Origin of the sequence: Burkholderia sp. CpTa8-5 (assembly GCF_017815045.1) — a bacterium.
Taxonomy (GTDB): domain Bacteria; phylum Pseudomonadota; class Gammaproteobacteria; order Burkholderiales; family Burkholderiaceae; genus Burkholderia; species Burkholderia sola.
This window is the reverse complement of sequence record NZ_JAGIQD010000001.1, coordinates 680845-737309: the sequence shown is the minus strand read 5'-3', so window position 1 is coordinate 737309 and position 56465 is coordinate 680845. Positions and strand designations below refer to the sequence as shown.

Here is a 56465-nt window from a genome sequence, read left to right as displayed (position 1 = left end):
GCAAGGAGCTCGCCGCGCAGACGGTGCACGACCTCAGCCTGCGCCGTCGCGGGCCGTTCCTCGCGGTCAACTGCGGCGCGATCGCCGCGAACCTGGTCGAGAGCGAGATGTTCGGCCACGACCGCGGCAGCTTCACCGGCGCGGAACGCCAGCACAAGGGCTTCTTCGAACGCGCGGACGGCGGCACGCTGTTTCTCGACGAAATCACCGAAATGCCGGTTGAATCGCAGGTCAAGCTGCTGCGCGTGCTGGAAACCGGGCGCGTCACGCGGCTCGGCTCGATGCGCGAGATCGACGTCGACGTGCGCATCGTCGCCGCGACCAACCGCGATCCGGAAGCCGCGATGGCCGACGGCAAGCTGCGGCCCGACCTGTTCCACCGGATCAACGTGTTCCCGATCCCGCTGCCGTCGCTGCGCGAACGCGGCGACGACATCCCGATGCTCGCCGATGCGTTCCTGCAGCGCTACAACGAGGAGAGCGGCCGGAACCTGCGCTTCTCGCCGGCCGCGCGCGAAGCGCTGAAGACCTACGAATGGCCCGGCAACGTGCGCGAGCTGCGCAACTTCGTGCAGCGTGCGAGCATCTTCACCGATGCCGACGTGATCGACACGCTGCCGCCGCCGATCATGGACGAACTGTCGAGCATGGTCGATTCGCACGAGGATCGCGTGACGGTGCCGTTCGGCACGCCGCTCGAGGAAGTCGATCGCAAGCTGATCCTCGGCACGATCGCGCAATGCGGCGGCGTGAAGGCGCAGGCGGCCGAGGTGCTCGACGTCAGCCTGAAGACGATCTACAACCGGCTCGCGCAACTGGAAGACGAAGCGGAAAAGCCGGATTCCTGATGCCGCTGCGATTGCGTTCACGTTTCGGTTCCGGCCTCGCGGCGCGGGTCGCGCTCGAGGCGGCGACGCATGCGTTCGACGTGCGGCGGGATCGCGCGTCGTTCGCGCAGGATCCACGGCAGCCCGGCGAACGTGCGCACGATCGCGCGTTCACGGCGCAGCAGCGGCAGCATGCGCACCGTATGCAGGCACGCGGCGGCGGCCGGCCATCTGAGCCACGCGGTCCACACCGCGTTGCGGGCGGCGGTGCGCTCGCGCGTGGGCCGGTCGCGCTGCGTCGACGGGTAGTGATGGACGGTGAGGCGCGGCGCATACACGAGCCAGTGCCCCGCGCGAGTCAGGTCGAGCGCGAGCAGCGCTTCCTCGCCGCCGAGAAAGTAGCGCGGGTGGTAGCCGCCCGCGTGCACGAACGCGTCGCGCCGGAACGCGGTCGCGCCGGCCAGCAGCCCGAGAATCGGCCTGCCCGGCAGCGCGACGGGCGCGTCGAGCGGGCTGTCGGCCATCAGTCGGCAGGTCGGGTCTTCGCGCTCGCCGGGGCCGACCAGCACGCGCGCGGTGACGGCCGCGACGTGCGGATACGCGTCGAGCAGGTTCGCGGCTTCGGCGATCGAGCCGGGCGCCCACCACGTGTCGTCGTCGCAGAACGCGACGTAGCGCGTGCGGGCGACGTCGACGCCGAGATTGCGGCCGGCCGCGCCGAGGTTGCCCGGCGCATGCACGAGCGCGACATACGGAAAGCGCTCGCGGATCAGCATGGCCGTCTCGGCGTCGGCTCCGTTGTCGACGACGACGATCGCCGGCCGGTCCGGCAGCGCGCAAAGGTGGTCGAGCGTGCGCGCGAGTTCGGCGGCGCGTCGGCAGGTCAGCACGACGGCCGTCACGCGCGGCTCGGCCGGCGGCAGGGCGGCGCGCGCGGGCGTTACACGGACGGGACGTCGCATTCGAGTCGCCAGATCGTTTCGGGTTCGCGGAGCGCGGCGCGCATATGAGGCTCGAGCAGCGTCACCTGGCTGGCATACGCATCGACGGCGGCGGCTTTCGCGGCGACGCCGTCCGTCTTGCTGCCGGCCGGCGCGGCGACCGGATGCGCGATCCAGCCGCGTTCGCGCCAGCCGCTCACGCGCGTGGCCATCAGCCCGTCGATGCGGCGATAGGGCACGTCCTCGTAGAAGCGCCAGATGTGCGACGCATCGTCGTCACGCAGCAGCCACAGCATGGCTTCCTGCACCTGCAGATGATCGCGGTGGAACAGGCCGGCCGGCGCGAGCACGCCGAAGCCGGGGTGCGCGTCGATCACGTCGGCCACGCGCGCCGCGATCGCGGTCGACGTGGCCGGCACGCCGTACTGATCGTCGAGGAAGTCGAGCCACACGGGGCGTGCGTCGAGCAGCGCGAGCGCGCGGCGGTCTTCGTCGCGGCGCGCGCGCATTGCTTCGTCGGCGTGGCGAAACCCCGCGCGGCGATCCCACGGCGGCGCGGGCGTGCCGGGCGGCGGCACCCCCGCAAAGACCGTGACGACGATCGAGCCGGGCGCCTGGGCGAGCAGTTGCCCGCAACTGAAGACGGCATCGTCGAGATGCGGCGAGACGACGAGCCAGCGTGTCGGGTCGGGCATGGCGTGAAGATCTCCATCGTGAGCGGCCGGGCCGCCGGTGCGCATCGGCCAACATGCGGGTCAGCATGTGTCGTGCCCACTCGCGGCGCCCCCGCCGGCCGCCTTCGACTGTCCGCACAGGAGCATGTCCAATGATCGAAATTGCACGGCCGCAGGCCGGAAATTACGCAACGGCCGTGATGCTGGTCGCGATCGCGACCGTGCTGCAGACGCTCGCGATCCGGTTCGGCGGCGTGAATCTGCCGTTCGTGCTGTATTACCCGCTGCTCGCCGGCGCCGCATGGGCGACGTCGTTCGTGTTCGGCATCGTGTCCACGGTGGTCAGCGGGCTGCTCGTCTGGACGCTGTTCCTGTCCGACCCGGCCGCCTATACGGCGCCGCTGCCCGACCGGCTCGTGCAGCTGGGCACGTTCATGCTGATCGGCGCGCTGGCATGCGCGGTCGCGTCGCTGCTGCATCACACGCGGCTCACGAACGATCGCGCGCGCCGACGCGAGGCGTCTGCGCGCCGGCAGCTCGAAGCCGTGCTGCGCGCGCTGCCGCACGGCGTGATCGCGACCGATCCGAACGGGCGGCTCACCTATGTCAACGCGGCCGCGGCCGAACTCGTCGGCTGCCGGTCGGACGATGCGATCGGCCGGCCCGTGCGCGACGTGCTGCGGCTCGTCGATCGCGAAGGCCGCCGCGTGCAGACCACGCCGCTCGACCACGCGCTGGGCGGCGCCGACGCGACGTCCGACCGGCACTGGCTGCAGGCCGGCAGCGGCGATCCGGTGCCGATCGTCGCGGTCGCGTCGCCGATCGGCGATGAGGACGGCAACGTCGACGGCGCGGTGCTGCTGCTGCGCGAGGCCGGCGCGGAGCGCGCGCGCGTCGACGCGTCGCGGCTTCAGCATGCGGTCGTCGATGCGTTGCCGGACGCGATCGTCGGGATCGACGCGAGCGGCCGCATCGCCAGCTGGAACGCGGCGGCGCAACGGATCTTCGGCTACGACGAGGACGACGCGCGCGGCCGCCGGTTCGACACGCTGATCGCGCGGCGCTGGTTGCGGCTCAACCCGCTCGTCGAGTCGTTCGACACGATGCAGGAGCCGATCGGGCCGCTCGAACTGTTGTGCGTGCGACGCGACGGCCGACGTTTTCGGGCGACGGTATCGGCATGCCCGGTGCACGGCGATGCGCGGGCGTGGGTCGCGCTGTCGCTGACGCTGCGCGAAACCGGTGCGCAGCGCCGCCGCGACCTGCGGGCGCAGCGTTCGTTGCAGGGGGCGCGCGACGCGCGCGACCAGGCCGACACGTCGAACCGGCTGAAGGACGAGCTGCTGGCCACGGTATCGCACGAACTGCGCACGCCGCTGAACGTGATCTACGGGTGGATCGAGGTGCTGCGCAACACGGGCGACCACGCGTTGCAGCATCAGGCGATCGACGCGATCGATCGCAGCGCGCGCTCGCTCACGCGGATGGTCGGCGACATCCTCGACGCGTCGTCGCTCGCGACCGGCAAGCTGCGGCTCGATGCGACGCCGGTCGACGTCGTGCGGCTGTTCTCCGACCAGGTCGGCTCGTTCCAGACCGCCGCGTCGTCGGCCGGCATCCTGCTCGAATTCGACTGCGACGCGTCCGCGTGCATCGTATCCGGCGACGCCGAGCGATTGCGCCAGATGCTGTCGAACCTCATCTCGAATGCATTGAAATTCACGCCGACCGGCGGCAGCGTGACGGTCGCGCTCGCACGCGACGACAAGCATGCGGTGTTGACCGTCATCGATACGGGGCAGGGCATCGCGACGGAATTCGCGCCGTACGTGTTCGACATGTTCCGCCGCGCGGACGATTCGCCCGCGTCGCCGCGGCGAGGGCTCGGCCTCGGCCTGTCGATCGTGCGGCACATCGCGGAGCTGCACGGCGGCCGCGTGAGCGTCGCGAGCGCGGGCCGCGATCGCGGCACGACGTTCACGGTGACGCTGCCGGCCGGCTGGCAGCCGGGCGGTGCGATGGCGTGGAGCATCGCGCAGGCCGGCGGCCGGCGCGACGCGCTCGTGCTCGACACGCACCGCATCCTGATCGTCGACGACGATGCGACCACGCGGGCGAGCCTCACGGCCGCGCTGACCACGTTCGGTGCGGCCGTCGCGATCGCGTCGTCCGGCCGCGAGGCGCTCGCGATGATGGCCGACATCCGCCCGACGGTCGTCCTGTCCGATCTCGCGATGCCCGACGGCGACGGCTTCTGGCTGCTGGACGCATTGCGGCGCGGCGCGCTGAACGGCGACGGCGGCCCGCCCGACGTGCGCGTGCTGGCCGTCACCGCGCACGCGGGCCTCGCCGACGAACGCCGTGCGCTGGAGGCCGGTTTCGACGGCTACCTGTGCAAGCCGGTCGACGTGCGCGAACTGGCGTACAAGATCGCGCACGTGACGAAACGCGACGGCTGACGCGCGGCGCGTCGCGGCGGCGTCAGGTCGTGTCGGTCGCGTCGGGTCGCGTCACGTGGTCGGCGCCGGCCGGTTCTGCGTGTGGACCTGCGCGAGCAGATGCGACGCGATGCGCGTGCTGCGCACCAGGTCGCCGGGCGCGTGGTGCGTGACCTGGCGTTGAATGAAGTAGCGCGCGGTGTGCGCGAGCCCGTTCGCGAACGTCGTCGTCGCGCGCCAGCCGAGCCGCTTCTGCGCGGCGGCCAGATTCGGCCGCCGCTGGCGCGGATCGTCGGACGGCAGCGGCCGGAACTCGATCGGTACGTTCGCGCCGACGATCCGCACGACTTCGCGCGCGACGTCGATCATCGCGATCTCGACGTCGCTGCCGAGATTGACCGGCTCGCTCGCGTCGCCCGGTTCGTCCATCAGCCGGATCAGCGCGTCGATCATGTCGTCCACGTAGCAGAACGAGCGCGTCTGCTTGCCGTCGCCATAGACGGTCAGCGGCTGTTCCGCGAGCGCCTGCGTGACGAAGTTCGACACCACGCGCCCGTCGGCCGGGTGCATCCGCGGCCCGTAGGTATTGAAGATCCGCGCGATCCGCACGTCGACGCCGTACTGGCGGTGATAGTCCGAGAACAGCGTTTCCGCGCAGCGCTTGCCTTCGTCGTAGCACGCGCGAATGCCGGTCGGATTGACCCGGCCGCAATAGTGCTCGTCCTGCGGGTGGACGTCGGGGTCGCCGTACACTTCGCTCGTCGACGCCTGTAAAATCCGCGCCTTCACGCGTTTCGCGAGACCGAGCAGGTTGATCGCGCCGTGCACGCTGGTCTTCGTCGTCTGCACGGGGTCGCGCTGGTAGTGGACGGGCGACGCCGGACACGCGAGGTTGTAGATCTCGTCGACTTCGACGTAGAGCGGAAACGTCACGTCGTGCCGCATCAGCTCGAAGTTCGGCGCATCGAGCAGGTGCGCGATGTTGTCCTTCGCGCCCGTGTAGAAATTGTCGACGCACAGTACGTCGTGCCCGTCCGTCACCAGGCGCTCGCACAGATGCGAACCCAGAAAGCCGGCGCCGCCGGTGACGAGCACGCGTTTTCGATCGTAGCCCTTCATTACGTATTCTCCTTGCGGTGTGCGAGCACGCCTCGCGTGGTGGCGACCGGCGTGCGCCGGCCGGTGCCGGCCGACGTGCCGGCGCGCTGCGCGTGGGCGACGTCGCGGTAGATGTCGACGAGGCGGTCGGCGACGCCTTGCCACGTGTAGAAGCGATGCGCGCGCAGGTAGCCGGCACGGCCGAGCGCCGCGCACAGGTCCGGCTGCGCCCGCAGTTGCACGAGGCGCGTGGCCAGCGCGGCCGGGTCGCGCGGTGGCACGAGATAGCCGGTCGTGCCGTCGTCGACCGTCGTGCGGATGCCGCCGACGTCGCTGCCGATCACCGGCGCCGCGCAGGCCATCGCCTCGACCGGCGTGATGCCGAACGGCTCGTACCACGGCGTCGTCACGAACACGTCGGCCGCGCTGTAGTACAGGTGCAGCGCGTCGCGATCGCGCCGGCCGACGAAGGTCACGCGGTTCGCGATCCCGAGTTCGTGCGCGAAGGCGGCGAGGCGCGCGAGTTCCGGATCGCGCGCGGGGTCGGGCGTCGGCTGGCTGCCGCCGACGACGTACAGGTGCGTCGGCCGTTGCGGATCGCGCGGCATGCGCGCGAGCGCGTCGATCACGGTGTCGATGCCCTTGCGCGGCACGAGGCGGCCCAGTTGCAGTATGACGAATGCGTCCTGCGGCCAGCCCAGCCGCGCGCGCGCATCGACGCGCGGCACCGGCCGGAATTCCCGCGCATCGAAGCCGCACGGCACGATCTCGATGCGCGCGGTATCGGCGCGATAGTGCGTCGTCAGGTCGAGCGCATCCTGCGGGCATTCGGCGATCAGGCGGTCCGAGCGGCGCGCGAGCGTGTCCTCGATCGCGAAGCGCGCGTCGGGGAAGCCGTCGGCCGTGCCCTGGTGCAGCCGCCGCACGCGCCCGAGCGCATGGAACGTCGTGACGAGCGGGATGCCGAGCGCTTTTTTCACGCGCAGCCCGGCTTCGCCGGACATGAAGAAGTTCGCGTGCATCACGTCGACGGGGTCGGGCTCGCGCCGCATGCGCGCGATCATGTATTGCGCGAATGCGCCCATGTACGGCAGCAGCCGCTCCTTGGGCACGTCGGTCGGCGGCCCGGCCGGCACGTGGATCACACGCATGCGCGCGCCGATCGACACCACTTCCGGCAAATGGGGATTGTCGCAGCGCGTGTAGACGTCGACGTCGAGGCCGCGCTCCGCGAGCTGCTTCGCGACGTTCGCGACATAGATGTTCTGACCGCCGGCATCGACGCCGCCGATCACGCCCAGCGGCGATGCATGTTCACTGATCAACGCGATTCTCTGCATGGTATTGCTCCCGATATCGGGGCCGCGCACACGGGCCGCCGTTATCGGTCCCTCGGCAATCGGCATGCCCGCCGCATGGCGGGGAAAACCGCTTCTCCCTGTGCCGAAAAAATTACAACGCGTTGGATGAAAGGGCGTCTGATCGCGACGGCGCGCAGGCATGCGGCGCACGCGGCGCGGCACGCGATTTGCGCGACTTCCGCTCACTCGCCGGTTCGCCCGGCCCGATGAAAAGGAGGTCACGATGAAGGTATTCCAGCTGCAAGCCCACCCGCCGCGTATCCGTCGTCAGCGCGCGCTGCGCACCGGCATGGCGGTCGCGATCGCCGCGGCCACCGCGTGCATGGTGGTCGCGCCGAACGCGGTCGCCGCCGGCGACGACGGCACTGCATCGTCGTCGACGTCGTCGCATTCGAGCACCGGCACGAAGATCCGCGACGCGACGATCACCACCAAGGCGAAGGCCGAGCTGACCGGCACGAGCGGCCTGTCGACCGGCGACATCCACGTGAAGACGCGGCACGGCACCGTGACGCTCACCGGCAGCGTGCCCGACGAGCAGCAGCGCACGCAGGCCGTCAGCGTCGTGAAGCAGATCGACGGCGTGCAGGACGTGCGCGACCAGTTGACCATCCGGCCCAAATAATCGCGACGCGACCGTAACAGGAGTCCAGTGATGAACTGCATGCTCAAACCGGTCGGCGAACAGGCGATCGTGATCACCGGCGCGACGAGCGGCATCGGTCTCGTCACCGCGCGCAAGGCGGCACGGCGCGGCGCGAAGCTCGTGCTGTTCGCGCGCAACGAGGACGCGCTGAACACGCTGTGCGAGGAAATCCGCCAGCACGGCGGGCTCGCGGTGCCGGTCGCCGGCGACGTCGGCAACATCGAGGATCTGCAGCGCGCGGCCGCGGCGGCGGCCGACACGTACGGCGGCTTCGACACCTGGGTGAACAACGCGGGCGTGTCGATCTTCGGCACGGCCGCCCAGGTGCCGCTCGAGGATCAGCGCCGGCTGTTCGACACCAACTACTGGGGCGTCGTGCACGGCTCGCTCGTCGCGGCCGACCATTTCCGGCGCAAGAGCGATTTCCACGGCGGCGCCATCATCAACATGGGCAGCGAGGCGTCCGACGCGCCGCTGCCGCTGCAAAGCGCGTACGTCGCGTCGAAGCACGCGGTGAAGGGCTTCACCGATTCGCTGCGGCTCGAGATGGAAGCCGATCACCTGCCGGTGTCCGTCACGCTGATCAAGCCGGCCGCGATGGACACGATGTTCGTGATGCACGCGAAAAACTACATGAACGTCGAGGCGAAGCTGCCGCCGCCGATCTACGACCCCGATCTGGTCGCCGACGCGGTCCTGTTCTCGGCCGCGCATCCGCGCCGCACGCTGTTCGTCGGCGGCGCGGCCAAGTTCACGTCGGCGAGCGCGTATCACGCGCCGCGGCTGTTCGATCGCGTCGCGGCCACGCTGTTCTCGCGCGGCCAGCGCACGGTGCGGCCTGCGCGGCCGCGCGACGACAACGCGCTGTACGACTCGCGCCATGCGCTGCACGAGCGCGAAGGCATGGAAGGGCCGGTGCTGCGCAGCTGTGCGTACAACTCGGTGGTGCAGCGCCCGAAGGTCGCCGGCGCGGTCGCGCTCGGCGCGGCGGCGCTGGTGTTTGCCGCATTCGCGCGGGCGCGCCGGTCGTCCGCGTGATTTCGTTCATTTTCCAAGGAGGCTTTCATGACATCCGGACAACATACGGGCCACGAATACAGCCACTCGCGCGCGCACGAAGGCGAGCGCACGCAGCAGGACCACGACAAGGGCGGCCATCAGTCCGGCCACGGCAAGCCGCCGAGCCCGGTCGACGTGCAGAAGGCGCTGAAGGGGATGGACTATCCGGCGAGCAAGTCGGACGTCGTGCAGTGCGCGGAACGCTCGCATGCGGACCGCGAGGTGCTCGACATGCTGCGCCAGATTCCCGAGCGCGAATACGACACGCCGGCATCGGTATCGAAGGAACTCGGGCGGCTGATGTAAGCGTCGCCCCGTCGCGCCGCGTGCGTGCGCGCGCGGCGCACCCATCATGAGGAGCACGACCATGGCGATGATCGTCGCAGGCCGTTTCACGACGTTCGATGAAGCGGAAGGTGGGGCGCGTCACCTCTACGAGCGCGCATTCGGGCCCGACGACGTGTCGATCTTCTTCCTGAACCCCGGCGGCCAGCACGCGCGCTTCCCGATCGGCGGCGACGTGTACGCCGACACGGCGGCGAAGCCGGGCGGGCGCGGCGCGATGGTCGGCGCGATGCGTGGGCTGCTGATCGGCGTCGTGATCGGATTGATCGTGTATGCGCTCGGCCTGCGCTACTGGTTCGTGCCGGCCGCCGCCGCGCTGGCCGGCGCGTATCTCGGCGCATTCGGCGGCGCGCTCGGCCGGATGCGCGGCGAGCAGGCCGAAGGCAAGGGCACGCTCGCGCAGAGCGAAACGGGCGTGATCCTCGCCGCGCGCGTGACGCCCGACACCGCAACGGCCGCCGAAGACGTGCTGCGCGCGACCGGCGCGAAGTCGATCGAGCGCGTCGAAGGCGACTGGCGGGACGGCGAATGGCGCGATTTCGATCCGGTGCGCCGGCCCGACGAAGCCGCGTCCCGCGTCCCGCGCTGAATACGCCCTTTTTTTCCAAACGTTTGCAACGCCAACCGCCCCCCCGGCCGCCGCGTGCGGGCCGGCGTGCGCGGCACGTGGCACGCCGCTTGCGCCGCATCGGCGGCATCCGTTCAAGGGGGAATCCATGACCACCGCACAGACTCCACCGCCGCAGAAACAGGCGCAGCAGCCGGGCACCGAACGCGACATGCAGCCGAAGCCGCGCGACGAAGCGGCCGACTACGTCGGCAGCGGCAAGCTCGCGGGCAAGGTCGCGCTGGTGACGGGCGGCGACAGCGGGATCGGCCGCGCCGTCGCGATCGGTTTCGCGAAGGAGGGCGCGGACGTCGCGATCGTCTACCTGAAGGAATCCGACGACGCCGCGCATACGAAGCGATTGATCGAGCAGGCCGGCCGGCGCTGCGAGGCGATCGCCTGCGACGTCGGCGATCGCAAGCAGGCGCGCGACGCGGTCGCGCGCACGGTCGAGCGGCTCGGCCGGCTCGACGTGCTCGTCAACAATGCGGGCGAGCAGCATCCGCAGCCGGGCATCGAGCACGTGTCCGAGGAGCAGCTCGAACGCACGTTCCGCACGAACGTGTACGGGATGTTCTTCTGCACGCAGGCCGCGCTGCCGCACATGAAGCAGGGCGGCCGCATCGTCAACACCGCGTCGGTCACCGCGTATCACGGCAGCCCGAAACTGCCCGACTACTCGGCGACCAAGGGCGCGATCGTCGCATTCACGCGGTCGCTGTCGATCGAGCTGGCCGAACGCGACATCCGCGTGAACGCGGTCGCGCCGGGGCCGATCTGGACGCCGCTGATTCCGTCGACGTTCACGCCCGAGCAGGTCGCGAAATTCGGCTCGAACGTGCCGCTCAAGCGGCCGGGCCAGCCGGACGAACTGATCGGCTGCTACGTGCTGCTCGCGTCGGAAGGCGCGAGTTACATGACCGGGCAGACACTGCATCCGAACGGCGGCTCGATCGTCGGCGGCTGATGGCCGTTTCCGCGCAAGCACAAGGAGAAAGCAATGAGACAACCCCACTGGACGATCGCGGCGTTCGCCGCCGGCGTGCTCGCCGTATCGGGGCTCGCCCGTGCGCAGATGCCGAGCGAGCCGCCCGCGTCGAATTCGCACGTGCCGGGCGGCGTGATCAACCCGTCGTCGGGCGCGGGCGGCGCAGGCGACCCCGGCATCGCCAAAGCGCCGAAGGGCGTCGACGCGGAGTTCGTCGACAAGGCCGCGATGGCCGGCAAGGCGGAAGTGCAGGCGAGCCAGCTCGCGCTGAAGCAGGCGCAGTCGGCGGACGTGCGGGCGTTCGCGAAGCGGATGGTCGCGGATCACGGCAAGGCGAACGCGAAGCTCACCGAACTCGCCGCGCGCAAGGGCATGAAGCCGCAGGTCGACCAGATCTCGGATCCGGACGTCGACGCGCTGCGCGGCAAGAGCGGGCACGACTTCGATACCGCGTATCTCGCGGCGGCCGGCCCCGATGCGCACAAGAAGGCGGTCGCGTTGTTCGAGGACGAAGCGCGCGACGGCAAGGACGCGCAGCTGCGCGCGTTCGCGAAGTCCACGCTGCCGACGCTCAGGCATCACCTGAGCATGGCGCAGACGCTCGCACGCAAGGTGGGCGCGCAATAACGCGTGCCCGGTTCCACCCCTGGGCCGCACGTGCGGCCCGCTTTTTCGGAGAAGCAGTCATGGCCCAACGGCAATCGAAGCACGAAGGTATCCTCGAACTGCTCTGCCAGGCATACGAAACCGAGCTTGGCGGCGCGAAGATCTACGAGGCCGCGCTCCAGTGCGCGACCGACGAGGACCTGCACAAGGAATGGGAGAAGTACCATCGCGAGACGATGCATCACCAGGAGGTGCTGCGCAAGGTATTCGCCACGCTCGGCCTCGATCCCGACGCGCAATCGCCGGGGCGCGCCGCGGTGGCGGCGACCGGCGAGTCGCTGGTGCGGGTGATCGAGCAGGCGAAGAAGCAGGCCGATCCGGCCGTCGCGCAGGTCGTCGCGGCCGAGTGCGTGGTGCTCGCCGAAACCAAGGACCACCTGAACTGGGAGCTGATCGGCTATGCGGCCGACCAACTGCCCGACAGCGACGCGGCGAAGGCGCTGAAGGCCGCGCACGACGAGGTGGAGGCCGACGAGGATCATCACCTGTATCACACGCGTGGCTGGGCGCGTGAGATGTGGATCGAGTCGATGGGCTTCAAGGCGGTGCTGCCGCCGCCGGAGGAAGTGAAGAAGGTGGAGTCCGCCGCCGATGCGGCGCGTGCCGAGCGTTCGCGCGGCAAGATGATGTAATGCCCGGGCGGGCGGGTGGCGGCGTCGCGGGCGCCGCCGCCCGCTTGCCGGTTCATCCGGTTGCGTACGCAACCGTCTGCGCGTCCCGCCCGAATGCGTCACGTCAGCACGTCGACGATCATCGTCACCACCGACGCCGCCATCAGCGCGACCGCCAGCCAGCCCAGCAGTTTCGATACCGGGCCGCTGCCGGGCTGGCCGGCCGCATCGCGCTTCTGCGACAGCAGCATCACGAACACGAGCATCGGCACCGCCGCGACGCCGTTGAGCACGGCGCTCCAGTACAGCGCGCGGATCGGGTCGATCGGACTGAAGCAGATCGCGATGCCGACGATCACGCACAGCGCCAGCACCGTGTAGAACGCGGGCGCGCGCCTCACCGGCTCGTTCAGCCCTTCGCGAAACCGCCACGCTTCCGCGCAACCGTAGGCGGCGCTGCCCGCGAATGCCGGAATCGCGAGCAGCCCGCAGCCGACGATGCCGAACGCGAACACCAGGAACGCGGCTTCGCCGGCGATCGGCCGCAGCGCCTCGGCGGCCTGCGCGGTGCTGCCGATGTCGTGCCGGCCGTGCGCGAAGAACACGGCCGCGCCGATCACCATGATGCAGAACGACACCGCGTTGGTGACGATCATGCCGCTCCACGTGTCGAACGTGATGCGCTGTTCGGTCTCGCGGCGCGCGCCCGGTGCGCACGACGCATCGCCGTTGCGGCGCTCCGCCTGGGTTTCCTCGACCTCGAGCGCGGCCTGCCACACGAACAGATAGGGGCTCAGCGTCGTGCCGAGCACCGCGACCGCGGTCGTCGCATAGTCGTGCGTGAACGAAATGTGCGGCAGCGCGATCGCATGCAGCAGGTTGCTCCAGTCGACGTGCACGAAGCCGAGTTCGATCACGTACGCGAGCAGGCCGAGCGTCATCCATTTGAGCCAGCGCGCGTAGCGCTCATACGACAGCAGCACCTGCAGCGCGAGCGACGCCAGGCCGTAGACCGGCGCATACCAGTAGCTGCGGCCGCCGACGACGAGCGCCGTCGCATCGCCCATCGCGGCGAGATCGGCGCCGACATTCACCACGTTGACGATCACGACCATCACGATCAGCGTCTTCGCGAGGCGATCGGAGAAGTGTTCGCGGATGCCGGCCACGAGCCCTTCGCGATTGCGTCGCCCGATGAACGCCGCCGCGAGTTGCACGGCGACCATCATCGGCAGCGTGACGACGATCATCCACAGCATGTTGAAACCGAACTGGCTGCCGGCCTGCGCGTAGACGGCGACGTTGCTCGGATCGGCGTCGGACGCGCCCGCGAGCAGGCCGGGGCCGAGCCGCCGATACCACGGTTTCGCGGCGGTCGGCGGCGCGTCGGCTGCCGGCCGCGCGTCTTCGTCCAGTCCGCTCATCCGGCGTCCCCGTGCGACGGGCGAGCGCCGCCGTGCCGCCGCTCGCGTGCGAGGCGCGACGCGGTGCGCAACGCATCGACCAGCGTGCGGTACGCGTGTTCGCGGGAATCGGCGCCGCGCGTGCGCAGCACGTACGACGGGTGATAGGTCGCGACGACGAGCCGGCCGTCGGCGGTGCGCACCGGGGCGCGCGTGCGCTCCAGCGTCGCGTCGTTGTCCTGCAGCACCGCGCGCAGCGCCGTCGCGCCGAGCGCGACCACCACGCGCGGCTGGACGGCTTCGAGCTCGCGCTCGAGCCAGTAATGGCACGCGGCCACTTCGCGCTGCGCCGGCGTCTTGTGCAGCCGCCGCTTGCCGCGCGGTTCCCATTTGAAATGCTTGACCGCGTTCGTCAGGTAGACGTGCGAGCGTTCGATCCCGGCGTCGTCGAGTGCGCGGTCGAGCATGCGGCCGGCCGCGCCGACGAACGGCAGGCCCGTGCGGTCCTCCTGGTCGCCCGGCTGTTCGCCGACCAGCATGATCGGCGCGTCGACCGGGCCGGCACCCGGCACCGGTTGCGTCGCGTGTTCCCACAGCGCGCAGCGGCGGCACGCGTCGAGCGTGGCCGGCGCATCGTCGTCGGTTGGCGTCGCCGTCGCCGTCGGTTTCGGCGTCGGCGTCGACGTCGACTTCGGACGGTCGGGTGCCTTACGGGTCATGCGGCGCCTCCGGCGCAGGCCGAAACAGCGGCGCGCCGCGATCGCGCGGAACATGCCGGCGCGCGCGCGGTCGCACGCGCAGAGGGACGCAAACCGGACGCTTGAAGCCGCATCGCGCGCATGAAGGACTCCCGGGTCGACGATGCGAAAGATGCAGCAACCGGCATGCCGCATGCAGTCGGTATGGGCGCGCGCCTTGCGGGGCAAGCCGGTCCAACGACAGGAGAAGCACGATGCAACCCGACCCCGGCGACGATCCGGCCGCCGACGACGTGCTGCTGTGGCGCGCACCCGACAGCGTGCCGCGCCGTCCGCGCCGCGTGCTGGTCGTCGACGACTATCGCGATGCGGCGGATGCGCTGCGCCTGCTGCTGGAGGCGCGCGGCTTCGAGTGCCGCGTCGCCGACGATCCGTTCGCCGTGTGCGACGTCGCGCGCGACTGGCAGCCATTCGCGGTCGTGCTCGACATCGCGATGCCGGGCCTCGACGGGTTGCAGCTCGCGGCGCTGCTACGGCGCGATCCGCGAACGTCGGACATGCTGCTGGTCGCGTGCAGCGGGCTCGCGTCGCGGCGCGATTGCGAACGGGCGAAGGAAGCCGGCTTCGACGCGCACTGCGCGAAGCCGCTGACGCCGCACCGGCTGCTGGGCTACCTCGAATCGGCGAGCGGCGGCGCCGTGAGGCCCGACGAGGACGTTACACGCTCCTTGTAAAAAGGCTGGCGGGTGCCGGACGCGCCGCCCGCGCCGCGGCGCGAGGACAAAAAAACGCCCCGCGCGAGCGGGGCGTGTCGAATGAATGCGGAACGCAGGCGCCGGCGAACCGACGCGCGTCACGGGACGGTCAGTGACGGCCGCGCGTGCGCGGATCGTCGAGGTCCTCGGTCGGGTCGGTCAGCCCGAGTTCGTCGCCGGCGCTCCAATACGGCGTGCTCCCGTAGAACTCGTGCAGCGGCTCGGCCCATTGCGGATCGGCCATCGCCGGCCAGTGGTCCTTGTCGAACCCCGGCGCATTGCGAATCCGCTCGGACGAAACCGACAGCAGGAAGCACTTGCGTTCGGTGTCGAGCGTCAGCGCGCTCCACGGGATCGCGTGCAGCTTGTCGCCGATGCCGAGGATGCCGCCGCTCGACAGCACCGCGTACGCGATGCGGCCCGAGCGCACGTCGAGCATGATGTCCTTGATCTTGCCGACATCGTCGCCGTCGGTCGTGTAGACCTTGTCGCCTTCCAGCGTATCGGCCGCCATCACGTCGGGGCCGGGGCCGGCCGCCGTCGCGGCGCCCTTGCCGATGATGCGGGTCTGACCTTGATCGGAAGTCTGCATGGTTTCCTCCTGGCTGCGTGGGGCGCGACCGTGCCCGGGGGGCGGGCCCTGCGGGTCGCGCGGGTTGTCGAGGCGAAGCGGGAATCGCTCCGTCACCTCTGCTTCGGTTGCGACACGCCTTCCAGCGTGTTCGCGACGTCGTCGCGCTCGGGGCTGGCCGTGCGCGTCGCGATGTCGGCGAGCGACAGCATGCCGACCAGTCGCTTGTCGTGATCGACGACGGGCAGCCGGCGCAGTTGCGCGTCGGCCATGTAGTGCTGGATCTCGTCCAGCGGATCGTCGTCGAAGCACCATTCGATCGGGCCGGATGCGACCTCGTGGATTCGCGTCTCCGGCGGCTTGCCGGCCGAGATCGCGCGCACCGCGAGGTCGCGGTCCGTCACCATCCCGATCAGCCGGTTGTTGTCGCACACGGGCAGCGCGCCGATGTCGTAGCGCTCCATCAGTTGGGCGGCGTGACGGATCGAGTCGGTCGGGGCGATCCGCACGACGTCCTGCGACATGATTTCGTTGACGCGATGCATGAAATTCTCCTTGCGGGTGTTGAAGCAATGTGCCGATGCGGCTGTTGCGATCCAGCAAACCGCGTGCCGTGCACGCGGCTCGTCTCGTCACTTGTCGTCGCGTTTGCGCTTGTCGTCCCACGGCCCGCCGTCGTGCGTGCCGGGCGGCGTGTCGGGCTCGATGCGCGTGACGCCGCCGGTCGCGGGCGGGTCGCTGGCCGGAAACGTGTCCTCGAGCTGCTTGTCGATATGGCGCTCCGAATGGCGCGTGCGCGTGTGGTCCTGGTCCTTCAGCGGGGGTTGCGGGTCGGGCTGCCGCTCGCGCGCCGGTGCGTCTTGGCCGTGCCGGGTCGAATCCTTCATGGCGGTGCTCCGTATGGGTGACGAGGAGCCGCCTGTGGCGCAACCCGCGTTCCCGCTCCGCACGCACGGCACGCGACTTGCCGCTGCGACGGCGACGACCACGACGACGACGACCATGACGACACGGCGCAACAGGGTGCCTGCTGCGCGCACATCGAGCGGGAGGCACGATGACGATTCCGAAACGACGACCAGGGGTGCGCTACGAAATCAATGTATGCGGCGGCGGATTCGATTCGGTGAAAAGCCATTTCGATACGTGGAAACACGAACCGCTGATCTACCGGCCCGAGCGCCGGATGTTCGAAGGCAAGGCCGACGTGCGGCCGCTCGGCGACGAGACGTTCGGCGCGACCGAACCCGCGCGCTTCGCGCTGCAGCGCGCGTGCGAGCCGTCGGATCCGTATGCGCTTGCTGCGCGCGTGCGCGACGACGGCCGCGAGCTGTGGCTCGTGATGGCCGCGTACGACGCGTAGCGGCGTGCTTGCAAGATTTGCAGCGAGCGGTGTAGCGAAGGCACGGCGCGCCGCGCCGGCCCGCGCGACTGCGTATCGATCCCCGCCGGCCCCCCGCGTGCGGCCACCCGAACGGATGGCACGCGGCTTGCGAATCTTCGGTACGCGGCGCGTCGCGCCGATCCCGACCCGAACTCCGCAACGAGGGAATGAATGCCGATGACACACGAATCTGCGCAGTGGCTGCAACGGCCCGAACCGCCGTTGCCCGACATCGAGCCGGACCCCGCGCCGCCCGATCCCGACGACGTGCCGCCGGACATGCCCGAACCGTACCGGGAACCGGAGGGCGATCCGCCGGGGCATGCGCCGCCGGAACGCGATCCGCCGTCGCCGGAGCCCCCGGTGCGTGCAGGGCCGGCGGGCGCGATGCCGCCGAGACGAAGGGAGGGACTGCAATGAGCATCCGCGTGAAACCCGGCATGCTGCGCGACCTCGCCGAAACGCTCGGCCGCCATTTCGAGGCGCGCGCGATGCCGTTCCACGTCGAGGAGCACCCGGCCGGCGCATTGCATATCGGCTTTCGCGTCGACGGCCATCCGGCGTCGCTGACCGTGACGTTCGACGCCGATGCGTTCGGCGCGCTCGAACGGGCCGACATCGACCGGCAACGCGGCACGCTCACGCGCGTCGCGGCCGAATTCGACACGATGATGGCGCGCCGCGCACCGACCGCGTACGCGGGCGATTTCCATTTCAACCGGCTCTGAGCCGTGCCGCCACGGTGTAGCCCGGAGCCGTCGATTCCAGGGAGGAGGACTCGATGAACACGATCCAGACGATAGCCTGTGCGTTCGCCGCGGCGTGCGCGCTGGGCGCATGCACGCAACCGGCCAGCGGCCCGTACGGCACGCATGCGGCGCCGCCCGCGCCGCCCGACGGGCGCGGCGCGCAGTCGACCACGACGATGCCGGACGCGAACACGCGCTACGACACGCGTCCGTCGCCGGGCAACACGATGCCGCCGGGCACGACCGTCGACGTACCGGCAGACGTGCCGCCGCCGGGCCCGAACGGCACGCAGAGCGACCGGCCGCTGCCGGGCACGCCGCCGCCGATGCAGTACTGACGACACGACGCGTCACGGCATGCCGCACCGCGATGCGGCCGGAGGAACGCGATGGCGAATCAGCATGAGCACCTGGAGGACTGGCTGCGCGATGCGTACGCGATGGAGCGCCAGGCCGAGACGATGATCGACGCGCAGATGAAGCGGGTCGACCACTATCCGCAACTGCAGGACCGGCTGCGGCTGCATCTCGACGCCACGCTCGGCCAGCAGGCGCTCGTCGAAGCGTGCCTGATGCGGCTCGGCACGTCGCCGTCGGCGACCAAGGATCTCGCCGCGCGCGTCGCCGCGTACGGGCAGGTCGCGAGCGGCATGCTCGCGGACGACGAAGTCGTGAAGACGGCGCTCGCCGCTTACGCGTTCTCGCAGCTCGAGATCGCCGCCTACACGGCGCTCGTCGCGGCCGCGCAAGCTGCGGGCGAAGACGAAATCCGCGCGTGTTGCGAGCGGATCCTGCAGCAGGAGCGCGACATGGCTGCGTGGCTGCTGCGCCATCTGCCCGAGTTGACGACCGCGTTTCTCGACCGTTCGGCGGTCGACCGCATCGACGCGAAACGATAGCCGCGCGGCCGCCGAGCCGCTTCCGGCGTGCGTCGTCTCCCGCGAGCGAAATACGTGCCCCCTAACTTGCCCCCGGCTTGTAAAAAAGCGGCTCTCGCACGCGGCGAAACGGGGCGCGAACCGGCGAGAGCCGCGTCGCAGCGCGCTTCGCGCGACTGGCATGGAAGCTGCATGACGTCCGGGAGAAGACATACCGCGAACCCGCGAACCCCACGTCAGGAGGCTTTCGATGCCCGTCTCGCTTGCGCTGCAGATGCGACAGCATCTGGCACTTACGCCGAGGCTCCAGCAGTCGCTGCGACTGCTTCAGTTGTCCTCGCTCGAGTTTCAACAGGAATTGCGCCAAGCGCTCGACATGAACCCGTTTCTGGAAGACGGCCAGAGCGACGACGAAACCGCTGCGGCGACCCCCGAGCAGCCGCCCGAAGCGGCGGCGCCCGACGCGGCGCCCGAGCGCGACGACATCCGCCCGCCGGACGGCGAGGTGCCGTTTACGGCCGCGCCCGCGCCGCGCGGCACGAGCCGTCAGGGCGACGACGCGGACGGCCTGTCGCCGGGCGAATGGATGGCCGCCGAGCCGTCGCTGCATCAGCAGCTGCACGATGCGCTGCGACTCTATCCGCTCAACAGGCGCGACCGCGAAGCCGCGCGCCTTGTGATCGATGCGCTGGACGACGACGGCTATCTGCGTCAGGAGCTGGCCGAACTGCTGGTCGCCGCCGATCCGGCCTTGCTGCTGTCGGAGCAGGATCTGGCGGTCGCGCTGCGGCTCGTGCAGATGCTCGACCGGCCGGGCATCGCGGCCCGCTCGTTGTCCGAGTGCCTGGTGCTGCAGCTCGACGCGATTCCGGCCGGCACGCCGGCGCTCGCGGAAGCGAAGGCGATCGCACGCGAGCATCTGGAGCGGCTCGCGCGCCGCGAGACGGCCGAGATCCAGCGGCGCCTCGGCTGCAACGCGCACACGCTGCAGGCGGCCTGCGCGCTGGTGCGCGGGCTCGATCCGCGCCCCGGCAATCACTACGGCAGCACGCGCGGCGACTACGTGGTGCCCGACGTGATCGTGCGCCAGGTGCGCGACGAATGGATCGTGACGATCAATCCAGCCGTGCTGCCGCGCGCCCGCTTGCACGAGCGCTATGCGACGCTGTTCGCGCAGTCGAGCGGCGAACGCGATTCGCCGCTCGGCCAGCAGTTGCAGGAAGCGCGCTGGCTGATCCGCAACGTGCAGAAGCGCTTCGACACGATCCAGCGCGTGGGCGAATGCATCGTCGCGCGTCAGCGCGATTTCTTCCGCTACGGCGAGATCGCGATGAAGCCGCTCGTGCTGCGCGACATCGCGGAAGAGCTCGACCTGCACGAATCGACCGTCTCCCGCGCGACCGGCAACAAGTACATGGCCACGCCGCACGGCACGTTCGAGTTCAAGCATTTCTTCCCGCGCAAGCTCGAGGCGGCCGGCAAGGGCGTGTGTTCGGCGTCGGCCGCGAAGGTGCTGATCCGCGACATGATCGCGGCAGAGCGGCATACCGACCCGCTGTCCGACGTCGCGCTCGCGGAGAACCTCGCGGGCCGCGGCATTCTTCTTGCGCGTCGCACGGTGACCAAGTATCGCCAGGCGATGAAGATTCCGCCGGCCGACCTGCGGCGTCGCGACGCCGCGTGACGGCCTCATTGTTCCAACCCGCGCGTGCCGCGCGTCGCGTCGGCTCGCGCGCCAACGAGAGGAGCGCAACCATGCCAGCCAAATCCCAGGCTCAGCAGCGCGCCGCCGGGGCCGCGCTGTCGGCCAAGCGCGGTGACACGAAAATGAAGGACCTGAAGCCGCCGTCGAAATCGATGGCCAAGTCGATGAGCGAGAAGGAGCTCGAGAAAATGGCTTCCACACCCACGCACGGCAAACCGAAACACAAGCACGATGCGTGATCGGCGCCGACGTTTAGTGACGACTGCAGTCATCCAGGAGGGTTCCATGCTTCGATACGCCATCATCTTCTTCGTCATCGCGATCATTGCCGCCGTGTTCGGCTTCGGCGGCATCGCGGCCGGTGCGGCCGAGATCGCGAAGATCCTGTTCTACATCTTCGTCGTGATCTTCCTGGTCACGTTGCTGCTGGGCGTCGTGCGACGATGAACGTGATGCCCGACCGGTCGCAGCGCGTCGCGGAACTCGAGCACGCGTTCGCGATCGGTTTTCCGTCGCAGTCGACCGTCGTCGTGCATGCGGACGACGCGTCCGGGCGGCTGACGATCCACGTGTCGTGGGTGCGCGTGCCGTCCGACGAGGACGCGCGCGAATGGCGCTGCACGGTCGAGATGCGGTTCGACGCGGACGTGATCGAACGCTACGCGACGCTCGACACGGCCGACCGGCTGCGCGTGCGCACGCAGCTGTGCGACCGTGCGCGGCGCGCGGTGGACGAGCACAAGCCGCGCGTCGAGGACGCCGCGATCGAATGCAACGTCGCGCTCGACGTGACGGCCGCGGAATTCGACGCGGCGCTGCGCGCGCCCTGACGCCGCCACCGGCCCGCGGCCGTTCGCGGCACGCCGGGCCGGCTTTCCCTGCCGTCCGCACGCGCGCGCCGCGGCGCGGCGCCGTGCGGCAGCGGCTTCCTACCGAATTCCAAGAGGATACCTGACGATGACGACTCCCCCATCCGCCGGCAAGACGCCCCCGACGCAACCGCACGACAGCGCGAAGTCGCGTCAGCTCGACGAGCACCGTGCGCGGCCCGACGGCGAGGCGCTGCGGACCAACCAGGGCGTGCGGATCGCCGATAACCAGAACACGCTGCGCGGCGGCGCGCGCGGGCCGTCGCTGCTCGAAGACTTCATCATGCGCGAAAAGATCACGCATTTCGATCACGAGCGCATTCCGGAGCGGGTGGTGCATGCGCGCGGCTCGGCCGCGCATGGCGTGTTCCGCGTGTACGAACCGATGGCCGACTACACGAAGGCCGCGTTCCTGCAGGACCCGGCCGCCGAAACGCCGGTCTACGTGCGCTTCTCGACCGTGCAGGGGCCGCGCGGCTCGTCCGACACCGTGCGCGACGTGCGCGGCTTCGCGGTGAAGTTCTATACCGAGGAAGGCAACTACGACCTCGTCGGCAACAACATGCCGGTGTTCTTCATCCAGGACGCGATCAAGTTTCCCGACTTCGTGCACGCGGTGAAGCCCGAGGCGCCGAACGAGATGCCGACCGGCGCGTCCGCGCACGACACCTTTTGGGATTTCGTGTCGCTGGTGCCGGAAACGACGCACATGGTGCTGTGGCTGATGTCGGACCGTGCGCTGCCGGCCAGCTATCGCGCGATGGACGGCTTCGGCGTGCACACGTTCCGCTTCGTGAACGCGGCCGGCGTCGAGCGTTTCGTGAAATTTCACTGGCGGCCCGTGAGCGGCGCGTATTCGCTGCTGTGGGACGAGGCGCAGCGGATCGCCGGCCACGATCCGGATTTCAACCGGCGCGACCTGTGGACCGCGATCGAGCGCGGCGACTATCCGGAGTTCGAACTCGGCGTGCAGATGATCGACCCGGCCGATGCGGACAAATTCGAATTCGACCTGCTGGACCCGACCAAGCTCGTGCCGGAAGAACGCGTGCCGGTGCGGCCGATCGGCCGGATGACGCTGAACCGCAACCCCGACAACTTTTTCGCGGAGACCGAGCAGGTCGCGTTTCACCCGGGCCACGTGGTGCCGGGCATCGATTTCACGAACGACCCGCTGCTGCAGGGGCGGCTGTTCTCGTACACGGACACGCAACTGAGCCGGCTCGGCGGTCCGAACTTCCACGAGATTCCGATCAACCGGCCGGTGTGCCCGTTCGCGAACAACCAGCGCGACGCGATGCATCGGCAGACGATCAACGTCGGGCAGGCGTCGTACGAGCCGAATTCGACGAGCGGCGGCTGGCCGCGCGAGACGCCGCCCGCGCCGTCCGGCGGCGGGTTCGAGACCGTGCCCGAGCCGCTCGAAGGCCACAAGGTGCGCGTGCGCAGCGAATCGTTTGCCGACCATTTCTCGCAGGCCGCGCTGTTCTACCAGAGCATGACCGACATCGAGCAGCGGCATATCCGCGACGCGTACTGCTTCGAGCTCGGCAAGGTGACGCAGCCGCACATTCGCGAGCGCGTGGTCAACGAGATCATCGCGCGCTTCGACGCGGGGCTCGCCGCGCAGGTCGCCGAACGGCTCGGGCTGCCTGCGCCGCAGGCGGGCGCGACGCCGGTCGTCGCGCAGCGTTCGCCGGCGCTGAGCCTGATCGGCCGCGCGAAGCCCGGCATCCGCTCGCGCAAGATCGCGCTGATCGCGACGCCCGGCGTGAATCAGGTGCTGGTCGAGCAGGTGCGCGACGCGTTGCTCGCCGCGCACGCGGTGCCGACGATCGTCGCGCCGACGCTCGCGCCGATCGGCGGCATCGTGCCGGAGTCGACACTGGTCGGCATGCCGTCGGTGATGTTCGACGCGGTATTCGTGTGCGGCGGCGACGGCGATGGCCGCGATCTCGCGCATAGCGCCGAGGCCCGCCATTTCGTGCGCGAGGCGTTCAAGCACCTGAAGCCGATCGCGGCCGTCGGCTCGGGGCGGCAACTGCTCAGCGCCGCGCACCTGCCGGACCCGGCCGAGGGCGTGTGCGTCGGGCAGCCCGTCGATATGGACAAGGTACTGAACACGCTGTCGGATCACCTCGGCCGGCATCGCGTCTGGGCGCGCGAACAGCAGGCGGCGGAGCTGCCGGCATAGGGCCGAAAGCGGCCCAAAGCGGCCAGAAGCGGCCGACAGCGGTTTGCGCCGTACCGCGCGCCTGCCTTCGGGTGGGCGCGCATTCGGCAAGGAGGAACACGCATGGCACCGCGGATGATATGGAAAGGCGCGATCAGCTTCGGGCTCGTGCACGTGCCCGTGCAGCTGTTTCCGGCGACGCGCACCGTGAAGCCGTCGTTCCGGATGCTCGACAAGCGCTCGATGGACCCGATCGGCTATCGGCAGATCAACAAGCGCACCGGCAAGGAAGTCACGCGCGAGGACATCGTGCGCGGCTACGAGTACGAGAAGGAGCGCTACGTCGTGCTCACCGACGACGAGATCCGCGCGGCGAATCCGGAATCGACGCAGACCGTCGACATCCTGACCTTCGTCGACGAGGACGCCGTGTCGTTCCTCTATCTCGACACGCCGTACTACCTGGTGCCGGACCGCAAGGGCGAGAAGGTCTATACGCTGCTGCGCGACGCGCTGAAGGACAGCGGCAAGATCGGCATCGCGCTCGTGGTGATGCGCGACCGCCAGCATCTGGGCGCACTGATTCCGGTCGGGCCGATACTCGCGCTCGACACGCTGCGCTGGCAGGAAGAACTGCGGCCGCTCGACGAACTGTCGGTGCCGGCCGGCGACGCGAAGGGCGCGGGCGTCACCGCGCGCGAGCTCGGGATGGCGAAGAAGCTGATCGACGACATGTCCGGCACCTGGACGCCCGACGAATATCACGACACGTTTCGCGACGACATCCTCGAACTGGTCGAGCGCAAGGTGCGTGCGGGCAAGATCGAGGAGATCGAGGATCGGCCCGCGCAGACCGGCCGCGCGGCGAGCAACGTCGTCGATCTCACCGAGTTGCTGAAGCGCAGCCTGAAGGGCGGCGCCGGTGCACGGGCGGCGGATCTGCGTGGCGAGCGCGACGAAGGGGAGGACGAGGCGCCGTCGTCATCGTCATCGTCGCGGGGCGGCGCGCGCCGCAAGCCGCCTTCGAAATCCGCATCGAAAGGCACGACGACGAAAACCGCGGCAACCCAAACCGCGGCGAAGAAGACCGCCGCGAAACGCGGCGCCGCGAGCGACCATGCGGCGAAGAAGACCGCCGCGCGCCGCAAGCACGCGGCGTGACGCCGATCACGCCGACTCCGATTTCGATTTCGACTCCGATTCCGACGAGGTGACGCGATGGCCGGCAAGCTCGATCCGTATCGCCGCAAGCGCCATTTCGGCGCAACGCCCGAGCCCGAAGGCGCGCACGGGAAGCGGCGCACGAAGGCCGATGCGAAGGGCGACACGAAAGCGGGCACGAAGCCGAAGGCGAAGCCTGCCGCGCGCGCAAGCCATCCGCTGCGCTTCGTGATCCAGGAGCACCACGCGCGCCGGCTGCACTACGACTTCCGGCTCGAACTCGACGGCACGCTGAAGTCGTGGGCCGTGCCGAAGGGGCCGAGCTTCGATCCGCAGGTGAAGCGGCTCGCGGTGCACGTCGAGGACCATCCGCTCGAATACGCGTCGTTCGAAGGCGAGATTCCGGCCGGGCATTACGGTGCGGGGTCGGTCGTCGTCTGGGACGAGGGCACGTGGACGCCGGACGGCGGCGTTGCGCGGGCACGCGAAGGCTATCGGGCCGGCAAGCTGTCGTTCCGGCTCGACGGCGAGAAGCTGCACGGCGGCTGGGCGCTCGTGCGCAGCGGGCGGCAGGAAGGGCGCCAGGAGCAGTGGCTGCTGATCAAGGAGCGCGACGACGACGCCCGCAGCGCCGATGACTTCGACGTCGTCGGCGAGCGGCCGGGGAGTGTGCACGTCGGCGCGTCGAACGGCGCGGCGCGCAAGCGCGCGGCTCGGCGCGGTCGATCGACGGGTGACGCCGGCGATGGACATGACGCGCGCCACGCCAGTGACGCCAGCCACGAAAGCCACGAAAGCCCGCGCCCCGCCGATCCGTCGCAGGTCGAAGGCGCGGTGCGTGCGCCGCTGCCGGAGCGCGTCGCCCCGCAACTGGCGACGCTGGTCGACGCGCCGCCGACCCACGGCGGCTGGTGCTACGAACTGAAGTTCGACGGCTATCGGATCCTCGCGCGCATCGCGGGGAAGGGCGCTCGCCGGCGCGTCACGCTGATGACGCGCGAAGGCCGCGACTGGACCGCGAAGCTGCGCGCGCAGCGCGACGCGCTCGCGGCGCTCGACGTCGACGACGCATGGCTCGACGGCGAGGCCGTCGTGCTCGGCGAGAACGGCTTGCCCGATTTCCAGGCGCTGCAGAACGCGTTCGGCGCGGACCGCTCGGACACGGTCACCTTCTTCGTATTCGATCTGCCTTATCTCGACGGCTACGACCTGCGCGACGCGCCGCTCACCGCGCGTCGCGCGCTGCTCGAACCGCTGCTCGCGAGCAGCGACCCGGCGCGCGTGCGCTTTTCGCCCGATCTCGGCGAAGACGTCGCGTCGCTGATCGCGAGCGCGTGCGACACCGGCCTCGAAGGGCTGATCGGCAAACGTGCGGACTCGCGCTACCGCGCCGGTCGTTCGCCTGCGTGGATCAAGCTCAAATGCCGGCGTCGGCAGGAGTTCGTGATCGGCGGCTTTACGGAGCCGTCCGGTAGCCGGCACGGCTTCGGCGCGCTGCTGCTCGGCGTGCACGAACCGGCGCCGGCCGGCAAGCGGCGGCGCGGGCCGACGCCGCTGCGCTACGTCGGCCGCGTCGGCACCGGCTTCGACGCGCGGATGCTCGACCGTCTCGCCGCGATCCTGCGCAAGCACGAACGCGACACGATGCCGTTCGATGCGCCGCCGCGCGAACGCACGCGCACGCGCGTGCACTGGGTCGAGCCGACGCTCGTCGCCGAATGCGAATTCGCGGAATGGACCGGCGACGGGATCGTGCGACAGGCCGCGTTCATCGCGCTGCGCGACGACAAGCCGGCGGAGCAGATCGTCCGCGAAATGCCGAAACACACGGAAACGGAGGTGACGATGGATCAACGCCAGACCCCGCACGACGACACACGCAAGCGCGCATCGCCTGCCGCTCGCGACACCGCCGATCGCAAGCGCCCGTCACGTTCTCGTGCAGCCGCCCGCGCCGAAGGCGACGCGTCCGGCCCCGACACGCTCGGCCGCGTGCGCATCACGCATCCCGAGCGCGTGCTCGACCCGCAAAGCGGCACGCGCAAGATCGATCTCGCGCGTTACTGGCAGTGGGTCGCGCCGTGGCTGCTCGCCGACCTGAAAGGCCGGCCCGTATCGCTCGTGCGCGCGCCGGGCGACATCGCCGGCGAGCTGTTCTTCCAGAAGCACGCGGAGCGCCGCGAGATCCCGTTCGTCACGCAGCACGAAGGGCTCGATCCCGGCCACGGGCCGCTGCTGTCGATCGACAGCGTCGATGCGCTGCTCGGCGCCGCGCAGATGGGCACGGTCGAGCTGCACACGTGGAACGCGCACGCGTCGAACATCGAGCGGCCGGACCGCATCGTGTTCGACCTCGATCCCGACCCGGCGCTGCCGTGGCGCACGATGATCGATGCCGCGCAACTCGTGCGCGGGCTGCTCGACGAGCTGGGGCTCGTGTCGTTCTGCAAGACGAGCGGCGGCAAGGGGCTGCACGTTGTCGTGCCGCTCACGCGGCATGCGGGCTGGGACGACGTGAAGGACTTTTCGCGCGCGGTCGCGCAGCACGTCGCCGGCACGCTGCCCGACCGTTTCACCGCGACGATGGGGCCGCGCCACCGGCGCGGCAAGATCTTCGTCGACTATCTGCGCAACGGGCGCGGCGCGAGCACGATCGCCGCGTATTCGGTGCGCGCGCGGCCCGGCATGGGCGTGTCGGTGCCGCTCGACTGGGACGAGGTGCCCGACACGACGGGCGGCGCGCAATGGACGATCGATACGCTGCACGAGCGGCTGGACACGCTGAAGCGCGACCCGTGGGAAGGCTATGCGAGCACGCGCCAGCGCATCACCGCGGCGATGCGGGCGCGGCTCGACGCCGGTGCGTGAAGCGTCAGCGCCGATGCTGCTGCAGCCGGTAATACCAGTTCATCAGCGGCGTCGCGGAGATCCCGTGCGCGACCACCGAAGCCGATACCACGGCCAGCACCGGCGCCGCGAGCGGGCGCACCACGTCGGACGGCCCGTGCTCGAGCGCGAACAGCAGGTAGTAGAACGAACCGATCCCGCGGATGCCGAACCACGCCATCAGCCGCCGCTGCGCATGCGTCGCGCGCGAGCCGGTGAGCGTGACCAGCACCGCGAGCGGACGCACGACGACGAACAGCGCGGCGGCCAGCGCGATGGCGCCCCACGTGAGCAGCGGGCCGGGCAACGTCGCGAGCACGCTGCCGATCATCGTCATCACGATCGCTTCGGCGATCCGTTCGAGCTCGATCGTGAAGCCGAGCACCGATTCGGCCATGAACGCATGCGCTTTGTCCGGATGCTTCTCGGTGGCGACCACGTCTTCCGAGTCGATCTGGCCGATCACTTCGCGCGGTGGCCGGTCGCCGCTCGCGCGATGCTCGACCCACCGCATCGCGACGCCGGCCGCGAACGTCGCGATGAAGCCGAACGTGTGCGCGAGCTGCGCGGCGCCGAACGACAGCACGATCAGCGCGAGCGCGAAGAAGCCTTCGAGGCCGAGCGCCTGGCCGTGGCGCGTGCGCAGCCACCCGATCGTCTTCGTCGTGACCCAGCCGAGCCCGCCGCCGATCGCGGCCGCACCGGCGATGCCCCACAGCGCGACGAGCGCGAACGTGCCGGACAGCGGCGGGATGCCGTGCGTGGCGCCCGGTGCGCCGCACAGCGCGAGCCCCGCGAGCGCGAACGGCAGCGCGATGCCGTCGTTCATCCCGCCTTCGCCGGACAACGCGAAGCGCACCAGGTCGCGATCGCCCGGATCGTGCACCTGCACGTCGTGCGCGAGCACCGGGTCGGTCGGCGCGAGGATCGCCGCGAGCAGCAGCGCGGGGCCCCAGCCGAGGGCCAGCGCGAGCACCGCGCATGCGGCGAGCAGCGGCACGGTGACGATCATCGCGAGCAGCCCGAGACGGCACGGCACGAGCCACAGCTTGTCGGACAGCGGCACGCGCAGCCGCAGCCCGATCGCGAACAGCGACACCAGCAGCGCGACTTCGACGATCTCGCGCAGCAGCGGCCCGTCGCGTTCGAGGTCGAGATGCAGCAGGCCGGCGCCGGCCGGGCCGAGCGCGACGCCGAGCACCAGGTAAATCATGGCCGAGCTGCATGGCAGGTGGCGCAGCGCCGACGTCACGACGCCCATGCCGAGCAGCACGGCGCCGATGATCAGGTACCAGAGGGTTTCGTGCATGCGTGTGAATCGCAGGGAGGGAGACGGGCGGCGCGCCAGCCGTCACGGCTTGCGGCCGAAGGCTTCGCGCAGTTTCCGCTTCGCGCGTTCGAGCGTCGTACGGCGCGTCTTCGGCAGGTTGCGGCCCGCGCGGTTCACGTAGAAGTTCAGCATCGACATCGCCGACTGGAACGGCGACGCCTTGCGGCGACGGCTGCGCTCGGCCGAGTGCTTCAGCGACGCCGCGATCGCGGCCGGATCGTCGGATTTGAAGATGTCGGGCTCGATGTCGAGCGCATCGCTTTTTTGCGTGACTTCGCCGGACCAGCGCTTGCGGTGGGCCGGGTCGGCGCTGCGCGCGCGGCCCGGGCGGCGCGTGTGGCGCTTGCCGTGCGCATGGGAAGCAGAGGCGGAAGCGGAAGGCATCAGGCAGGGGCTCCGTATGAGGTGACAGAAAGGTCGTGCGGACAGAGGCGCCGCAAATCCCGTGCCGCGTCGCGAACGCGGCCAGTGACGGCATGGGCCTTGCTGAGCCGTCGGAGCAGGAATTTCCATCACGCGATCACCCATAGGGAGAAAACGCCATGAAATCAGTATTCGAATCGAAGTTTGTCGCGCGGCGCGTGCTGGCCTGCGCGGCCGTCGCGATCGTCGCGGCCGCGCCGGCCGCGTGGGCGCAGAATTCGCAGCGCTCGGACGAGGGCACCGGCGCGCCGAATCCGTCGATGGACATGTCGACGCCGAGCGCCAACGGCAATACGGCCGCGCCGCCTCCGCCGGCGGGCACGCAACGGCATGGCGCGAAGCACGGGATGCGTTCGCATAGCGGGGCGGCCGGCCACGTGAAGCCGGGCGGCGGCCCGAACGGCGCGGGCCAGGGCGGTAGCGGCGCCGCGGGCGGCGGTGTCGGCGGCGGCTCTGGCGGCGCCGGCGGGTCGGGCGGTATGGGCGGCTCGGGTGGAACGAGCGGCACGGGCGCCGGCAACGGCGGTTCGGCGGGCTCGACGGGCACGGGCGGCGGCGGGGCCGGCGGCACGGGCGGCGGGTCCAGCGGTTATTGACGGTGTCGTGCCGGCGCGGCCGGCACGGCGCGATGGCGGCGCGGTTTCCCGGGACGGGCGCACCGCCACCACGCAGGAGGACATCATGCAATCGAATTCCCGGATTTTCCTGGAGCACGACGAGATCGACGGCGAGGCAAGCGACATGGACGATCTCGACACGACGGTCCACGTGGACGTCGAAACGGGCAGGGTCATGTTCCACGCAGCGTGGGCGAACGCCGTCGAGGCGCCGCCCGAGGCGGCCCGGCATTCGGTCGTGCTCGCGCTCGAATGCTCGACGATGGAACGCTACGCGGATCTCGACGAAGGCGCGCGGATGCGCGTGCACGCGATGCTGCACGACGCCGTGCAGCAGACGCTCGAGCAATTGCCCGATACCGGCGAAAACCTGACGCTGACGGTCGAGCTGACCGACGCGATGCTCGACGTCGCCCGTCATCTGCAGTAATCGCATCGGATCGACGTGCGGCGTCGCCGCGGCGTTGCGTTACATCCCGTTGAAATCTTTGCAGCCGGGCGCGGCGACGTGCAGCGGCCGGTCCTGCCCGTTCGCGGGTGACCGCCATCGATGGCGGGTCGTTCCCCTTTGTGCCGCGCTACGCACGGCGTGACGACGCACATGGGCAGCGGCTTCCGCGGCCGGAACGGCGATTGCTGCGCGACAGGCAACGGCACGACATGTGCCGACCTGTCTCTATCCCCATCCCATCCACGGAGGCATTCATGAGCGGCAGGCTGGATCATTGCAAGGTAGCGATTCTTGCGGTCGACGGCTTCGAGGAAGCCGAGCTCGTCGAACCGCAGCGCGCGCTTGCGGCCGAAGGCGCGCAGGTGGACGTGATTTCGCAGCAGCGCGGCGAGATCCAGGGTTTCCGGCACGTCGACAAGGGCGAGCGCGTGAAGGTCGACCGCACGTTCGACGATGCGCGCGAAGGCGACTACGACGCGGTCGTGCTGCCGGGCGGCGTCATCAACGGCGATGCGATCCGGATGGTGCCGGCCGCGCGTGAATTCGTGACGGCGGCCGTCGGCGCCGGCAAGCCGATCGCCGCGATCTGCCACGGCGGCTGGCTGCTGGTATCGGCCGGGCTCGTCGAAGGCAAGACGATGACGAGCTGGCCGAGCCTGCAGGACGACATCCGTCACGCGGGCGGCAAGTGGGTGGACGAGGAAGTCGTGCGCGACGGCAACCTGATCACGAGCCGCAAGCCGGACGATCTGCCCGCATTCAACGGCGCGCTGATCGAGCGCCTCGCGTCGCGGAGGGCCTGAGCCGATGCCGGCCGATTCCCCACGCCGCGTGACGCTGACCGACGAACCGCCCACGTTCGACGGCGCGGCGCTGCAGTTGCGCTTCGTCGTCGACGTCGACGGGGTGCCGCACGCCTGCGCGATCACCGTCGAGGCGCTGGAAGATCATTTCGGCGCGCACTCCGCGCTGGAGGCCGATTTGCGCGACGCGTTCGAGCGCGGCCGTGCGCGTATCGAAGCCGCGTGCGCGGACGTGCTGGCGAGCGGCAACCACGACGTGGTGCTGCACAGCGGGTATTTCCGTGCGCCGGCCGGGCGTGCGCGGGCTGGGTTGTTTGGCCCGCGGGGGTCGTGAGCGGCGGCGCAGTCCCCAGGTGTTGCGCCCGCTTTTACGCCGTCCGTGTGCGGCCCGCTGCCCTTACATGCCGTTGAAAACTTTGCAGCGGCTCGAACGCGCCGTGCGGTGCCACATCGCGCGGCGCGCGCATCGCACGGCCACCACTCGAATAACACCGATTGGCACGTTCCCTGCATGCCCGTAACGTCGCCGGCGCACGATTCGCGCCGCTGCCGATGCGACGCCGGTGTCGCGTCGCGCATCGCCGCCAACGGGGAAACGAGCATGCTGACCGCACACGAATTTGCCGCGCTGTTCCTGGCGCATCACGCGCCGGAACAGATCCAGATCGACCGCGACGACATCGTCGCGCTCGTCGAACAACACCTGATCGTGATGGAGCGCGACGCTGCGTCCGGCCAACACCGGCCCGCGCTGACTGCCGACGGCCTGTCGGTCCTGCGCTGCGTGCAGCGGCAGGACGGGGCCCGGTTCGACGCCACGGAAGCGTGACGCACCGGGCCGCGCGCGGCGCTCACCGCGCGATCGCGACGGGCGCATTGACCTGCACGACCGGCGGCTGGCCTTCGAACGGCGGCGCGTACAGGAAGCGGTCGATCACGCCGGCCTCGAACAGCAGACAGTAGGTCGAGCCGCCGAACTGGAAATAGCCGATCTCGTCGCCCTTGTCGATGCGCTGCCCCGGCATGACCTCGATCACGCACGACGACACGTCGCCCATCCCGACGAACACGGCGGCCACCGTGCCGATGCCGGGATCGTCGCTCGAGATCGCGACCACCGCGCGCGCGGCGACCGCCGTCATGTAGCCCTGCGAGTCGTTGAGCCCGGCCGGGTCCGGGCCTTCCGCTTCGGCGACCGAGTAATAGGCGCCGTCCACCCGATACGCGTGGGTGACCACGCCGCGCACCGGCGCATGCCAGCGATGGTAGTTGTACGCGCTGAGGTAGGCCTGGTAGACGTCGCCGCCGACGAAGCGCTCGGCGAGCGACAGCCACGCGGGCGTGAAGAGGTCGCGCAGCGAGTACGGCTGCGACTTGATCCAGAACGTGTCGCGCAGCTTCACGTTCGTTTCGGTGTGATACGGCGACGCTTCGCACGCGCTGACGATCACGTGCGGATCGTCGGGCGCCGCGACGGGCCGCGCGCCGTCGCGAAAGCGCCGCGTGAAGAAGTCGTTCCACGAATCGAAGCCCCAGTGCGGCTGGTCTTCGCGATACTGGAACTGCGACAGCGCGAGGCGCTTGCGCGCTTCGTCGCAGAACCAGCCGTCGGGCGGCGACGTGTCGAGATGCGCGCGCGAATGCGGGCCGCCGAGGAAGTCGCACCACGCATTCAATACGCGCTTCAACTGCGCATTGACGGACGCGTCGCGAAACACCGCGTGACCCGACGGCATGCACATCGGCCAGTCGAAGAAGGCGTTCAGCGGGCACACGATCAGGCTTTCCTCGCTGAACGGCGGCGTGTAGGTCATCAGATGGTCGAGCACGGTCATCAGCTCGCCGATCGATGCGTAGCCGAGCCGGTATCCCGCTTCGAGCGCTTCGTCGATCGCGCGCGTCAGGCTCATGTGCAGCACCGCGTTGTCGTCGAACAGCCGCGCGAGTTCCTGGACGGCCGGCGTGCGCAGCCGGTCGCCGGCATGCGCGCGCGCTTCGTTCGCCATTTTTTCGCGGAACGCGGCCATGTGCGATTCCTCGGTGGCCATCCATCCGCCGAGGCGGCGGCGTGTGGCGGGCGGCGCGTTGCGATTCGTCATCGTCACCTCCGGAACGGTTAGGGGGCGAAGCGATGGAGCAAGACGCTTGCCCGGCGCGCGGCACCGAAATTGCTGCGTTCGGGCGACCGGTTTTTTCGATGACTCAGGAGAGAAAAATGGATACGGCTTCGAACGCACGACAGACGAACGATGCGGGATCGACGGACGAGCGTCGCCGCGACGGCCAGCGGACCGTGACGCCGACGCGGGTGCGCGCACGACCGCATGCGGCGGCCCCGCGCGACGGCACGCGGCGCGGTGAGCGCGGCGGCGGTCGTGCAAGCGGAAATGGGCCGGTGACGCCGAGCCGTGGAGCGGAGGCGGGGAAACCGCTGTGGGAAGACGATAGCGGCGAGATGCCGCCGGAAGAGTGGTCGTGAGGTTGCCGACGCCCGTCGTCGACTGCACAAAGACGCTTACGATCGGGCGTTTCGGTTGAAATTCGATGACGCGTGTGCAAAATCGATTATTTACGGCACGTTTTGCACAAAATCGATTTCGGTGACTCACGGCTGGCACGAACCGGGCGTCGGCTTCAACCACCATTCCGCCCCGCGACCAGCACCGCCACAGGCAACTCGGCCAGACAGCGATCGAGCGCCAGCACCCCTTCCGGCGCATCGAGCGCGTCCCCCGCATTCAACCCGTCGACCCACGGCCCTTCGACGGCGCGCGGCAGCACGACCGCCGTATCGCCCCATTGCGCAGGCTCCACCCGCGGCAACGCAGGCGCTTCGCCGAGCAACCGGCACGCGAGCCGAGTCGCGATCACCACCACGGTCGCCGCGTCATCGCAGCGTGCGAACGCCACCGCGTGCCGCGCGAGCGTGCCACGCACCCGCAACGGAACGTATGCGCCGTCCGCAAATGTCGTCGGCCATCGCGCACGCAGCGCCAGCATCCGCTCGATCAGCGCACGCTTCACGCGCGCATCGGGCCATGTCGATAGATACGACGCAACCGGCCCGTCGACCGCTTCGGTCGCCAGCGTCGCGAACGGCACGTCGCGCCGGTTATCCGGATCGACGAGCGAGTGATCCCATGACTCGCTACCTTGATAGAGATCGGGTACGCCGGGCGACGCGATTCGCAGCGCCGTTTGCGTCAGGCTGTTGACGACGCCGGCCGGCGCGATCCGTGCGACGAACGCATGCAGCCGATGCGCAAAATCGCCCGCGCCGCGCGGCGTCAGGATCGCGCGGACGAACGCTTCGCAGCTTTGCTCGTAGTCCGGCTCGGGCGCGAGCCAGTCGGTGTACTGCTTCGCTTCGCGCAGCGCCTTCGTCTGCCATTGCACGACGCGCGTCGCGAGCGCGTCGAGGCCGGCCGCGTCGTCGGGGGCGAGCGCAGGCGGCCAGCAGCCGACGAGCGTCTGGACCAGCATCGCCTCGGCGGCCGGCCCGGGCGTCCACGCGAGGTCGCGGTGCGCGCCGCCGCGATGCGGCTGATTCAGCGCCGACCAGTCGAGCGACACCGCGCGCCACGCATCGGGCACCTCGCTCAGCACCGCGAGCCGCGCCCGCGCGTCCTCGCCGCGCTTGTGATCGTGCGTGGCCGTCGCGACGAGCCCGTGCGGCGCGGTGCGCGCGCGGCGCCGGTTGCGTGCATGGAACGCGCCGCGCGACAGGCTGAAGTCGCCGGCATCGGCGCCGACCTCGTTGCGCGACAGCAGCCGGCCGTAGCGATAGTTGGCCGTATCCTCGACGCCCTTCGCGGCCAGCGGCGCGGTGAGCTGCGCGAACGCGACACGCGCGGCGACCAGCGTATCGGCGTCCACGCGCGGCACGCGCACGACCGGCAAGCCGAGCCACGCGGCGACGCGCTCGAGCGCGAAGCGGTCGGTCGGATCGACCGTCGCGTAAGCACCGTCGTACGCGTGCGCGAGCACGCGGCGGTCGGCGTCGGCCGGTTCGGCGCCCCGCGCCGGATACATCCGGTACACGGGCAGCCGTATCGCGAGTTCGCCGAGCACGCGCCGGATCGCGATCAGGCTGATGTCGCGCGTCGCGGGCGACGCCCGCGCAATCCCGTGCAGCAGCCGCGCGACGCGCGCATGCTCGCCGGCGAGCTGGCGCATCAGCACGCGCCGCTTGCCGTCGAGCGCTTCCTGCGCGAACGTGCGCGCGGAACCCGATACGGCCGCCCAGTGCGCGGCGAGCGGTTCGGCGCCGGCCGGGTCGTGCAGCAGCGCGCCAACGTCGTTCATGAAGTCGTAGCCGGTGGTGCCGTCGACGGCCCAGTCGGTGCGCAGTGCTTCGCCGGGCGCGAGGATCTTCTCGACGACGATATAGGGCCGCGCGTCGCGCTGCGCGGCGAGCCGTGCGTGCAGCCGACGGCAATACGCGCGCGGATCGGCGAGGCCGTCGACGTGATCGACGCGCACGCCGTCGACGAGCCCGGCCGCATGCAGGCGCAGCGGCAGCGCATGCACGGCGTCGAATACCGCCTCGTCTTCGACGCGCACGGCCGCGAGCGTCGCGATGTCGAAGAAGCGCCGCCAGTTCAGCTCGTCGGCGGCCGTGCGCCACCACGCGAGCCGGTAGTGCTGGCGTTCGAGCAAGTGATGCAGGCACGCGCGCGAGCGTGCGCGGCGCGGATCGGCGCCGCGCAATACCGCATCGAGCGCATGCGGGCCGTGCGCGGCCGCATGGTCGCGCAGCGCCGCATGGGCGGCGGCCAGCCGCGCGCTGTCGCGGATCGGCGCGACGTCGAAGCGCTCGGCGAGCGCGTTCAGGTCCGCGCGATTCGCGATGCGCAGGATCTCCGCGTAGGTGGCGGCGGCGACCGGCAGCCGCCGCCCCGGGCATGCCATATAGAAGCGGCCCGCGGCCGGATCGGCGCGCAGCGTGATGTCGCCGGCCGCGAGCGCGTCGCCGTACGGCGCGCCGAGGCACGGCAACAGCACCTTGCCGTCGAGTGCCGGGTCGGGCGGATGCCAGTCGATGTCGAAATAGCGCGCGTACGGGCTCGCCGACCCCCATTCGAGCACGTCGTTCCACCAGCCGTTCGACGACCCGCCGACGCCCATGTGGTTCGGCACGATATCGATGATGATGCCGAGGCCGCGTGCGCGCAGCGCGTCGACGAGCCGCATGAAACCGGCTTCGCCGCCGCGTTCCGCGCTGAGCGCGCCGTGGTCGACGGTGTCGTAGCCGTGCAGCGAGCCGGGCTCGGCCGTCGACACCGGCGACAGGTACAGGTGGCTGACGCCGAGCCGCGCGAAGTAGTCGGCGTGCGCGGCCGCGTCGTCGAACGTGAAGCCCGCATGCAGCTGCAGTCGCAGCGTCGCGCGTGGGGTCATGGGCCGTGCCTCCGCGCGCGGCGCGCCTGCACGACCGCGGCGATGCGCGTGCGTACGTCGGCGTCGAACAGCGTGTCGATCGGGCGCGGCAGCCGCTGCCGCCAGTTCGGATGGCCGCACGGCGGTCCCGGCAGGTTCGGCTGCGCGTCGAGCGCGAGCAGATCCTCGAGCGGCAGCAGCGCGAGCGGCGACGGGCTGCTCGCGACGTAGGCCAGGATCGCGTTCACCGGCGGCATGTCGGCCGGCGGCACCGCGGCGCCGGCCGGCGCGCAGCCGGCGTGCTGCAGCGCGTGCCACAGCGCCGCGCGCTCGGTCGCGCGTTCCGCATGCGCGGCGAGCAGGTCGGGCGGCGGCGGGGGCGTCGCGCGATTCGAATCGGGGCGCTGCACGGTATCGTGTCCGAACGCCATGCTTTGCACGATCTCGCCCGAATCGTGCGCGCTCGCATCGTCCGGCGCCGGAGCGGCGACGCCTCGCGATTGCGCTTCGTCGCGTCGCTTAGCGGCCTCGGCGTCGGCGTCGGCCGCGACGCGCCGCCACCCGAGATCGACGCCGCGCCACCAGCCGGCCACGGTCGGCAAATCGTGCGTCGACGTCATCGCGATCGCGTCGCGATCCCACGCGGACGGCGGCCGGAACGCGCCATTCGCATCGCGCTCGAACCACAGCACGCGCATGCCCGCGACACCCTGCGCGCCGAGCCGTTCGCGCAACCCGGCCGGCACGGTGCCCAGATCCTCGCCGATCGCGATCGCGCGATGACGCGCCGCTTCCAGCGCGACAAGCCGCACCAGATCGTCGAGCGGATAGCGCAGGTACGCGCCGCTGCGCGGCGAACCGCCGTCCGGCACGATCCACATCCGCGCGAAGCCGAGCACGTGATCGATGCGGATGCCGCCCGCGTGCGCGAACGCCGCGCGCAGCAGCGCGATGAACGGCATGAAGCCGTCCGCGCGCAGCGCGTCGGGCGTCCACGTCGTCACGCCCCACGCCTGGCCGGCCGCATTGAACAGGTCGGGCGGCGCGCCGAGCGACACGCCGCGCAGCAGCGTCGTGCCGTGCGCCCACGCGTCGCTGCCGGCCCGATCGGAGCCGACCGCGAGATCGGCGATCAGCCCGGTCGCCATCCCCGCGCCGCGCGCCGCGTGCTGCGCGTCGCCGAGCGCGCGCGACGCGCACCATTGCAGGAACGTGTGGAACGCGATCGTGTCGGCATGCGCGTGCGCGAATGCATCGACTTCCGCCGATCCCGGGATGCGCCATTGCGCGGGCCACTGCCGCCAGTCCGCGCCGATCCCGTGCTCGATGCAGAACGCCTGCAGCGCATCGAAGCGCGCATGCGCGTCGAGCGCCGCGCCGCCCGCCGCACGAAAACGCTGGAACGTATCGCGCGACGGGTCGTCGCTGGCGCGCCATGCGTCGAAGCACGCACGCAGACGGCGCAGCTTCGCCGGCATCACGCGCGGCCAGTCGATCAGCGCGGCATCGGCCGGGCCGTCGGGTGCCCGACGCGCGACATCGGCGCCCGGCACCGCATCGCAGTCGAGATACGCGACGTTGTGCCAGCGTCGCGACGACGGCGAATACGGGCTGTCGTGCGCGGGGAGCGCCGGATAGCCGGCGTGCGTCGGGCTGATCGCCACCGCCTGCGCGCCGTGGCGCGCGGCCTGTGCGGCCAGCCGCGCGAGCGCCGTGTAGTCGCCCGCGCCGTCGTCGCCGGTGCGGCGCAGGCTGTAGAGCTGCGCCGCGATGCCCCAGCGGCGGCCCGCGTCGTGGGCGCGGGCGAGCGCGTCGAACGGCCGCGCCCGCGGCGGCGCGATCGCGAGCCCGATACGCTGCTCGCCGATGTCGAGCGCGTGATAGCCGGGCATCGCGAGCGGCGGCAGCGTGCCATGTTCGCCCGTGCCGCCCACGCGGCCATCCACGTGCCCGCCGGTTTCGAGCGAGATCCGGAAGCGCGCGCCCGGCGCCGCGACGGTCGCGGGCAGCGTCACCGGCAGGCCGGCGTCACCGGTCACGACGCGCGGCGGCGCCGCGTTCGCATCGGCGAGCGCCGCCGCGCTGTCGACCCGCTGGATCGCTGTGCCGCACGGCCAGCCGAGCGCATCGACGAGCGCGACGAGCGCATCGTCGTCCACGCGTCGCGCGACGCCGCCCGAGTCGGTCCAGTCGGGTTCCAGGCCGGCCGCCCGGGCGAGCGCCGCGATCGGGACGTCGGTCGTCATGACGGGCTCCGTCCGTTCGCGCGGTGCTGCCGCGCATCGTGGTTGACCGCGCCGTCGCGCCACGCGATGCACGCGCGCGGCGGCACATGCCCGCCGGGCAGCCGGTCGCGCGCACGCGGCGGCGTCTCGAACACGATCTTGCCGACCGGCAGCGCGGGCAGCGTCGCGTCGTGCGAGCCGAGATTCAGCGCGATCGTCAGCGTGCTGCCATCGCCGAGGCGCCAGCGCGCGACCAGCGCGGGCGGGTCGCCGTCGCCCGCGAGCTGGTCGACGCCGAGCGCGCGCGCATCGGCCAGGTGCGGCGTCACGAGCGCCGCGCGCACGGCCAGCGCGCTGCGGTAGAAGCGCCGCCACGCGGCCGCGTCGGGCCACGACTCGTCGGGCGGATGGTGCGACGACGAGCGCACGAACGTCGCGATGTCGTTCGGATCGGGAATCGCGTCGCGATGCGCGGCGTCGGCGAATGCGGGAAACGCGGCGAATTCGCGACGCCGGCCTTCGCGCACCGCGTCGGCGAGCGCGCCGCGATAGTCGGTGAAGAACTGGAACGGCTGCGTGCTGCCGTCTTCCTCGCCCATGAACAGCAGCGGAATCGACGGCGCGAGCAGCATCAGCGCGGTGGCCGCGCGCACCGCGTCGTCGTTCGCGAGCGCGCGCAGCCGTTCGCCGAACGCGCGGTTGCCGATCTGGTCGTGGTTCTGCAGGAACGCGACGAACGCGGTCGGCGGCAGGTGCGCGCTCGGCTCGCCGCGCGCGGCGCCGTCGTGCAGCGGCGACGGTTCGCCCTGATACGCGAAGCCTTCGCCGAGCGTGCGCGCGAAATGACGCAGCGGCGCATCCGCGTATGCGCGGTAGTAACCGTCGCGCTCGCCGGTCAGCAGCACGTGCGCGCTGTTGTGGAAGTCGTCGTTCCATTGCGCGTCGAAGCCGCCGGGGCCGAGCAGGCTCGCGGTATTGCGCTCGTTCTCCAGCACGAGATGCACGTGGCGCGCGTCGCCCGCGTAGGCGCGCACGCGGCGCCCGAGTTCGCGCAGCCACACGTCGTCGTCGATCGCATGCGCGGCGTCGATGCGCAGCCCGTCGAAACGGTATTCGTCGAGCCAGTACAGCGCGTTGTCGATGAAGAACGCGCTCGTCTGCGGGCGGGAGAAGTCGATCGCCGGCCCCCACGCGGTCTGCCGGTCCGCGCGGAAGAAGTCGGGCGCGTAGCGCGGCAGCAGGTTGCCTTCGGGGCCGAAGTGGTTGTACACGACGTCGAGGAACACTTGCAGCCCGAGCCCGTGCGCGGTGTCGACCAGCGATTTCAGTTCCTCGGGCCGCCCGTACGACGCGTCGGGCGCGAACGGCAGCACGCCGTCGTAGCCCCAGTTGCGCGCGCCGGGGAACGCATTGACGGGCATCAGCTCGACCGCGGTCACGCCGAGTTCGGCGATCGCCGGCAGCCGCCGCTCGACGGCCGCGTAGCCGCCGCATGCGCCGACGTGCAGCTCGTACAGCACCGTCTCGTGCCACGGACGGCCGCGCCACGCGTCGTGACGCCAGCGGTACGCGGCCGGATCGACGACCTGGCTCGGGCCCAGCACGTCATACGGCTGGAAGCGCGACGCGGGATCGGCCACCGCGAGCGCGTCGTCGAGCAGGTAGCGGTACAGCGTGCCGGGGCCGCACGGCGCGATCGTCTCGAACCAGCCGTCGCCGGCCGGCGCCATCGGCAGCGCGCGGCCGCCCGCGTCCTGCAGTTCGACGGCGGCCGTGCGGCTCGCGGGCGCCCACAGCCGGAAGCGCGTGCGGTCCGCATCGAGGCAGGTCGCGCCGAACGACGACGCGTATGCGTGCGTGCCGGGCGAATGGGCGGAACGGGACGTCATGGCGGCTCCTCACGAAGACAGGTCGGGTGGCACGGCCGCGACCGCGATCACGGCCGCATGCGCGGCGACGTCGAGCCCGGCTTGCGGCCACGAGCGCGGGCCCGAGTCGGGCGTCGCGGTGTCGAGCAGGATCCGGTAATCGAGCACGGGCGCGGGCGGGAGGAACGTGATGGTCTCGGCCGATGCGTTCAGCATCACGAGCAACGCCTCGGTGCGTCCGGTGCGGCCGGTGCCGACGCGCCGCATCGTCAGCGCGCGGCGTTCGCCGTCTTCCCACGCGGGGACGGTCAGCGCGTCGCCGCGTTCGTCGAACCAGCCGATCTCGCGCATGCCGGGCGCGCCGTCGCGGTCGCCGTTCGGATAGCGCGGCGCCGACATCACCGGATACATGCGCCGCAGCGCGGCGAGCCGCGACACGAAGCGCGTCATCTGTACGCCTTCGTCGCTGCGCGCCAGCTCCCAGTCGAGCCACGACAGTTCGTTATCCTGGCAATACGCGTTGTTGTTGCCGTGCTGCGTGCGGCCGAATTCGTCGCCGGCCACGAGCATCGGCGTGCCGAGCGCGGTAAACAGCGTCGCGAGCATCGAGCGCGCGACGCGCGAGCGCACGTCGCGGATCTTCGCGTCGTCGGTCGGCCCTTCGACGCCCCAGTTCGCGCTGCAGTTGTCGTCGCGGCCGTCGCGGTTGTCCTCGCCGTTCGCGTCGTTGTGCTTGCCCGCATACGACACGAGGTCGGCCAGCGTGAAGCCGTCGTGCGCGGTGACGAAATTGATCGACGCCCACGTGCGGCGCCGCCCGTGATTGAACAGGTCGGCCGAGCCCGACAGGCGCGCGGCCAGTTCCGGGCGCTGCCCCGCGTCGCCGCGCCAGAAGCGCCGCACGGTGTCGCGAAACCGGTCGTTCCATTCGGCGAAGCCGGGCGGATGGCGGCCGAGCTGATAGCCGCCGGGGCCGAGATCCCACGGCTCGGTGATCAGCTTGCGCTGCGCGAGCACCGGGTCCTGCCGCAACGCGTCGAAGAATCCCGCGCCGGGTTCGAAGCCGTGATCCTCGCGGCCGAGCGTCACGCCGAGATCGAAGCGGAAGCCGTCGATGTTGAACGCGGTCGCCCAGTAGCGCAGCGAATCCATCACCATCTGCACGACGCGCGGATGCGACAGGTTCAGCGTGTTGCCGCAGCCGGTTTCGTCGACGTGGTAGCGCGGATCGTCGGGCAGCAGCCGGTAATAGCTGGCGTTGTCGAGGCCGCGCCACGACAGCGTCGGCCCGAGCTGGTTGCCTTCGCACGTGTGGTTGTAGACGACGTCGAGCACGACCTCGATGCCGGCCGCGTGCAACTGGCGCACCGCGATACGCATCTCGTCGAGCCTGCGGGTCGTCAGATACGACGGCTCCGGCGCGAAGAACGCGGCCGTGTCGTAGCCCCAGTAGTTGCGCAGCCCGCGTTTCACGAGCTCGCGCTGCTGCAGGAACGCATGGATCGGCAGCAGCTCGACCGTCGTCACGCCGATCGACAGCAGGTGATCGACGAACGCCGGATGCGCGAGCGACGCGAACGTGCCGCGCTCCGGCGGGCGCAGCCCGGCGCGGCGCATCGACGCGCCGCGCACGTGGGTCTCGTAGATCACGGTGCTGCGCCACGGCACGTTCGGTCGGCGGTCGGTGCTCCAGTCGAACGCTTCGTCGACGACCACGGCTTTCGGCATCGCGGGCGCCGAATCGCGGCGGTCCATCGACAGGTCGGCCCGGTTCGAATGCACGCGATAGCCGAACAGCGCGTCCGACCAGCGGAACTGGCCGACCAGCTTGCGCGCGTACGGGTCGAGCAGCAGCTTGGTCGGATTGAAGCGGTGGCCGTGCTGCGGCTGGTACGGGCCGTCCGCGCGGAACCCGTACACGGTGCCCGGATGCGCGTTCGGCAGATAGCCGTGCCACACCTCGTCGGTGCATTCGGGCAGATCGAGGCGCGCGAGTTCCTTGCGGCCGGTCGGATCGAACACGCACAGCTGAATCCGGTGCGCGTGCGCGGAAAACACCGCGAAGTTGGTCCCGAGGCCGTCCCAGGTTGCGCCGAGCGGGTAGCTGCGGCCGGGTTCGAGACGGTCGGGCAGGGCGGTCGGCATGGGGCGTATCTCCGTGTCGAGGGCGGGAGCAATCAGGCAGGTGTCAACCACAGCGTCGCGAGCGGCGGCAGGCGCAACGTCGCCGACCACGCCTCGCCGTGTGCGGGCACGGCCTCGGCCCATACGGCGCCGTCGTTGCCGGCGTTGGTGCCGCCGTACGACGCGGCATCGGTGTTCATCAGTTCGCGCCAATGACCGGGCGCGGGCAGCCCGAGCCGATAGCCGGCGCGCGGCACGGGCGTGAAGTTGCAGACGGCGACGACCAGATGCCCCGCATCGTCACGGCGCGCGAACGCGAACACGCTGTTGTCGCGGTCGTCGCCGATCAGCCAGGAGAACCCGGCCGCGTGGCAGTCGAGCGCATGCAGCGCCGGTTCGGCCGCATACGCGCGGTTGAGATCGCGCACCAGCCGCTGCACGCCGCGATGCGCGGGCGCGTCGAGCAAGTCCCAATGCGGCGTCGCATCGTGCGCGAACTCCGCCCATTGCGCGAATTCGCTGCCCATGAACAGCAGCTTCTTGCCGGGATGCGCCCACATGAAGCCGAAATACGCGCGCAGCGTCGCGAGCCGCTGCCACGCGTCGCCGGGCATCTTCGCGACGAGCGAGCCCTTGCCGTGCACGACCTCGTCGTGCGACAGCGGCAGCACGAAGCGTTCGGAGAACGCGTATACGAGCCCGAACGTCATCCGGTCGTGGTGATAGCGGCGGTGGATCGGGTCTTCGTGCAGATACGCGAGCGTGTCGTGCATCCAGCCCATGTTCCACTTGAAGTCGAAGCCGAGCCCGCCGTCGGCGGTCGGCGCGGTGACGCCCGGCCACGCGGTCGATTCCTCCGCGACGGTGACGACGCCGGCCGGCGCGGCGTCGCCGTGCAGCGTGTCGTTCAGCCGGCGCAGGAACGCGACCGATTCGAGGTTCTCGCGGCCGCCGTACACGTTCGGCACCCATTCGCCTGCCTTGCGCGAATAGTCGCGGTACAGCATCGACGCGACCGCGTCGACGCGGATGCCGTCGACGTGATAGCGGCGCGCCCACGCGAGCGCCGATGCGACCAGGAACGCGCTCACCTCAGTGCGCCCGACGTTGAACACGCAGGTGTTCCAGTCGGGATGCATCCCCTCGCGCGGATCGGCATGCTCGTACAGCGCGCTGCCGTCGAATTGCGCGAGCCCGTGCGCATCGTTCGGAAAATGCGCGGGCACCCAGTCGACCAGCACGCCGATGCCGGCCGCGTGCGCGCGATCGACGAAGCGCGCGAAGCCGTCGACCGGCCCGAAGCGCGCGGACGGCGCGAACTGCGCGAGCGGCTGGTAGCCCCACGAGCCGCCGAACGGGTATTCGGCGATCGGCATGAACTCGACGTGCGTGAAGCCCATCCCCTTCACGTACGGAATCAGCCGCTCGGCGAGTTCGTCCCACGTCGCGCTGCGCTCCATCTGTTCGGGGATGCGCAGCCACGATTCCGGATGCACCTCGTAGATCGACCACGGCACGCGGTAGCGATCGTTGCGCGGCCGCGCGTGCATCCAGCCGTCGTCGTGCCACGCGAACGCGTGGAGCGCCGCGACGTCCGCGACCACCGACGCCGTGCGCGGCGGCGCCTCGGTCGCCCGCGCGCACGGATCGGCCTTGTGCGGCAGCACGCGCCCGTCGGGTGCGCGCAGTTCGTACTTGTAGCGTTCGCCCGGGCCGATGCCCGGCACGAACAGCTCCCACACGCCCGACGGCCGCCGCAACCGCATCGGATGGCGGCGCCCGTCCCATGCATTGAAATCGCCGACCACCGATACGCGCTGCGCGTTCGGCGCCCACACCGCGAAACGCACGCCGTCGGTATCGTCGATGCGCACCGGTGTCGCGCCGAGGCAGTCGAGCACGGCTTCGGGATCGCCGGCCGAGAAGCGCGCAAGCGCCGCTTCGTCGAGCAGCGTGCCGAACGCGTATGCGTCGTCGGTCACCTGATGCGCGTTCGGCCAGTCGATCGCGAGCAAATAGTGTGGCGAGCCGCCGTCGCGCGCGATCGTCCCCGCGAAGCAGCCGGCGCGATCGACGCACGCGAGCGCGCCGAGTTCGGCGCCGTCCGGCGACAGCGCACGCACGCGCTCGGCGCCGGGCAACAGTGCCCGCACGACGACCTGGTCGGCCTGTTCGTGCGGGCCGAGGCACGCGAACGGGTCGGGGTGGCGGCCGGCGAGCAGCGCGTCGATATCGGCGCGTTCGAACAGCGTGTCGGTCATGGGTTGCCTCCGTCGTCGGGCAGCACGCCGTCGCCGAGCAGCCGGTCGACCAGCGCCGCGAGCCCGCCGACCGGCACGCTCAGCCAGTCGGGCCGGTTCGCGGCTTCGTAGCACAGCTCGTACGACGCCTTGTCGATCAGGAACAGCGCCAGCAGGCGGTCCGCGTAGTGCGGATCGACGAAGCGCGCGGGCGCGTGGTCGGCGGCCGCGCGATAGCATTCGACGAAGCGGTCGGCCGCGGCCTGCCCGAAGCGGTCGAACAGCGCGCGCTTGCGGCCGGCCGCCTGTGGCGGCGCTTTTTCGATCGCGAACTGCGCGGTCGCGCTCACGTACGACAGCGAGCGCAGCAGGCCGGCCACGTCGCGCAGCGGATGCGATTTCGCGCGACGCCGTTCGAGCGCGCGCGCCGGTTCGCCTTCGAAGTCGATCAGCAGCGCGTCGCCCTGCACGTCGAGCACCTGGCCCAGATGGAAATCGCCGTGAATCCGCGTGCATTGCGCGTCGAGCGTGCGCGGCACGAGTTCGCCGAGCGCCTCGACGGCCGCGTCGCGCGATGCGAGCAGCGCGTCGGCCGACGCACGGGTGGCCGGATCGAGCGCATCGAGCCGCGTGCGCAGCACGTCGAGCGCGCGCTCGAACGACGCGATCGCGTCCACGCACCAGCCGTCGACGTGATCGGGCGTCGCGCGCTCCGGCGCGAACGCCGGATCGTCGGACGGCTGCGCGAGCGCCACGTGCAACTGGCCGAGCCGCGTGCCGATGATGCCCGCGAACGCCGCGTAGCCGAGCAGCGCGTCGGGCTCCTCGTCCGTTTCGGCGGCCTCGCCTTCGTCCGCGGCCGGCAGCGCGAGCTCGTCGATCGCGCGCCGCAGGAAATCGAACGAACGCGTCCACGCGTCGCCCTGGTTGTCGACATAGCGCTGCAGGATCGCGACCGTATGCGGCGTGCCGTCCGGATCGACGTGCACGACTTCGCCGGCCAGCGTCGCGGTGTTCGCATAGCCGATGCGCGTCAGGTGCCGGCTCATTTCGGCTTCCGGATGAATGCCGTGCGCGACCTTGCGCACCAGCTTCAGCACGATCGCGTCGCCGATCACGAGCGAGCTGTTGCTCTGCTCGGCCGCGAGCCAGCGCACTTCCGCGTCGTCGCCCGGGTCGAGCCCGGCGAGCGCGTCTTCCGGCAGAAAGGTGAGCCGGCCGCCGTCGGACGTCGCCACCGTCGCGCCGTCGCGCAGCTTGCGCAGCATGCCGCGCGCGAACGCCGGCAGCGCGAACGCGTCGGTCAGGTAGCCGACCGTATGGCCGCGCCGCACGCGCGCGAGTGCCAGTTGCGCGAACAGCGGATGGGACGTCTCGCCACCCCACGCGGCCGCGAGCGGCACCACGTAGCGTTCGACGCGGCCGTCGCTTGCCGACACCCACGCCTCCGCGTACTGGAACGGCTCGTCCGGAATCGGGGTGACGACGTTCAGCCACGCGTCGCCGATCTTGCGATCCTTCGATGCGAACCAGCGCCGCCGCGCGAGCCACGACGCGAGCGCGTCGTGCGCGAGCGCATGCAGTTGCGAGACGTCCGGCCGCGTATCGCCGCGCCGCATCACGAGCGTCACGTATTCGGGCAGCGGCTCCGCATGCGGCTGCCGCCACGACGGCTCGCGGCCATGCTCGGCGAGCACGAACCACAGGAACCCGTAGGGCGGGAAGGTGAGGAGATACGGGAGTTGGCCGATCGGCGGGAACGGCGAATCGGACGTCATCTCGATCGGCACGCGGCCCGCGAATTCGGACAGGTCGAGTTCGACGGCCTGCGACGCGCGCGACAGGTTCGCGACGCACAGCACCGGTTCGTGGCCGTCCAGCTCGCGCAGGTACGCGAGCACCTTGCGGTTCTCCGGGCGCAGGAAGCGGATCGTGCCGCGCCCGAACGCCTGCGACGCGCGGCGCGTCGCGAGGATGCGCCGCGTCCAGTTCAGCAGCGAATGCGGGTCGCGCGTCTGCGCCTCGACGTTGATCGCGTCATAGCCGTACAGCGAGCCCATCACCGGCGGCAGCACCAGCAGTTCGGGATCGGCGCGCGAGAAGCCGCCGTTGCGGTCCGACGACCACTGCATCGGCGTGCGCACGCCGTCGCGATCGCCGAGGTGGATGTTGTCGCCCATCCCGAGCTCGTCGCCGTAGTAGATCACCGGCGTGCCGGGCATCGACAGCAGCAGCGAATTGATCAGCTCGATGCGGCGCCGGTCGCGCTCCATCAGCGGCGCGAGCCGGCGCCGGATGCCGAGGTTCAGCCGCGCGCGGCGGTCGCTCGCATAGGTTTGCCACAGCAGGTCGCGTTCCGAATCGGTGACCATCTCGAGCGTCAGCTCGTCGTGGTTGCGCAGGAACACCGCCCACTGGTTGCTCGGCGCGAGCGCCGGCGTCTGCCGCATGATGTCGAGGATCGGGAAGCGATCCTCGCTCGCGATCGACATGTAGATGCGCGGCATCAGCGGGAAGTGGAACGCCATGTGGCATTCGTCCTCGTTGCCGAAGTATTCCTGCACGTCTTCCGGCCACTGGTTCGCTTCCGCGAGCAGCATCCGGTTCGGATACTCGGCGTCGATCGTCGCGCGGATCCGCTTCAGGATCGCGTGCGTCTCCGGCAGGTTCTCGTTGTTGGTGCCTTCGCGCTCGACCAGGTACGGCACCGCGTCGAGCCGCAGCCCGTCGATGCCGAGATCGAGCCAGAAGCGCATCACCTGGATCACCTCGCGCACGACGGCCGGGTTGTCGAAGTTCAGGTCCGGCTGGTGCGAATAGAAGCGGTGCCAGTAATACTGGCCGGCCACCGGATCGTGCGTCCAGTTGGATGTTTCGGTATCCAGAAAGATGATCCGCGTGCCCGCGTATTTCGTGTCGGTGTCGGACCACACGTAGTAGTCGCGATGCGCGGAGCCCGGCTTCGCGCGGCGCGCGCGCTGGAACCACGGGTGCTGGTCCGACGTGTGGTTGATCACGAGCTCGGCGATCACGCGAATGCCGCGCGCATGCGCTTCGCGGATGAAGCGCCGCACGTCGGCCAGCGTGCCGTAGTCGGGATGCACGTCGCGGTAGTCGGCGATGTCGTAGCCGTCGTCGCGGCGCGGCGACGGATAGAACGGCAGCAGCCAGATCGTGTCGACGCCGAGTTCGGCGATGTAGTCGAGCTTCGCGATCAGGCCGGGGAAATCGCCGATGCCGTCGTTGTTCGAGTCGAAGAACGACTTCACGTGCACCTGGTAGATGATCGCGTCCTTGTACCACAGCGGATCGTCCGCACAGAGCGCGGGTTCGCGGCGGCGCGCGCGGCGCCGGCGCGGCGTGCCGGCCGGCGCGAGCGACGGGAATTGCGCGCGGCGCACGTCGTCGAGGGAATCTTCGCGTTTCATCATGCATGCGCTCCCGAAGGGCGGCGGGCGGGATCCGGTTCGGGCGCGGCCGCCCGCGCGGCGCCCGGAGACGGCGCGAGCCGCCAGATTGCGTACGGCCGCACGTGCGGATCGAGCGACACGTACTGGCGATGGCCGCGCCAGGTTTGCGCGTGCGCGGCGTCCTGTTCGAGCGCATCGAGCGGTTCGCCGTCGGCCAGCCCGAGGCCGTGCCACAGCGCCGCATCGAGCGTGAAGTTCGCGGCCTGCGGATGCCACGGGTCGAGACTGATCGCGACGATCACCACGCTGTCGAACGCGGGCGTCGCCTTCATGAACACGAGCACCGAGTCGTTGTCGGCGTCGACGAACGTGAGACCGAGATGCGTCTGCAGTGCGGGGTGATCGCGGCGCGCGCGGTTCAGCCGCGCGATTTCCGTGCCGATATGCGCGGCCTTGCTCCAGTCGCGCGCGCGCAGCTCGTATTTCTCGGCATCCGCGTATTCCTCGCTGTCCGGCAGCGGCGCCGATTCGCCGAGCTCGAAGCCCGAGTACAGGCCCCACGAGCCGGCCAGCGTCGCCGCGAGCGCCGCGCGGATCACGAACTGCGAGCGCGGCGCGTTCTGCAGGTGGCGCGGGTTGATGTCGGGCGTGTTGACGAAGAAGTTCGGCCGGAAGAATTCGCGCGCGGGCCCGGCCGTCAGCTCGGTCAAGTAGTCGATGAAGTCGCGCTTCGACTCGCGCCACGTGAAGTACGTGTACGACTGCGAGAAGCCGACTTTCGCGAGGCGATACATCATCCCCGGCCGCGTGAACGCTTCGGACAGGAACACGACGTCCGGATGCCGGCCGCGCACGTCGTCGATCATCCACGCCCAGAACGGCAGCGGCTTCGTGTGCGGGTTGTCGACGCGGAAGATCCGCACGCCCGCATCGACCCAGAACAGCACCGCGTCGCGCAGCGCGAGCCACAGGTCGGGCAGCGCGTCCGGCGCGTAGAAATCGGGGTTCACGATGTCCTGGTAGCGCTTCGGCGGATTTTCCGCGAAGCGCAGCGAGCCGTCGGGCCGCCACGCGAACCAGCCGGGATGCGCGGCGAGCCACGGGTGATCGGGCGAGCACTGGATCGCGAAATCGAGCGCGATCTCGAGCCCGTGCCCGCGCGCGGCGTCGACCAGCGCGCGGAACGAGTTGAGCGTGCCGAGCTGCGGATGCACGGCCGTGTGGCCGCCGTCGGGCGAGCCGATCGCGTACGGGCTGCCGACGTCGTCGGGGCCGGCGGTCAGGCTGTTGTTGCGGCCCTTGCGCGCGGACGTGCCGATCGGGTGGATCGGCGGGAAATACAGCACGTCGAAACCCATGTCGCGGATGCGCGGCAAATGCGCGATCACGTCGTCGAACGTGCCGTGCCGGTGCGGATCGTCGCTGGCCGAGCGCGGAAACATCTCGTACCAGCTCGAGAAGCGTGCCTTGCGGCGTTCGACGTCGACCGGGTAGATCGTCGCGTCGTGCGTGACGAACGGGCGGTAGCGCAGCGCCGCGAATGCATCGGCGAGCGCGGGGCCGCCAATCAGCGCGAGGCGGTCGTCGGGCGACGCGTCCTTGAGCTCCGCGACGAACTGTTTCATCCGCGTGACCGCGCGCGGGTCGGCCGGCTCGGCGAGCTTCAGCGCGGTCGCGAGCAGCAGTTGCGCTTCGCGCACCTCCAGCGTCACGTCCTGGCCGGCCGCGCGCTTCTTCGCGATGTCGGTGACGAGCGACGCCCAGTCGTCGCGCCATGCGACCACGCGAAATTCATGGCGACCGAGCCGGTCGAGCGTGACGCACGCGTGCCAGCGATCGTTCGGCTCGGCTTCGAACGACACTTCGCGCCATTCGTCGTCGCCCGCGGCGCGCCACTGCAGCACGGCCGCCAGATGCGCGTGCCCGTCGGTGAAGATCGATGCGCTCACGACGAGCGGCTCGCCGATCACGCGCTTGATCGCGAAGCGGCCGTCGTCGACCGACGGTTCGACGCGCTCGATCGCGATCCGGTCGGCCGCGAGCGCCGCCGACAGTGCGGTGCGCTCGCGGGCGGCGTCGGCGCGCGTCGTGATGGGCGGCGCCCGCCATGCATGCAGCAACGCATACGCGCCGGGCGCGAGCGTGAACGACTCGAGCGCGGCCGGCGGCTGCGTGTGCGCGCCGGCCTGCGTGGCGACGCGCGTGAAGCCGCCCGGCACGCCGGGCAGGATCGTCGCGGGGTCGACCGTGGCGGGTGCGTCGAGATCTGGATTCAACGCGATCAGCAATGCCGCGTCATCGTGTTCGAGCGACGGCCCGGTGCCGCGCAGCAGCGCGGTCGCGTTTGCGCCCGGCGCGCTCAGTTGCACGATTTCGCCGCGCGCCGCCGCGACGGGCGTCGCGCGGCGCCACGCGTTCGCATCGGCGAGCGCGCCCGACAGGTCGAAACGCGCGTGCTCGAATGCGGCGCGGTAGCGCGCGGCATCCGCGTCGCGCGCCATCAGCGGCACCGTCACGCCGCGCTCGAAACCCATCGGCACGAGCCAGCCGGTGCCGACGGCCGCGGCCGTCCACAGTGCGCGGCGATACGCGCGGGCGACGGTGTCGTCCGGCGCGTCTGGCCAGTCGTCGGCGAGACGCGGGCCGTCGGGCGCATCGGGAAACGCGATCGGCGCGCCGATGCGCCGCAGCAGCCGGTGTTCGTCCGCGAACCACGGCGCGCGCAGGTCCCACCAGCGCACCGATGAAAACACCGCGTCGAACCCGGCCGCTTCGAGCTGCGCGAGCGCGTCGCGCGCATGGCCGGGCACGCCCGCGAGCACCGCGACGTCCGGGCGCGCCCGGCGCAGCGCCGCGCGCCAGCCGGGCCACCAGTCGGCCGGCAGATGATGCGGCGCGTCGATCAGGAAGCCGGCCGCGCCCGCGTCGGCGAACGTCGCGAGATGCGCGCACCACCATGCCGACAGCGCGTCGCGCACCGTTTCGTCGCCGGCGTTCGCATGCGCGAGGTCCAGCGCGTGCGCGGCGCCGCGCGGGTCGATCAACGCGTCGTCGTACGCGCGCTCGACGTACCAGTCCGGATGCTCGGCGCGCAGCGGGTTCTCGCGCGCGATGCGATCGGGGACGACTTCGAGCAGCACGCGCAGCCCATGACCCTTCGCCAGGTGCGCGAGGCGCGAGAAGGTTTCGAGCGCGCTCGCGCGTGTCGCGAACGACTGGGCCGGCCGCCGGAAGTCGGCGACGTGGCGCGGAAAGCCGGCGACGCTCGCGGCCCAGAACGCACCGACCAGCACGTGATCGAAGCCCATCCCCGCGATATGCGCCAAGGTCTGTGGCCACGCGTCGAGGGGCCCGACGAGGCGGGCGTCGCAGAAGTAGAGGTGCGGAGCGAACGGCGGTGTGGAGTCCATGGCGTGGCGTGAGCGGGTGGCGCGAGCGGTAAAGCCGGTGCGTCGCAATCTGCGTGCCTGCTGCGCGATTCCCTGCGGGCACGGCGTGTGCGGAAAGCCGGCCTGAAAGGGCCTGTCGTTTTTACATGACCGCCGGACTCGCGCATGGTCTACATGCGTGGCACCGAGCGGATGTCCGAACTGTCCCCCGTCGCCGCATCGTCGTCCGAAGTTGGAATCGGCACGCCGGGGTCATACCGCACCACCTTGCCGTGTTCGATCCGGTGCGGGAACGACGGCGGCTCGTCTACCTCGTCGCCGAAGCGCGCGCGCACGAACGCGCGCAGCAGCGCCACGCGCGCATCGCGGCCGCGCGCGCCGCAGGTCGACGGGCCGTCGACGAAGGTCGCGTCGCATTCGACGTCGTCGCCGTGGCGGGCGATCCGCAGGTCCTCCACGCGATCGAGCACCGCGCCCGCGTCGGCCCACGATGCCGACGGTGCGAACGGCGCGTCGAGATGCCGGAACGCGTCGCACGCGGCCGTCACGACGACGGTCGGCGCGACGGCCGTGAAGCGCAGCGTGTCTTCGTCGTCGACGCACAACGCGCGTGCGCACCAGTAGTCGAGATCCTTTCCGTCGAGTACGTCGGTTCGCATGAGCTGCCTCCGTCGGATCGAAAAACGGCTCATCGCGCAAGCGCCGTGCCCGTCGCCGGCGTCGCGCGCATCCGGGCCACCAGCGGATAGTGGTCGGACGCGTGCCGCGCCCGCGCGCTGCGATGCACGACCACGTCGACCAGCAACTCGCCCGGATGAATCCAGATCCGGTCCAGCGAGAACACCGGCCACACGGTCGGAAACGTGCGCGGCGCCGGCGCGCGCCGGAACCGCGTGACGAGCGCCTGCAGCGCGCGGCCGCGCACGAACCATTCGTTGATGTCGCCGAGCAGGATCACCGGCATCGCGCCCGTGTCGAACGCCGCGAGCAGCCGCTGCACCTGCGCGCTGCGTTCGCTCGCCGACAGCCCGAGATGCGTCGCGACCACGCGGATCGGGCCCGCGCTGCAATCGATGTCGGCGTCGAGCGCGCCGCGCGGCTCGCGCGGGTGGAACGACAGGTCGAGCATGCGCGCCGCGCGGATCGGGCAGCGCGACAGCACCGCGTTGCCGTAGCGGCGCTCCGGCGTATCGATCGTCGGGCCGGCCACCGCGTGCATGCCGGTCGCGTCGCGCAGGTGCGCGAGCACGTCCGGCACACGCGTGCCGCCGAGCGGCACTTCCTGCAGCGCGATCACGTCCGCGTCGAGTTCGTCGATCACCGCCGCGATCCGGTCGACCGCGCGCGCCGGCCACGCGCCGTGGCCGCCGTGAATGTTGTAGGTCGCGATCCGCAGGTCGCGCCCGCCCGGCGCGGCGGCGGGCGCCGCGTCGGCGGTGACGACGTGCGGCGGCGGGGCCGGGTCTTGGCTCAGCGCCATCGTCGCAGCACCCTCACCAGCAGGATCGACACGCCGACCAGCGCGAGGCCGATCGCCGCGAGCCACGCGAACGCGCCGGGCCCCGGATGGCTGAGCGCGGCGGTCAGCTGATGCGCGAACGTGACGGTCAGCACGATGCCGGGCAGCATCCCGAGCGCGGTGCCGATCAGGTAGTCGCGCAGCCCGATGTGCGATGCGCCGGCGACGAGGTTCACGACGGTGAACGGCGCGATCGGCAGCAGCCGCAGCACGGCCATCGCGACCACGCCGCGCCGGCCGATGTGCTCGCTCAGCCGGTTCGCGCGCGCGCCGGCGAGCCGGCGCACCGCGTCGCGCCCGAGCCAGCGGCCGAGCGCGTAGGTCGCGGCGGCGGCCGCCATCGAGCCGACGCCCGCATACGCGAAGCCCGGCCACGCGCCGAACACGAGCCCCGTCGCGGCGATCAGCAGCGTGATCGGCACCGTGAAGGTCGCGGCGATCACGTAGGCCGCGAGCAGCAGCACCGGCGCGCCCGGCAGCCGCGCGATGCCGGCCACCGCGTGCGACAGCGACGCGACGTTCAGGTGCGCGCCCAGCGGCGTGAAACGCCACGCAAGCGCGAGCGCGGCGATCGCGAGCACCACCGCGCCCAGCACGAAAAAGCGCGCGGTGAGCGAGCGATGCTGCTCGTGCGGCACGAATTCGCGGACGAACCGGTCCGGCTCGATCGGCTGCTCGGGATCGAGCCGCGCGCTGACCGGCACGAGCGCCTCGAACTGCGGCGACACGGCCGGGTCGAGCGTGCGCAGCGTGCGGCCCGGTTTCGCGCGCAGCCGGTCGAGCACGATGTTCGGCCGTTCTCCGCCCGCGAACGCGTCGGCCACCGCCGCGGGCGTCGTACCGAGGTGCTCGGCCAGCAGCCGCTCGCGCATGCCGGCGATCGCCGCGCGAACGCGGGCATCGCCGGCCGCGACCAGCGCGATGCAGCATTCGGTGTCGAGCACCATCGAGCGGTTATTGAGGTTCGCGCTGCCGATCACGATGCATTCGTCGTCGACGATCGCGACCTTGCTGTGCACGTTCACGCACCCGTCGCCGAGCCCGTCGACGTGCGGATACAGCAGCCGGTAGCGGTCGAAGCGGTCGGCCGACGCGAGCGTCGCGTGCAGCCGCGCGCGCAGCACGCCCATCGTCGCTTCCTGCAGCCAGCCGCTCTGCACGCGCGGCGCGACGACCGTCACGTCCGGCCCGTGCGCGTCGGCGAGGCGTGCGGACAACGCTTCGCGCACCACCGCCGCGGTGAAGTACTGGTTCTCGACATACAGGTGCCGCTGCGCGGCGCGGATCGTGTCCTCGACGAGCGCGCGCACCTGGGTGACCGGCTCGCGGCCGCCGTGACGCGGCGCCGTATACGCGATGCCGAGCCGCACGTCGCGTACGTCGACGCGCGCGTCGGGCGGCCACGGATCGGGGTCGTCCGGCCGGTCGAGATGCCGCTGCGCGCGGATCGCGATCGGACGCCCGCACGCCTGCAGCCAGCGGGCACGTGCCTGTTCGCCGATCGCGGCGGCCGCGTCGCCGTCGAACATCGCGTGCACGTCGTGGAACGGCCCGTACGGCATGCCGTGCTCGTCGCGGCGGCGCGGGTCGTCGGCCGCATGCGCGGGCGTGTCCCAGCGGGCGCGCGTCAGGTCGAGGCCGCCGACGAACGCGAGCCGGTCGTCGATCACGACGAGCTTCTGGTGATGCGACGCGCCGCGCGGGTGCGCATCGTCGAGCCGGAACCGGATGCCGCGATGCGCGCGCCAGCCCGCCCGATACACGGGCGGCCAGTCGCGCTCCAGCGCGTAGATCATCGCAAAATCCCACGCGAGCACGTAGATGCGCAGGTTGTGGCGGGCGGACGCGAGCGCGTGCAGGAAGGCCGCGAGCGTATCGGGCAGCGTGTCGTCGGCGCCGCCCGGCGCGAGCCGCATCCGGCTGTCCACGTCCCAGCCGACGATGAACACCGTATGGCGCGCGCGCAGCAGCGCGGCGCGCAGCGTCGAGAAGTACGCGTCGCCGTCGACCAGCATCGCGAAGCGGTCCGCGTGGCGGATCGTGTCGCAGTTGCGCCCGCGTTCGAGCAGGCCGTGCCGCGAAGGGGCGTTCGCCGGCGCGGGGGCGACGCGCCGGTCGTCGGCGCGGGTCACGCGGTCCGCCACGATCATCGTGCGCCGACGTCCCGGTCGCCGTCGATCCGCTGCAACAGCGCGTCGCAGCGCGCGCGCAGCGCCTGCAATTCCGGCGAATGCGCGTTGAGCCGCACGCGTTCGCCGCTCTGCGGGTCGCCGTGCGTGATCGCGATGTCGTAGATCTCCTGCGCGATCGTCGCCGACGCGTGCGCGATCCTGATCCGGTCGAGCCACTCGCAGTCGGCGTGCCGGCACGCGAGCCACGCGCGCAACGCGCCGACCAGCTGGCTGGTCGTGAGCCACGCGCCGCCGCGCATGCGGGCAGCGAGCTGGCTCGTCACGAGATAGGAGAGCAGGTCGGTCTGGGTCACACGAAACTCCTTGACGAGGTGTCGGGTTGACAGGTCCGTACGCACGCGATGTTTTGCAGCGTTTCGCAGATCGCCGCGAATTCCGGCCCGCTCGTGCGCGAGAACGAGACGGAGATGTCGTCGGTGTCCGGATCGTCGTCCGACTGCTGGACGATGAACCGTTTCACGCGCACGCGGCCGGGGCCGAGCGCCTCGTGCAGCGTGCCGAGCGTCAGGCCGCCGCGTTCCGCCACGAGCAGCAGCGTGCGCTGCTGGCGCTGCGCGATGAAGCGGCGCTCGAGCGGCTTCACGCCCGCGAGGATCGCGAGCACGATCGCCGTCGCGCCGACCGACGCAACCACCATGCCGCCGCCCGCGGCGAGCCCGACGCCGGCCACCGCCCACAGGCTCGCGGCCGTCGTCAGCCCGCGCACCACTTCGCCGCGCAGCAGGATCGAGCCCGCGCCGAGAAAGCCGATGCCGGACACGACCTGCGCGGCGACCCGAGACGGATCGACCACGACGCCGTTTTGCCCGCGCACGTCCTCGAAGCCGAACGTCGACACCAGCATCACGAGCGCGGAGCCCACGCATACGAGCATGTGCGTGCGCAGCCCGGCGGCCCAGTTCAGGCGTTCGCGTTCGAGCCCGATCACGCTGCCGAGCAGCGCGGCCAGCAGCAGGCGTCCCAGCAATTCGAGATGGCCGATCATGATTGCATCCCTTCCGG

The 56465-nt window shown here is 70.8% G+C and carries 51 protein-coding genes (1 of these 51 running past the window's edge); 27 read left to right on the top strand and 24 right to left on the bottom strand.

Annotated elements, in window-relative coordinates:
* Window positions 1–848, top strand: partial view of a sigma-54 dependent transcriptional regulator gene (locus tag J8I35_RS03350; RefSeq protein ID WP_209924466.1) — the 3' portion only. It extends 520 nt beyond the left edge of the window; the window shows 848 of its 1368 coding nt (coding positions 521–1368); its start codon lies off the left edge, out of view; its stop codon occupies window positions 846–848.
* Window positions 849–865: 17 nt separating this feature from the next.
* Here the strand turns inward: J8I35_RS03350 and J8I35_RS03345 are convergent, their stop codons facing one another.
* Together J8I35_RS03345 and J8I35_RS03340 are read right to left on the bottom strand one after the other, a co-directional pair.
* Window positions 866–1789 (bottom strand): glycosyltransferase, encoded by a 924-nt coding sequence (locus tag J8I35_RS03345; RefSeq protein ID WP_124555920.1) that lies wholly within the window; start codon window positions 1787–1789, stop codon window positions 866–868.
* Window positions 1768–2463, bottom strand: a complete 696-nt coding sequence (locus tag J8I35_RS03340) for a PIG-L family deacetylase (protein ID WP_124593719.1) — start codon at window positions 2461–2463, stop codon at window positions 1768–1770. Before J8I35_RS03340 ends, J8I35_RS03345 begins: the two co-directional genes overlap by 22 nt.
* Window positions 2464–2594: 131 nt before the next feature.
* Between J8I35_RS03340 and J8I35_RS03335 the strand changes: the two genes are divergently transcribed.
* Complete coding sequence (locus tag J8I35_RS03335; protein WP_209924465.1) at window positions 2595–4901, top strand: ATP-binding protein; 2307 nt, start codon at window positions 2595–2597, stop codon at window positions 4899–4901.
* A 51-nt stretch (window positions 4902–4952) separates the two neighbouring features.
* Here the strand turns inward: J8I35_RS03335 and J8I35_RS03330 are convergent, their stop codons facing one another.
* Window positions 4953–5999 carry a UDP-glucuronic acid decarboxylase family protein gene (locus tag J8I35_RS03330; RefSeq protein WP_089490328.1) on the bottom strand — a complete coding sequence of 349 codons (1047 nt, stop codon included), beginning with the start codon at window positions 5997–5999 and terminating at the stop codon, window positions 4953–4955.
* Window positions 5999–7318, bottom strand: a complete 1320-nt coding sequence (locus J8I35_RS03325; protein WP_209924464.1) for a glycosyltransferase family 1 protein — start codon at window positions 7316–7318, stop codon at window positions 5999–6001. Before J8I35_RS03325 ends, J8I35_RS03330 begins: the two co-directional genes overlap by 1 nt.
* Before the next feature lie 244 nt (window positions 7319–7562).
* Here J8I35_RS03325 and J8I35_RS03320 point away from each other — a divergent pair, with 244 nt between their 5' ends.
* The 7 genes from J8I35_RS03320 (at window position 7563) to J8I35_RS03290 (ending at window position 12282) form a co-directional block, all read left to right on the top strand.
* Window positions 7563–7964 carry a BON domain-containing protein gene (locus tag J8I35_RS03320; protein WP_089490472.1) on the top strand — a complete coding sequence of 134 codons (402 nt, stop codon included), beginning with the start codon at window positions 7563–7565 and terminating at the stop codon, window positions 7962–7964.
* Between the two features lie 30 nt (window positions 7965–7994).
* Complete coding sequence (locus tag J8I35_RS03315; RefSeq protein WP_209924463.1) at window positions 7995–9023, top strand: SDR family oxidoreductase; 1029 nt, start codon at window positions 7995–7997, stop codon at window positions 9021–9023.
* A 27-nt stretch (window positions 9024–9050) separates the two neighbouring features.
* On the top strand, window positions 9051–9350 hold the full coding sequence (locus J8I35_RS03310) for a DUF2795 domain-containing protein (protein WP_209924462.1): 300 nt from the start codon (window positions 9051–9053) through the stop codon (window positions 9348–9350).
* Window positions 9351–9411: 61 nt separating this feature from the next.
* Window positions 9412–9978 carry a hypothetical protein gene (locus tag J8I35_RS03305; RefSeq protein WP_050013995.1) on the top strand — a complete coding sequence of 189 codons (567 nt, stop codon included), beginning with the start codon at window positions 9412–9414 and terminating at the stop codon, window positions 9976–9978.
* Between the two features lie 127 nt (window positions 9979–10105).
* Entirely contained in the window at window positions 10106–10963 is an 858-nt protein-coding gene (locus tag J8I35_RS03300) for an SDR family oxidoreductase (protein ID WP_209924461.1), read from the top strand.
* 33 nt (window positions 10964–10996) lie between these two features.
* Window positions 10997–11611 (top strand): DUF4142 domain-containing protein, encoded by a 615-nt coding sequence (locus J8I35_RS03295; protein ID WP_209924460.1) that lies wholly within the window; start codon window positions 10997–10999, stop codon window positions 11609–11611.
* 59 nt (window positions 11612–11670) lie between these two features.
* Window positions 11671–12282, top strand: a complete 612-nt coding sequence (locus J8I35_RS03290; protein ID WP_050013992.1) for a DUF892 family protein — start codon at window positions 11671–11673, stop codon at window positions 12280–12282.
* A 98-nt stretch (window positions 12283–12380) separates the two neighbouring features.
* On the opposite strand, the gene J8I35_RS03285 is transcribed toward J8I35_RS03290, so the two are convergent.
* Window positions 12381–13685 carry a divalent metal cation transporter gene (locus tag J8I35_RS03285; RefSeq protein WP_209924459.1) on the bottom strand — a complete coding sequence of 435 codons (1305 nt, stop codon included), beginning with the start codon at window positions 13683–13685 and terminating at the stop codon, window positions 12381–12383.
* Window positions 13682–14383: a UdgX family uracil-DNA binding protein gene (locus J8I35_RS03280; protein ID WP_245170058.1), complete on the bottom strand. Its 702-nt coding sequence runs from the start codon at window positions 14381–14383 to the stop codon at window positions 13682–13684. Before J8I35_RS03280 ends, J8I35_RS03285 begins: the two co-directional genes overlap by 4 nt.
* Window positions 14384–14616: 233 nt before the next feature.
* Between J8I35_RS03280 and J8I35_RS03275 the strand changes: the two genes are divergently transcribed.
* Complete coding sequence (locus J8I35_RS03275; protein WP_209924458.1) at window positions 14617–15096, top strand: response regulator; 480 nt, start codon at window positions 14617–14619, stop codon at window positions 15094–15096.
* Between the two features lie 130 nt (window positions 15097–15226).
* On the opposite strand, the gene J8I35_RS03270 is transcribed toward J8I35_RS03275, so the two are convergent.
* The 3 genes from J8I35_RS03270 to J8I35_RS03260 all read right to left on the bottom strand — a co-directional run bounded on the left by J8I35_RS03270 (window position 15227) and on the right by J8I35_RS03260 (window position 16575).
* Window positions 15227–15709 (bottom strand): PRC-barrel domain-containing protein, encoded by a 483-nt coding sequence (locus tag J8I35_RS03270; protein WP_050013988.1) that lies wholly within the window; start codon window positions 15707–15709, stop codon window positions 15227–15229.
* A 92-nt stretch (window positions 15710–15801) separates the two neighbouring features.
* On the bottom strand, window positions 15802–16233 hold the full coding sequence (locus tag J8I35_RS03265; RefSeq protein WP_209924457.1) for a CBS domain-containing protein: 432 nt from the start codon (window positions 16231–16233) through the stop codon (window positions 15802–15804).
* Window positions 16234–16320: 87 nt separating this feature from the next.
* Window positions 16321–16575 carry a hypothetical protein gene (locus tag J8I35_RS03260; RefSeq protein WP_050013986.1) on the bottom strand — a complete coding sequence of 85 codons (255 nt, stop codon included), beginning with the start codon at window positions 16573–16575 and terminating at the stop codon, window positions 16321–16323.
* Between the two features lie 170 nt (window positions 16576–16745).
* Here J8I35_RS03260 and J8I35_RS03255 point away from each other — a divergent pair, with 170 nt between their 5' ends.
* From J8I35_RS03255 to ligD, 12 genes are all read left to right on the top strand, one after another.
* Complete coding sequence (locus tag J8I35_RS03255) at window positions 16746–17051, top strand: hypothetical protein (RefSeq protein ID WP_027805702.1); 306 nt, start codon at window positions 16746–16748, stop codon at window positions 17049–17051.
* Window positions 17052–17243: 192 nt separating this feature from the next.
* Window positions 17244–17492: a hypothetical protein gene (locus tag J8I35_RS03250; protein WP_209924456.1), complete on the top strand. Its 249-nt coding sequence runs from the start codon at window positions 17244–17246 to the stop codon at window positions 17490–17492.
* Window positions 17489–17800: a hypothetical protein gene (locus tag J8I35_RS03245; protein WP_089490336.1), complete on the top strand. Its 312-nt coding sequence runs from the start codon at window positions 17489–17491 to the stop codon at window positions 17798–17800. Before J8I35_RS03250 ends, J8I35_RS03245 begins: the two co-directional genes overlap by 4 nt.
* A gap of 53 nt (window positions 17801–17853) precedes the next feature.
* Complete coding sequence (locus J8I35_RS03240) at window positions 17854–18159, top strand: hypothetical protein (protein ID WP_089490337.1); 306 nt, start codon at window positions 17854–17856, stop codon at window positions 18157–18159.
* A gap of 51 nt (window positions 18160–18210) precedes the next feature.
* Window positions 18211–18720, top strand: coding sequence for a ferritin-like domain-containing protein (locus J8I35_RS03235; protein WP_089490338.1), 510 nt, complete (start codon window positions 18211–18213; stop codon window positions 18718–18720).
* 229 nt (window positions 18721–18949) lie between these two features.
* Entirely contained in the window at window positions 18950–20383 is a 1434-nt protein-coding gene (locus J8I35_RS03230) for an RNA polymerase factor sigma-54 (protein WP_124555903.1), read from the top strand.
* Window positions 20384–20454: 71 nt separating this feature from the next.
* On the top strand, window positions 20455–20643 hold the full coding sequence (locus tag J8I35_RS03225) for a DUF3008 family protein (RefSeq protein WP_006498333.1): 189 nt from the start codon (window positions 20455–20457) through the stop codon (window positions 20641–20643).
* 46 nt (window positions 20644–20689) lie between these two features.
* Window positions 20690–20851 (top strand): DUF1328 family protein, encoded by a 162-nt coding sequence (locus J8I35_RS03220; protein ID WP_006498332.1) that lies wholly within the window; start codon window positions 20690–20692, stop codon window positions 20849–20851.
* On the top strand, window positions 20848–21234 hold the full coding sequence (locus J8I35_RS03215; protein ID WP_209924455.1) for a DUF3022 domain-containing protein: 387 nt from the start codon (window positions 20848–20850) through the stop codon (window positions 21232–21234). The genes J8I35_RS03220 and J8I35_RS03215 overlap by 4 nt, the downstream gene beginning before the upstream one ends.
* Before the next feature lie 127 nt (window positions 21235–21361).
* Window positions 21362–23467, top strand: coding sequence for a catalase HPII (gene katE, locus J8I35_RS03210; protein WP_209924454.1), 2106 nt, complete (start codon window positions 21362–21364; stop codon window positions 23465–23467).
* 102 nt (window positions 23468–23569) lie between these two features.
* On the top strand, window positions 23570–24607 hold the full coding sequence (locus J8I35_RS03205; protein ID WP_209924453.1) for a Ku protein: 1038 nt from the start codon (window positions 23570–23572) through the stop codon (window positions 24605–24607).
* 57 nt (window positions 24608–24664) lie between these two features.
* A complete protein-coding gene (ligD, locus tag J8I35_RS03200) occupies window positions 24665–27475 on the top strand; it encodes a DNA ligase D (protein WP_209924452.1) in 2811 nt (936 codons plus the stop codon).
* Window positions 27476–27479: 4 nt separating this feature from the next.
* On the opposite strand, the gene J8I35_RS03195 is transcribed toward ligD, so the two are convergent.
* Together J8I35_RS03195 and J8I35_RS03190 are read right to left on the bottom strand one after the other, a co-directional pair.
* Entirely contained in the window at window positions 27480–28802 is a 1323-nt protein-coding gene (locus tag J8I35_RS03195) for a cation:proton antiporter (RefSeq protein ID WP_089490344.1), read from the bottom strand.
* Between the two features lie 42 nt (window positions 28803–28844).
* Window positions 28845–29207, bottom strand: coding sequence for a DUF3175 domain-containing protein (locus tag J8I35_RS03190; RefSeq protein ID WP_089490345.1), 363 nt, complete (start codon window positions 29205–29207; stop codon window positions 28845–28847).
* Window positions 29208–29365: 158 nt separating this feature from the next.
* Here J8I35_RS03190 and J8I35_RS03185 point away from each other — a divergent pair, with 158 nt between their 5' ends.
* The 5 genes from J8I35_RS03185 to J8I35_RS03165 all read left to right on the top strand — a co-directional run bounded on the left by J8I35_RS03185 (window position 29366) and on the right by J8I35_RS03165 (window position 31946).
* A complete protein-coding gene (locus tag J8I35_RS03185) occupies window positions 29366–29842 on the top strand; it encodes a hypothetical protein (protein WP_209924451.1) in 477 nt (158 codons plus the stop codon).
* Window positions 29843–29927: 85 nt separating this feature from the next.
* Window positions 29928–30293 (top strand): DUF3022 domain-containing protein, encoded by a 366-nt coding sequence (locus tag J8I35_RS03180; RefSeq protein ID WP_209924450.1) that lies wholly within the window; start codon window positions 29928–29930, stop codon window positions 30291–30293.
* A gap of 275 nt (window positions 30294–30568) precedes the next feature.
* Window positions 30569–31117: a type 1 glutamine amidotransferase domain-containing protein gene (locus tag J8I35_RS03175; protein WP_209924449.1), complete on the top strand. Its 549-nt coding sequence runs from the start codon at window positions 30569–30571 to the stop codon at window positions 31115–31117.
* A gap of 4 nt (window positions 31118–31121) precedes the next feature.
* Window positions 31122–31451, top strand: coding sequence for a DUF1488 domain-containing protein (locus J8I35_RS03170; protein WP_209924448.1), 330 nt, complete (start codon window positions 31122–31124; stop codon window positions 31449–31451).
* 267 nt (window positions 31452–31718) lie between these two features.
* Complete coding sequence (locus J8I35_RS03165; protein WP_050014053.1) at window positions 31719–31946, top strand: hypothetical protein; 228 nt, start codon at window positions 31719–31721, stop codon at window positions 31944–31946.
* A gap of 22 nt (window positions 31947–31968) precedes the next feature.
* Here the strand turns inward: J8I35_RS03165 and J8I35_RS03160 are convergent, their stop codons facing one another.
* From J8I35_RS03160 to J8I35_RS03100, 13 genes are all read right to left on the bottom strand, one after another.
* Window positions 31969–33216, bottom strand: a complete 1248-nt coding sequence (locus tag J8I35_RS03160; RefSeq protein ID WP_209924447.1) for a phosphatidylserine decarboxylase family protein — start codon at window positions 33214–33216, stop codon at window positions 31969–31971.
* A 535-nt stretch (window positions 33217–33751) separates the two neighbouring features.
* Window positions 33752–36517 (bottom strand): malto-oligosyltrehalose synthase, encoded by a 2766-nt coding sequence (gene treY, locus J8I35_RS03155; RefSeq protein ID WP_209924446.1) that lies wholly within the window; start codon window positions 36515–36517, stop codon window positions 33752–33754.
* A complete protein-coding gene (gene malQ, locus J8I35_RS03150; RefSeq protein WP_209924445.1) occupies window positions 36514–38742 on the bottom strand; it encodes a 4-alpha-glucanotransferase in 2229 nt (742 codons plus the stop codon). Before malQ ends, treY begins: the two co-directional genes overlap by 4 nt.
* Window positions 38739–40610 carry a malto-oligosyltrehalose trehalohydrolase gene (treZ, locus tag J8I35_RS03145; protein ID WP_209924444.1) on the bottom strand — a complete coding sequence of 624 codons (1872 nt, stop codon included), beginning with the start codon at window positions 40608–40610 and terminating at the stop codon, window positions 38739–38741. Before treZ ends, malQ begins: the two co-directional genes overlap by 4 nt.
* Window positions 40611–40619: 9 nt before the next feature.
* The gene (gene glgX / locus J8I35_RS03140; protein WP_209924443.1) at window positions 40620–42734 is read right to left on the bottom strand and encodes a glycogen debranching protein GlgX; all 2115 of its coding nucleotides are present in this window, start codon (window positions 42732–42734) and stop codon (window positions 40620–40622) included.
* A gap of 32 nt (window positions 42735–42766) precedes the next feature.
* Window positions 42767–44974 carry a 1,4-alpha-glucan branching protein GlgB gene (glgB, locus tag J8I35_RS03135; protein WP_209924442.1) on the bottom strand — a complete coding sequence of 736 codons (2208 nt, stop codon included), beginning with the start codon at window positions 44972–44974 and terminating at the stop codon, window positions 42767–42769.
* Window positions 44971–48381, bottom strand: coding sequence for a maltose alpha-D-glucosyltransferase (treS, locus tag J8I35_RS03130; protein WP_209924505.1), 3411 nt, complete (start codon window positions 48379–48381; stop codon window positions 44971–44973). Before treS ends, glgB begins: the two co-directional genes overlap by 4 nt.
* Entirely contained in the window at window positions 48381–51773 is a 3393-nt protein-coding gene (locus J8I35_RS03125; protein ID WP_209924441.1) for a maltotransferase domain-containing protein, read from the bottom strand. The genes treS and J8I35_RS03125 overlap by 1 nt, the downstream gene beginning before the upstream one ends.
* A 149-nt stretch (window positions 51774–51922) precedes the next feature.
* Window positions 51923–52411 carry a phage protein NinX family protein gene (locus J8I35_RS03120; RefSeq protein ID WP_209924440.1) on the bottom strand — a complete coding sequence of 163 codons (489 nt, stop codon included), beginning with the start codon at window positions 52409–52411 and terminating at the stop codon, window positions 51923–51925.
* A gap of 29 nt (window positions 52412–52440) precedes the next feature.
* Window positions 52441–53232: an endonuclease/exonuclease/phosphatase family protein gene (locus J8I35_RS03115; RefSeq protein WP_209924439.1), complete on the bottom strand. Its 792-nt coding sequence runs from the start codon at window positions 53230–53232 to the stop codon at window positions 52441–52443.
* Window positions 53223–55421: a VTT domain-containing protein gene (locus tag J8I35_RS03110; RefSeq protein ID WP_209924438.1), complete on the bottom strand. Its 2199-nt coding sequence runs from the start codon at window positions 55419–55421 to the stop codon at window positions 53223–53225. The genes J8I35_RS03115 and J8I35_RS03110 overlap by 10 nt, the downstream gene beginning before the upstream one ends.
* A complete protein-coding gene (locus J8I35_RS03105; protein ID WP_209924437.1) occupies window positions 55418–55756 on the bottom strand; it encodes a hypothetical protein in 339 nt (112 codons plus the stop codon). The genes J8I35_RS03110 and J8I35_RS03105 overlap by 4 nt, the downstream gene beginning before the upstream one ends.
* Complete coding sequence (locus J8I35_RS03100; RefSeq protein WP_209924436.1) at window positions 55753–56448, bottom strand: MgtC/SapB family protein; 696 nt, start codon at window positions 56446–56448, stop codon at window positions 55753–55755. Before J8I35_RS03100 ends, J8I35_RS03105 begins: the two co-directional genes overlap by 4 nt.
* Window positions 56449–56465: the final 17 nt, after the last annotated feature.

Excerpts from the sequence above, each read along its gene's own strand:
- J8I35_RS03330 (WP_089490328.1), bottom strand. The coding sequence starts at position 5,999 with ATGAAGGGCTACGATCGAAAACGCGTGCTCGTCACCGGCGGCGCCGGC.
- J8I35_RS03320 (WP_089490472.1), top strand. The coding sequence starts at position 7,563 with ATGAAGGTATTCCAGCTGCAAGCCCACCCGCCGCGTATCCGTCGTCAG.
- J8I35_RS03280 (WP_245170058.1), bottom strand. The coding sequence starts at position 14,383 with ATGACCCGTAAGGCACCCGACCGTCCGAAGTCGACGTCGACGCCGACG.
- glgB (WP_209924442.1), bottom strand. The coding sequence starts at position 44,974 with ATGACCGACACGCTGTTCGAACGCGCCGATATCGACGCGCTGCTCGCC.
- malQ (WP_209924445.1), bottom strand. The coding sequence starts at position 38,742 with ATGACGACCGACGTCCCGATCGCGGCGCTCGCCCGGGCGGCCGGCCTG.
- J8I35_RS03275 (WP_209924458.1), top strand. The coding sequence starts at position 14,617 with ATGCAACCCGACCCCGGCGACGATCCGGCCGCCGACGACGTGCTGCTG.
- J8I35_RS03180 (WP_209924450.1), top strand. The coding sequence starts at position 29,928 with ATGCAATCGAATTCCCGGATTTTCCTGGAGCACGACGAGATCGACGGC.
- J8I35_RS03125 (WP_209924441.1), bottom strand. The coding sequence starts at position 51,773 with ATGGACTCCACACCGCCGTTCGCTCCGCACCTCTACTTCTGCGACGCC.
- J8I35_RS03340 (WP_124593719.1), bottom strand. The coding sequence starts at position 2,463 with ATGCCCGACCCGACACGCTGGCTCGTCGTCTCGCCGCATCTCGACGAT.
- treZ (WP_209924444.1), bottom strand. The coding sequence starts at position 40,610 with ATGACGTCCCGTTCCGCCCATTCGCCCGGCACGCACGCATACGCGTCG.
- J8I35_RS03315 (WP_209924463.1), top strand. The coding sequence starts at position 7,995 with ATGAACTGCATGCTCAAACCGGTCGGCGAACAGGCGATCGTGATCACC.
- J8I35_RS03220 (WP_006498332.1), top strand. The coding sequence starts at position 20,690 with ATGCTTCGATACGCCATCATCTTCTTCGTCATCGCGATCATTGCCGCC.
- J8I35_RS03190 (WP_089490345.1), bottom strand. The coding sequence starts at position 29,207 with ATGCCTTCCGCTTCCGCCTCTGCTTCCCATGCGCACGGCAAGCGCCAC.
- katE (WP_209924454.1), top strand. The coding sequence starts at position 21,362 with ATGACGACTCCCCCATCCGCCGGCAAGACGCCCCCGACGCAACCGCAC.
- J8I35_RS03225 (WP_006498333.1), top strand. The coding sequence starts at position 20,455 with ATGCCAGCCAAATCCCAGGCTCAGCAGCGCGCCGCCGGGGCCGCGCTG.
- J8I35_RS03165 (WP_050014053.1), top strand. The coding sequence starts at position 31,719 with ATGCTGACCGCACACGAATTTGCCGCGCTGTTCCTGGCGCATCACGCG.
- J8I35_RS03120 (WP_209924440.1), bottom strand. The coding sequence starts at position 52,411 with ATGCGAACCGACGTACTCGACGGAAAGGATCTCGACTACTGGTGCGCA.
- J8I35_RS03170 (WP_209924448.1), top strand. The coding sequence starts at position 31,122 with ATGCCGGCCGATTCCCCACGCCGCGTGACGCTGACCGACGAACCGCCC.
- J8I35_RS03310 (WP_209924462.1), top strand. The coding sequence starts at position 9,051 with ATGACATCCGGACAACATACGGGCCACGAATACAGCCACTCGCGCGCG.
- glgX (WP_209924443.1), bottom strand. The coding sequence starts at position 42,734 with ATGCCGACCGCCCTGCCCGACCGTCTCGAACCCGGCCGCAGCTACCCG.
- J8I35_RS03335 (WP_209924465.1), top strand. The coding sequence starts at position 2,595 with ATGATCGAAATTGCACGGCCGCAGGCCGGAAATTACGCAACGGCCGTG.
- treS (WP_209924505.1), bottom strand. The coding sequence starts at position 48,381 with ATGAAACGCGAAGATTCCCTCGACGACGTGCGCCGCGCGCAATTCCCG.
- J8I35_RS03235 (WP_089490338.1), top strand. The coding sequence starts at position 18,211 with ATGGCGAATCAGCATGAGCACCTGGAGGACTGGCTGCGCGATGCGTAC.
- J8I35_RS03345 (WP_124555920.1), bottom strand. The coding sequence starts at position 1,789 with ATGCGACGTCCCGTCCGTGTAACGCCCGCGCGCGCCGCCCTGCCGCCG.
- J8I35_RS03255 (WP_027805702.1), top strand. The coding sequence starts at position 16,746 with ATGACGATTCCGAAACGACGACCAGGGGTGCGCTACGAAATCAATGTA.
- J8I35_RS03230 (WP_124555903.1), top strand. The coding sequence starts at position 18,950 with ATGCCCGTCTCGCTTGCGCTGCAGATGCGACAGCATCTGGCACTTACG.
- J8I35_RS03325 (WP_209924464.1), bottom strand. The coding sequence starts at position 7,318 with ATGCAGAGAATCGCGTTGATCAGTGAACATGCATCGCCGCTGGGCGTG.
- J8I35_RS03110 (WP_209924438.1), bottom strand. The coding sequence starts at position 55,421 with ATGATCGTGGCGGACCGCGTGACCCGCGCCGACGACCGGCGCGTCGCC.
- J8I35_RS03175 (WP_209924449.1), top strand. The coding sequence starts at position 30,569 with ATGAGCGGCAGGCTGGATCATTGCAAGGTAGCGATTCTTGCGGTCGAC.
- ligD (WP_209924452.1), top strand. The coding sequence starts at position 24,665 with ATGGCCGGCAAGCTCGATCCGTATCGCCGCAAGCGCCATTTCGGCGCA.
- J8I35_RS03195 (WP_089490344.1), bottom strand. The coding sequence starts at position 28,802 with ATGCACGAAACCCTCTGGTACCTGATCATCGGCGCCGTGCTGCTCGGC.
- J8I35_RS03290 (WP_050013992.1), top strand. The coding sequence starts at position 11,671 with ATGGCCCAACGGCAATCGAAGCACGAAGGTATCCTCGAACTGCTCTGC.
- J8I35_RS03100 (WP_209924436.1), bottom strand. The coding sequence starts at position 56,448 with ATGATCGGCCATCTCGAATTGCTGGGACGCCTGCTGCTGGCCGCGCTG.
- J8I35_RS03265 (WP_209924457.1), bottom strand. The coding sequence starts at position 16,233 with ATGCATCGCGTCAACGAAATCATGTCGCAGGACGTCGTGCGGATCGCC.
- J8I35_RS03260 (WP_050013986.1), bottom strand. The coding sequence starts at position 16,575 with ATGAAGGATTCGACCCGGCACGGCCAAGACGCACCGGCGCGCGAGCGG.
- J8I35_RS03205 (WP_209924453.1), top strand. The coding sequence starts at position 23,570 with ATGGCACCGCGGATGATATGGAAAGGCGCGATCAGCTTCGGGCTCGTG.
- J8I35_RS03285 (WP_209924459.1), bottom strand. The coding sequence starts at position 13,685 with ATGAGCGGACTGGACGAAGACGCGCGGCCGGCAGCCGACGCGCCGCCG.
- J8I35_RS03115 (WP_209924439.1), bottom strand. The coding sequence starts at position 53,232 with ATGGCGCTGAGCCAAGACCCGGCCCCGCCGCCGCACGTCGTCACCGCC.
- treY (WP_209924446.1), bottom strand. The coding sequence starts at position 36,517 with ATGACCCCACGCGCGACGCTGCGACTGCAGCTGCATGCGGGCTTCACG.
- J8I35_RS03160 (WP_209924447.1), bottom strand. The coding sequence starts at position 33,216 with ATGACGAATCGCAACGCGCCGCCCGCCACACGCCGCCGCCTCGGCGGA.
- J8I35_RS03270 (WP_050013988.1), bottom strand. The coding sequence starts at position 15,709 with ATGCAGACTTCCGATCAAGGTCAGACCCGCATCATCGGCAAGGGCGCC.
- J8I35_RS03215 (WP_209924455.1), top strand. The coding sequence starts at position 20,848 with ATGAACGTGATGCCCGACCGGTCGCAGCGCGTCGCGGAACTCGAGCAC.
- J8I35_RS03245 (WP_089490336.1), top strand. The coding sequence starts at position 17,489 with ATGAGCATCCGCGTGAAACCCGGCATGCTGCGCGACCTCGCCGAAACG.
- J8I35_RS03250 (WP_209924456.1), top strand. The coding sequence starts at position 17,244 with ATGCCGATGACACACGAATCTGCGCAGTGGCTGCAACGGCCCGAACCG.
- J8I35_RS03185 (WP_209924451.1), top strand. The coding sequence starts at position 29,366 with ATGAAATCAGTATTCGAATCGAAGTTTGTCGCGCGGCGCGTGCTGGCC.
- J8I35_RS03305 (WP_050013995.1), top strand. The coding sequence starts at position 9,412 with ATGGCGATGATCGTCGCAGGCCGTTTCACGACGTTCGATGAAGCGGAA.
- J8I35_RS03240 (WP_089490337.1), top strand. The coding sequence starts at position 17,854 with ATGAACACGATCCAGACGATAGCCTGTGCGTTCGCCGCGGCGTGCGCG.
- J8I35_RS03300 (WP_209924461.1), top strand. The coding sequence starts at position 10,106 with ATGACCACCGCACAGACTCCACCGCCGCAGAAACAGGCGCAGCAGCCG.
- J8I35_RS03295 (WP_209924460.1), top strand. The coding sequence starts at position 10,997 with ATGAGACAACCCCACTGGACGATCGCGGCGTTCGCCGCCGGCGTGCTC.